Here is a 57,671-nt window from a genome sequence, read left to right as displayed (position 1 = left end):
GCGCGTGCGGCGGTCGCCTCTCCTCGGGCCATGGTGAGCCTCTCGTCGATCGTGCGGGCCGCGGGTGGGTTCCGTGCGCCGGGTCATCGCAGTTGCTAGGCGTGGCATCCGGCCCCGCTGATGAGGGCCGTGTCCGGGGTTGCGTGCGTCCGGTGCCAGAGCTCGAACTGCAGCAGCGCCCACAGTCGGGTGCCGTGGTCGGCGCCGTCCATGTGCTTTTGCAGCAGCTCCTGGACCACCGCTGGTCGGAACAGGCCTCTGCCGCGGGCAGTGCCGTCGGTGAGCATGTCGTAGGCCAGTTCCCGCAGTTCGCCACGGAGCCACGCAGCGAGAGGAACACTGAACCCCTTTTTGGGATAGTGCAGCAGCTGTTCGGGGAGCCAGGGGGCCACCGCGCGTTTGAGCAGGAGTTTGGTCCGGCCGTTGCGGATGTGCAGTGCGCTGGGAAGGGTGGCCGCCCACTCCATTATGTGGTGGTCCAGGAACGGCGAACGGGCCTCCAGCGAGTGGGCCATCGATGTGATGTCGGCCTTGACCAACAGGTCGCCCGGAAGGTAGGTAAGGGTGTCGACGTCCATGACACGGCCGAGATCGGTCTCAGCCGACGAACCCTGGAAGGTCTCCTCCAGCAGGCGGTAGCTGTCCACCCCCGTCAGCAAGTCCCGGAGCGCGTCGCTGTAGATCTTGGATTTCTGCTCCGGTGTGAAGTAGGACATCAGGCGGGCGTAGCGCTGTGACGGACGCGCCGCGGTGAACCTCATCAGCCGGCCCAGCTGATGGGGCAGGGATCGGGAGTCGTTCCGCTCGCTCACGAGGGTGCCGGTACGCGTGAGCATCGCCGCCAGGGCCGGGGGCAGTGCCGGAATCCTGCGGGCCTGGTTCATCAACGCGTAGCGCCGGTAGCCGCCGAAGCACTCGTCGCCGCCGTCTCCGCTGAGCGCGACGGTGACATGCTGTCGGCTCAGCTGGGCCACGTAGAAACTGGGGATCGCCGAGGAGTCGGCGAACGGTTCGTCGAAGTGCCAGGCGAGGCGTGGCAGGATGTCGAGTACGTTCGATGTCACGACGAGCTCATGGTGATCGGTGGAGTACCGGTCGGCGATCATCCGTGCCTTGTGGCGTTCGTCGTACCGGTTGTCCTCGAAGCCGATGCAAAATGTCTTGACCGGTTCGGTGCTCTGCATCGCCATGGCGGCGACCACGGCGGAAGAGTCTATGCCTCCGGACAGGAATGCCCCGATGGGCCGCTCGCTCACCATGCGGACCCGGGTCGCGTCCAGGAGTAGCTCGCGTAGCCGTTTCTCCTCCTCCCGCTGGTCCACCACCGGTCGCGGAGTGCGGTCCAGCCGCCAATAGCGATTGACCGTGACGTTGCCGCGTTCCCAGACGAGCACGTGTCCGGGGGAGAGCTTGTGCACGCCCTGGTAGATGGACCACGGCGCGGGGACGTACTGGTATGTCAGGTAGTGATGCAGGGCGACGGGATCGATCTCGCGGCCCATGCCGGGGTCCTGCGCGAGGGACTTCAGCTCGGACGCGAACCGGATAGAGGAGTGGTCGGCCCGCCAGTAGAGCGGTTTCTTGCCCACCCGATCCCTGGCCAGAAGCAGCCGCTGGCGGTCCCGGTCCCAGATGGCGAAGGCGAACATCCCCCTGAGCTGATGAACGAGCTCTACGCCGAACTCTTCGTAGAGATGCACCAGACACTCGGAGTCTCCGGCGGTACGCAGACGGTGTCCCTTGGCGATCAACATGTCGCGGAGCTCGGCGAAGTTGTAGATCTCGCCGTTGAACACGGCCACGATGCGGTTGTCCTCGTTGTAGACGGGCTGGTCGCCGGTCGCCACATCGATGATCGCCAATCGGCGCATGCCGAGTGCCGCGTGTTCGTCACTGTGGAAGCCCGCACCGTCCGGTCCCCGGTGCACGATCACATCGCACATGCGGTGGACGAGTTCGGGGTCCGGGTGTGATGTTGTGGCCATTCCGGCTATTCCACACATCGGGTCTCCAGGAGTTGGTGGTACAGGTTGATGTGCTGGGTGGTCATGGCGGTTGCGTCGAGGTTCTTGCGTGCCCAGGCGCGTGCGGCGGTCGCCAGGGTGGTGGCGTGCCGGGGTTGGGTGAGCAGGTGGGTGATCGCTTCGGCCAGGGCTGCGGGGTCGGCGGGGGGGACGAGGAGGCCGCGGTCTTCGAGGAGCTCGGGCGTGCCACCCACCGAGGTGGCGACGGTGGGCCGGCCGGCGGCCATCGCTTCCGTGACCGCGTTGCTCAAGCCCTCGGACAGCGAAGGAAGGACCACCACGTCGGCGCGGGCCAGAAAGCCGGCCGTGTCCGCACGGAATCCGAGGAAGCGGACGTCGACGCCGAGCGCGGCCGCCTGCATCTCAAGGTGGCCGCGCTCGGGGCCCTCGCCGATGAGCACCACCGTGCACGCGCGCCCCTGCTGGGAGAGCAGCGCGGCGGCCTCTATCAGGAAACGGTGCCCCTTGACCTCCAGGAGATTGGCGACGCAGACGATCACCGGGAGAGAGGTGTCCACATGCTCCGGCTCGACCGGATCGAACGCCGACTCCGGCAGGCCGTTGTAGATCACACTCAGTTTGTGCGCCGGCACCCGCTCGACCGCGCGGGTTTCCTCGGCGATGGCGACGGCGTTCGCGACCACATGATCGGTGATGCGGGTCATGCCTTTCTCCAGAGCCAGCACCCACCTGCGGTTCCTTTTGAAGAAGTCCTGGCTGCGCCGACCGGCGACCACGATCGGAACCCGTGCCAGCCGGGCCGCGGGCGGGCCGACGACGTAACCGAAATAGAGGAACGCATGCAGCACCTGAGGTCTCAGACGCCGCAACAGGCGTATCAGGGAGATGCAGGCGCGCAGGTTGCGGATCAGAGCCGATGGTCTCGGCGAGACAGGGACGAAGCCGAGCTGGTGTACCTCCACCCCCTCCAGGAGCGGGGGCTCCGTGTGCCGTCCGCCTCTCCGCAGGACGAGCACTTTTACGTCGATGTTCCTGGCCTGGAGCTCCCGGGCCAGCAGAGAGACCTGTACCTCGGTGCCACCCAGCGGCATCAGCTGCGGGATGAGAAGCGCGACGCGCCGAAGGCCGGTTCTATCGCTGTCCGCCACGACGTTACCCCTTCCCGATGCTGCCCTTGAGGATCGAAATCTGGTTGAACCGGTTCGCGTCTGCGCTTCCCGGCCAGAGTCGCGAAGAGATGTGCCGTACGTGTGAAGGCATGGCAGCGTGGTCGCGCCGATTTTTTGACGGACACGACACCGGGAGGGACGGGGATCCGACCGGCGAACCGAGCCGGAGCGCGCCGGTTATTTGGTACCGCGGATCACGTACAAGCCACGGTGACGCTCGATGGAAACCTCGCGCAGGGCCAGTTCCCGTGTCCATCGCTCGAGGCGCCGCCGGGGCTGTGGCCTCTCATACCGAGGTGAGAGCCAGTCGAAGGTGTCCAGAATCGACCAGTTCCGGGCGATTTCTTTGTCCGTCAGACCCAGATAGCCGTGATTCGCCACCGGAACCAGACGCGCCAGGCACTGTCCCACCCGCGGAACGGCGCTGAGCCTCATGGACAGGGGCAGCAGCCTGGGCACGGTCTTCTCCACGAGAGCGTATAGCTTGACGGGGGGCATATGTTTGGTGATCGGCCGCAGCAACTGCCGGGGATGTGTATAGGCGATGATCGCGGCGTACACGTCGATGCAGAACCGGCCCCCGGGCCGTAGGTAACGAAACAGGGTCTTGAATGTCTTTTCGACATCCGGTGTGTGCTGGATCACTCCGCAGCAGAACAGGAAGTCGAACGACTCCTCAGGAAACGGCAGTTCGTAGATGCTGGCCTGAACAATCCTCAGATTGGGAAAGCGGCCGTTCGAAGCGGCGTTGGCATGCACGGCGCTCGAGATGTCGACCGATGTCACCTTGGCGCCGGTTTCGCACAGTACTTCGGTGAACCGTCCCGCGCCGCTGCCGCATTCGAGCACGGTCTTTTCTTTCAGGTCGGCGACCGACCAGCCGCTCGCGTTCATCAATCGACTGCGCGAGATGGGCATACCGGAATGCGAGTCGAGCTGGGTCACCCGATGCCGGTTCCACTGATATCCGAACCCCTCCGCATAGTTGTCCTGGGGAACGAATCGTGGGATTCCATTGTCGATGGGGTACGCGGTCGAGCACGAATCGCACCGGAGTTCGGCCGCGGCACGGAGTGGACCATGACAGCGCGGGCAGCACAGCACGGACTGCCAGACGGTCTCGTTGTCCGTCTCGATGTCCGTGCCGCCGTCTACGCGTTTGGAAAGAGTCATTCGATTGCCTATCCAGCAGGACAACAAGGACGGCCACGCCGGCCGGTCCCTGGTTCCCGAGTCATGTTACGGAACGTGACCGCACGGACACGAGCAGGCGGAAGGGTGTGTCCCGAGACGGACCGTTGAAAAGTTGAAAAAGACGACGGGCTCCGTCCCTCACAAAGGAAAACGTGAAGATATTTTGGACGCGACGTGACCTGTTCTCATCTGGCGCTGGGCGCGCGGTGACCGATCGGTGTGTTCAGATCTGTCGCGAACTTCTGACGTATGAGGCGCGCGTAGGTGCTCAGGTATCGATCGACGAGCCTGTCGCTGGTGAGGTGGTCCACCGCCCACGCCTGCGCCGAGGCGCCCAGTCGCTTCGCGAGCGCGTGATCGGTGAGCAGACGCTGGATCGCGTCGGCCAGAGCGGCGGCGTCGGCCGGGGGGACGAGCAGCCCGCGGTTCTCTCCGAGGAGCTCGGGTACGCCGCCGACGCGTGTCGAGACCGTGGGAAGTCCGGCTGCCATCGCCTCCATGATGCAGTTCCCGAGGGCCTCTGCCAGTGTCGGATGGGCCATGATGTCGGCGCGGGCCAGCCAGGCGTGCACATCGGTTCGGAAGCCGGGAAAACGAACGTCGATCCCGAGCCTCTCCGCTTGCTTCTCCAGGTTGTCGCGTTCCGGTCCGTCCCCGATCAAAACGATGGTGCACCTCAGCCCGCGAAGTTCGAGGAGCGCCGCGGCGTCGAGCAAGTAGCGATGACCCTTGAGGGGCTTGAACCTGCTCACGCAGACCACGACGGGGAACTCCGTTTCCAAGGGGGCCGGGCTGTGGGGAAGAAACGCCGCGGGTGGGAGGCCGTTGTGGATCACGCTGATTTTGTGGTGGAGGCGGAAGCGGCTTGAGAGCTCGTCCGCGATGCTCTGGCTGACCGGAACGATGTGATCGGCCATGTGGTTGGCGGCTCTGTCTATGAGCGATGTCAGAAGACCTCTGCCGGTGACCATGAGTGGTGTGTGACGTCCCGCCACCACTAAAGGGACCCCGGCCAACTTACCTGCCGGCACACCGATGGCGTAGGAGTGGAACAGGTGGGCGTGAAGCACGTGAGGCCGGGCCTGGCGCAGGAGGCGTACGAGACGGCAGAACGCCGCGATGTCGCAGAGGAGCGCTCGCCGCCAGCCGGCGGTGCTGACGGTCCGGAAGCGCAGATGCACCACGGGAACCCCCGCATCCTGGAGAAACGCTTCGAAGGGGCCACCGTCGAAGAGCAGGAGTACGCGGCTGTCGACACCGCGGGCGCGTAGTTCCTTGGCGCGCAGTACGACCTGGCTTTCCGCGCCACCTATGTCCATAGTGCCGATCATGTAGAAAACGCGTAATTCTCGGCCACCCGTCAGGTGACGATTACGCCTGAGGTGCCATCTTTTGAGGCCGCTGATCATGGCTGTAGCATTACAGATCGCGACTGTATCTCCTATTCCAGGAGATGGCGTGTCTCGCCGCTCGGCCGTACTGGCCATCCTATGTGAACGAATGGCAAAGAAATTGAAAAACATTGCCGTCCAAATCCGGCCGGGACGCTCGTGTCGTGAGACTTACGTGCATGGCCAATACTTCGCGCCTTCAAAGTCCCTCGCCGGATTCCCTTGGACTTACGGGAAAAGTGTCGTCAAATCAGACTCTACATAAACGAAGAGGGTCTGTCCGGTGGCGGAGGGTCTGCTGCTTTCACGCATTCAGATGGTTTCCCGCGGCGCTTGTGACCATATTTGCTGTGACGGTGCTGGGTTCCTTTGGGGTTTCCGTCCGGGATATGGCCTGCTTCGGCGCCTATATCGCGCTGGGGCTCGCGCTCCCGGGACTGCTGCTGATCCGCGCCCTGTACGGCGGCAGGCGGACACTGGCCGAGGAGATCGCCCTCGGGCTGACGCTCGGCTACGCGATCGAGGTGCTCGCCTATGTCGCCGTCCGCGCGGCCGGGATGCCGCTGCTGGTCATGGCCTGGCCGATCACCACCTACGCGGCGTTCATCGCCGTTCCCCGCCTGCGCCGGCACTGGAGAGGCAGGCGTCGCCTCACCACGCCGATCTGGTGGTCCTGGTCCCTCGCCCTGGTCACCACCTATCTGATCGCCTGGAGCGCCGCCAAGTTCTTCAGGACGCATGCTCTGACGTGGCCGGCGCTTGGGGCGGCCAATCTCGACATGCCGTTCCACCTGGCGCTGATCGGCGAGTTGAAGCACCATATGCCGCCCACGGTGCCTATGGTCGCCGGTGAGCCACTCTTCTACCACTGGTTCGTCTACGCCCACCTCGCGGCGGCGAGCTGGATCACCGGCGTGGAACCGCTGGTGCTGCTGTTCAGACTCTTCATGCTGCCCATGATGGTCGCCTTCGTCGTCCTGATAGGGATGATCGGACGGCGCGTGGTGGGCGCCTGGTCGGCTGGGTTGCTGGCCGTCGCGGGCACCGTCTTCATGGAGGCCCCGAACCTGTACCTGGGAACAAGCGTCGGAATCTTCACGTGGCGCCCCCCTCAGTCGTGGCTGAGCCCCACCCAGGCCTTCGGTGCTCTCCTCTTCGCGCCGGTCGTCATCCTCCTGATCAACCTTCTTGAACGCAGGCGTATCGCCCTCGGCTCCTGGGTTCTCCTGGGCGTCTTCCTCGTGGCGGTGATGGGGGCCAAGGCCACCTACCTACCCCTGCTCGCCATCGGCCTGGCGGCGATCGTCGTGATCGAGCTGGCGAGACGACGCCGGATGCCCTGGCGCGTGCTCGTCGTGCTGGTGGCTACCGCGATGTGCTTTCTTTACGCGCAGTTCGTGCTGTTCGGCCAGGCGCGCCTAGGGATGATCGTCGAACCGCTCGCCATGACCCGCAAGATATGGGCGGATCTGACCGGTCAGGACGGAGACATCGAGCCATTGTCGGCCTCGGCTCTCGGCGTCACGCTGCTGTACCTGCTGAGCTGGGTCATAGAGTGGTGCGGGATCTGGGGCCTGCTGAGCCGACCACGGTTGCTGCTGCGGCCTGCCGTGGTCGTGATGCTCAGCATCGGGGCGGGGGGATTCTGCGCCACGCTTCTGTTCGGACACCCTCATCATGCCGAGATGTACTTCTCCGTGGCGTCCTATCCCTATCTGGCGATTGTCGCCGTCTACGGGATCTTCGTCATCGTTCGGCGGGCTCAGGTGTCTCCGCGCATGACGGCGTACGCGGTCGGCGCGGCGATCGTGGCGACCTGCTCGATCCGTATGGTCTTCGGCGTCCGGATCCCCCTGGGGCCGGGCCAGAACGAGTTCCTCCTGTACCGGCCGTACATCGCCTTGGCGGCTCTCGCCCTGCCGGTGATCGGCCTGCTCCTCGTCGCCAACAGGCGGCGCCTCGTCGCCGCCGGAGCCATCACGATCTCAATGGTCACGGCCGTCGGCCTGCCCGCGGCCTGGGCGGCCCGTGTCCTCCCGCCGGCCGTTCCCGTTCCGGCGGGCGGCGGCGCGGACACGGACCCGGGAGTGTCGGCGCCGGTGATCCGCAGGGACGCCTTGACCGCCGGACGATGGTTGCGTGCCCACTCGGAGCCGGACGACCTGGTCGCCACGGACACACATTGCCGAGGGAAATCCGAGAACCCCTGTGACAGCCGTGAGTTCTGGGTGTCCGCGCTGACCGAACGACGCGTGCTGGTGGAGGGATGGGCGTTCAGCCCGGCGAATTACCAGCACTGGCACAGGGGCCTCGTAGCGGAGCACCTGCCGTTCTGGGACCAGGAGCGGATCCAGCTCAACGATGCCGCATTCCGATCGCCCTCGGAGGCTTCCATCCAGCGGTTACGGACGCGTTACGGCGTGCGCTGGCTGTTCGTCGACGAGCGGCACACCGGTGCGGACTCCAAGATCGGTGACGGCGCGAACCTGAGGTTCCGTTCCGGCGACTACGCCGTTTACGAGGTGCCAGACGGTACGGCCTGACTCCTTCGCCGCGTCCCGGCCCCGCCGGTGCCCGCCGATGGACATTCCGCGGCGGCGGAAACCTATGGCTCCGGCAACTTGTCGCATGCCCTTCGGTAAAGGCGGAGGACGGCATGCAGCCACTGATTCGAGTCCCGCATAAATTCAAGCGGACAGGTGGTCGCTGAGGCCGTGCGTTCTTCGCGCTCGACGTGCCCTTCCTCGCCGGAGAGGAGCCCTCCGGCCTGGCGCGCTGGATCCTGACCGCCCGCGACTTCTCGCCGACCAGCCGTTCGTGGGGAGGAACGCCCAGATCATGCACCGGCATCGGAAGAACGAGCCATGGTGGCGACGGTTGAAGGAGAGGACCTGATGAACGGGGGAGAACCGATGGGGTGCCTGGTCGACCGGATCGCGGCCGCATTGGTCTGCCCGTCCTGCCGCGTTCCCCTCGACGCGTCGTACAAATGCGCGGCCTGCGGAACCGGCGGTCACCGGACGGGAAACCAACTCCGTTTTGTCGGCTTCGGAGACGCCGAGCTACGGGACGATCCGCTCAATCGGATCAAGGAGACCGTCAAGCGCCGTTTCGGGCCCGCATATCCGCTTGTGATCCAACTGCTCTCACCCGTGCTGCTGAGACGGTTCGTCCGCCCTTTCCTCATGAGTTTCGATCTTGATCGTGATCTGGTGGCGGATCTAGGATCGGGTACCAACCGCTATGACCCACGACTTCTCTGCGTGGACGGGGGCGCGTACGCCAACGTTGACATTGTGGGTGACCTGCGAACACTGCCGATCGATGACGGGTCTCTCGCCGGTATCGTCAGCATCGCCGTACTTGAGCACGTGCCGGATCCGCAGGCTCACGTTCGGGAGATGTGGCGCGTGCTCAGGCCGGGAGGGCGGGTGCTGTGCTATGTGCCCTTCATGCAGCCGTTTCACGCGTCACCGTATGACTACCAGCGCTACACCGAGGCGGGTATGAAAACCCTCTTCAGCCGTTTCGACGTGATGCACGTGCGGATAGGCGCGGGTCCCACTTCGGCCATGCTGTGGATGTTCCAGGAGTGGCTGGCCCTCCTGCTCTCGTTCGGCAGCAGGCGGCTCTACCGCGTGCTGGCCCCCCTGATGTGGTTGCTCTCGCCGATCAAGTTCCTCGACGTCCTGCTGGCGCGGCACCCCAACGCCACGGTGGCGGCCAGTGGGTTCGTGATCGAGGCGCGGAAGCCGGTGGAGGCCCGGCCGGAGTAGCGGCCGGGCCTCCGCAGTGCGCTCATCGACGGCGAACGCCACGTCAACCTGGTAGCCAGTGCACCGGGGGCTGCCGACGGGAAGGTGCTCGCCATGCCGTGGGCGCGCCGAACGAGAAAGCCGGGGACGGCAGGGTTGACCGGTGTGACTTAAGGCTTACGTAATGGATCACCAATGGACGGCAGCGCAACATCTGCCGACTGATCCTTCCGTTGTTCACTTCGGCTGTGAAAGTAACCGATCAGGAGACGATTCCCTTCAACCGAACGTATATCTCGCCGAACGAGCTGGACTATCTCGCCGAGGCCGTATGCCGGCGATCCACCTGCGGAGACGGGCCGTTCACCCGGCGGGCCTCCGAGCTTCTCGAGAAGATCACCGAGACGGGCCGGGCGCTGCTGACCACCTCCTGCACACACGCGCTGGAGATGTCGGCGATTCTGCTCGCCCTCCAGGCCGGCGATGAGGTGATCATGCCGTCGTTCACCTTCATGTCGATGGCCAACGCCTATGCCCTCCGTGGGGTGGTGCCGGTCTTCGTCGACTGCAGGCCCGACACCCTCAACATGGACGAGCGGCTGATCAAAGCCGCGATCACCGATCGCACCCGGGCCGTCGTGGTCATGCACTACGCGGGTGTCGCCTGCGAGATGGAGGCGATCGGAGAACTGTGCGAACGGTATGGTCTCGCGCTCGTCGAGGACAACGCCCACGGTCTGGGAGGGGCCTATCGAGGCCGGCCGCTCGGTTCGTTCGGCAGCATGGCAGCCCAGAGCTTCCATGCGACCAAGAACGTGCAGTGCGGGGAGGGAGGCGCGCTGCTTCTGAACGACGCGGATCTGGTTGCGCGAGCCGAGATCGTCCGGGAGAAGGGCACCGATCGCAGCCGGTTCTTCCGCAGGCAGGTGGACAAGTACAGATGGATCGACATCGGATCGAGCTATCTTCCGTCCGATGTTCTCGCCGCACAGCTAACCGCCCAGCTGGAGTCGTTCGGTACGATCCAGGACCGGCGCCATGCGGTATGGCGCCGGTATCACGATGAACTGGCGGACTGGAGTACGGCGAACGGGGTCGCCCAGCCGACGGTCCCGGACGGCTGCACCCATCCGGCGCATCTGTACTATCTCTTGCTTCCGGATCTGGTGAATCGGCAGGAGTTGATCGCCCACCTCTCGGAGAGGGATGTGCAGGCGGCATTCCACTACCAGCCACTGCACTCCGCGCCCGCAGGGGTGCGATACGGGCGGACGGCCCCGGAAGGATGCCCGGTCACCGAGGAGGTCGCTGACCGCCTTGTGCGGCTGCCGCTGTTCGCTGATCTGGCCGAGGCCGACGTCGACCACGTGATCAACGCCGTCCAGACCTACAAGATGAACTGACGGTGTGTGACGTGATCCAGGAGCGAACCGTACGGGCTTCGATCCCGCTATTCGATCACGATCCGGAGTGACTGCCATATGGTTGAAGTCGGAAGCGGGACCGCCCAGGAAAAGGATTCACGTCCCGGGTGGCGAGCTCAGGTTTCGGAATTTTGGGGCCGACGTTTCGCGTATCTGCTGGCCAGCGCCATGACGGCTGTGGTCTATTTCGCTCTCCTGGGACTGGGGCTGCTTGCCGTCAAAGATCGGGTCCCTTATGTCTTCCTGCTTGTGGCCTGCCAGTTTCTCACCTCGGTGATCGTCTATCCCTGGTACAGGGTAGTGGTTTTTCGCGTTGCCAGGGAACCGTGGCTCGCGGGTTACCTGAGATTCTACGCGGTCGGACTGGGCTTCATGGCGGCGTCCGTCGTCGGTGTCCCGATTCTGGTGGAATTTGTCGGTATTCCGATTATGGTGGCACAAGGCATGCTAATAGTCGTGAGTCCGCCGCTAAGCTATTTGACGCACCGGGTGTGGACGTTTCCCAATCGGGAAAAAGTCTAGTCTTGTCAAGATACCACGCGTTCTTTGACAAAAGCGAAGGATGGCGGCGGGCCGCTAATTGGAGCTCCGCGTAAATTGAACGTGCAGACGGTCGCCGTGGCCAAGCGCTCTTGGTGGAAGGACTCAACAACCATGAAGGCACTCGTTCTAGCGGGTGGCAAGGGGACGAGGCTGCGCCCGCTGACCCACACCTCGGCGAAGCAGCTGATCCCTGTCGCCAACAAACCGGTGCTCTACTACGGACTTGAGGCGATACGGGACGCGGGCATCAGCAACGTCGGGATCATCGTCGGCGACACGGCCCACGAGGTCCGGGAAGCGGTCGCGGACGGCTCGAAGTTCGGTCTCGACGTGACCTACATTCCCCAGGAGGCCCCTCTGGGGCTTGCGCACTGTGTCCTCATCGCCCGAGAGTTTCTCGCCGATGAGCCGTTCGTGATGTATCTGGGCGACAACTTTCTGGTGGGCGGCATCAGAGACCTGGTGGAGGCCTTCTGTGAGGCTGACAACGACGCCCAGATCCTGCTCACCAGAGTCGCCGAGCCACAATTCTACGGAGTCGCCGAGCTCGGACCGGACGGCGGGATCATCGGGCTGGAAGAGAAACCGGAGCGCCCACGTAGTAATCACGCGATCGTGGGGGTCTATACGTTCTCTCCGGCCATCCACGAGGCGGTCAACGCGATCACACCCTCCGCCCGCGGAGAGTTGGAAATCACGGACGCCATCAAATGGCTCATCGACAACGGGGGCCGTGTCTGTTCGCACTTCGTGAGCGGCTACTGGAGAGATACCGGACGTCTGCAAGACATGCTGGAATGTAATCGCATTGTCTTGGAGGCGATCGAACCAAACATCCAAGGAACTATTGACGGATTCTCGGAGATAACGGGGCGCGTTGTCATCGAGCCCGGGGCGGTGGTGGAGAACTCGGTGATCCGAGGGCCTGCGGTCGTCGGTGCCCACAGCAAGGTAAACGGCTCGTACATCGGTCCCTATACCTCGATCGCCGAGGGCTGCGTGCTGGAGGACGCCGAGGTGCAATACAGCATAGTTCTGGGAGAATCCGTCATCAGAGGCGTCTCAGGGATCACGTCCTCCCTGATCGGCCGAAACGTCGAGGTCATCCAGGCCAGAGGAGTGCCCAACATGCATCAACTCATGGTGGGCGACCACAGCAGGATCCAGGTGCGGGCATGAGAATCCTTGTTTCCGGCGGTGCCGGATTCATCGGCTCCCATTATGTGCGATCACTGCTGTCGGGAGGATATCCCGGCTATGAGGGTGCTCATGTGACGGTGCTGGACAAGCTTACGTATGCGGGCAACATGGCGAATCTGCGCCCGGTGGCCGAGCATCCGTGCTTCACGTTCGTCAGGGGGGACATCACCGATGCCCGGTTACTGGCCGACGTGGTGCCGGGGCATGACGTGATCGTGAACTTCGCCGCTGAGACCCATGTCGACCGATCGATAAGTGGCCCCGGGGAGTTCGTGGTCACCAACATTCACGGCATGCAGCGCCTCCTGCAGGCGGCGCTCGATACCGGCACGCGTACAGTCGTTCAGGTCTCCACGGACGAGGTGTACGGATCCATCGCCGCGGGGTCCTGGACCGAGTCGGACCCCTTGCTGCCCAACTCGCCATACTCGGCGGCCAAGGCGGGAGCCGATCTTCTCTGCCGCGCCTATCACCAGACCCATGGGCTCGATGTGCGGGTGACCCGCTGTTCCAACAACTACGGCCAATATCAGTATCCAGAGAAGATCATCCCGCTTTTCGTCACCAACCTCATCGACGGGTATCACGTGCCCCTGTACGGTGACGGCCATCATGTCCGCGAATGGCTGCACGTCGATGATCACTGCCGCGGTATCCAGCTCGTGCTGGACAAGGGTTCAGGCGGTGAGATCTACAACATCGGTGGTGGGGTCGAACTGACCAACCGAGAGCTCACGGAACGGCTGCTCGCAGCCTTCGGCCTGAGCTGGGAGATGGTCGTCCAGGCGCCGGACAGGCTCGGACATGACCGGCGCTACTCCGTGGACAGCAGCAAGATCGCGGCGCTCGGCTACGAACCTCGTATTGATTTTGATGAGGGACTTATCCAGGTCGTGCGGTGGTACCGCGATCATCAGGACTGGTGGCGCCCATTGAAGAAAACCGGTCGATAACCACTGGAGTGCTGCGGTTTGAATCGCCCTGGCTCAGGTGGAGACTCTGACGAACCCGAGCCAGGCGGAGCGGGCTTGACGGACGGACCCCTACCCGCCGCCGTAAGGCCTGTCGGACTTCACGGGCGCAGCACCGAGTAGAGGATCTGGTCGTGCCAGCCGCCGTCCCGCCATTGGGCGCGGCGCAGAATTCCCTCGCGTTCGAACCCGGCTTTCTCCAGAGCGCGTTGCTCGCCGTAGTTGGCGATGTCCGTGAAGGACTGGATGCGCTCGGCTCGTGTATGGGCGAACAGATAGTCCACGAGCTGGCGCTGAGCCAGTGTTCCGATGCCTTGGCGGCGGAAGTCGGAGAAGACACAGATGCCCATCGCCCAGCACCAGCACGTAGATTCCGGTCCCCAGGAGGTCGTCCACCACACCACCCATCCGGCCGGGCTCCCATCGACGTCGATGGTGAGGCGACCGGAGCCGGTGCCGAGGAATCCGTTCTCGGCGAACTCCTGGCGGAGCCCGTGAGAAGAGCGGTGCCCATACCACTGAAGCTCGCCTCTGAGCTCGGGGGTGGCCCGTTCCGCCTCGAAGACGTCCAGGTCCTCCTCGCGGACCGGTCTCAGTGTGATGACCTCCATGACCTTCCTTTCATATGGCCTGCGCAGGCCTCGTGGCGGAGCGGTTCCAGCGGTGTCGGCTCGGGAGGAGGCGGGCACGCGTCGCATCGAGGATCGCTCCCTGGATGCGCGAATCACGACAGCGCGGGCGGTGCACGTGGGCGCCGGAGAGCCCCCACGCCTGCGCCACCAGACATGCGTTTCGAAAGAGTCGTTCGCTTGCTTATCCAACGAAATAGGAAAGATGGCCAGGTGGGCCGAGGCTCCCATTCCCGAGCCATGCTATGGATCGTGACCTCCCGAAGACAAACATGCGGGGGGCGTGTCCTGAGCTGTATCGCCGGAAAGGCCGTCTACCTCGATCCGCATGAAGAACCGGCACCGCGGGGCGACCGAACCCAAAACCCGTCCCCACAGAAGATCAACTCGATGCGAGTCGATTACTCCAAGATCTTGAAAGATTCAAGGGGGGCGTAGAAAATCGTGGTTTCTTCCTTGGTTTCATTAAAACAGTGTAAATCCGGCCTGCGGGCCCGACCGGTCGACTCGGCAGTCATGAGACTGGCACTATGACTAGCGTATCCGTCGTAATTCCGTGTTATCGATCCGAGCAGACGCTTCCAGTGCTGGTTGATCGCCTCCTTGTTGTTTTGCCGACCACCGCCTCCGTGTTCGAGGTCATACTCGTCGTCGACGGTTCGCCAGACAAGACATGGGAAATCGCCCAACAGCTTGCCGATCGGTATGAAACGGTCCGCGCGCTGCTGCTGGCCCGGAACTACGGGCAGCACAACGCTCTCGTCGCCGGTATCCGCTGTGCTCGCTACGACACCGTGGTCACCATGGACGATGACCTTCAGCATCCACCGGAAGAGATCCCCAAACTCCTGGCAGGTCTCCGGTCCGACCTCGACATCGTCTACGCGGTTCCACGCGCCGGGACGCACGGATTCATACGCGATCTCGCCTCCAGATCACTCAAGATCGGACTTTCTGGGCGATTCGGTGAGGCTACAGGCCAAGATATCTGCGCGTTCCGTGCCTTCCGTAGTTTTTTGCGCGAATCATTGGACGGGGTCGCAGGCCCTCACGCTCTAATCGACATCTCGTTCTCGTGGGCCACCATGCGGGTCGGAACCGTCCCGGTAAACATAGAGCGCCGACTTATCGGGCGCTCCAATTATACCGTTCCGATGCTTATTCGCCATGCGATCCATGTCATGATTGGATACAGCACCATCCCGCTTCGCCTGGTCACCTATTGCGGGCTGCTGGCGGGGGCCCTCGGCGCCGTCCTTCTCACTGTCTTTCTTTGGAACTACTGGTGGGGGGACAGCACGCTCAAAGGGTTCACGTCGATAGCGTCCATGATTTCACTGTTCGCCTCTGCCCAGATGGTCGCCCTCGGAATTATCGGGGAATATCTCGGCAGGATCCATGTGGAGCGCATGGGGCGTCCCACGTACATCGTTCGCGAACGGTCCGAAAGTCGCGACTCACGCCTGTCGGCGACGCCTGACGTGAACGCGGAGACTTTTATCAGCCCGGGGGTCGGCGCTCACGAACGGTAGTCCGGTCAGAAAGCCTTCCTGGGAGACCCATACGAAGCCCGAGCAAGTCGAAAGCGTGAGGCACATGAAACGGGTTGCGATAGTGCAATCAAATTATATTCCATGGAAAGGATATTTCGACCTGATTGCCCACGTCGACGAGTTCATACTCCTCGACGAGGTGCAATACACTGACAGGGACTGGCGTAATCGTAATCGCATAAAAACGGCGACGGGTCCCAGATGGCTCTCGATCCCGCTCACGCACGGCCCACGGAGCCGGCTGATCAACGAAATGGTCATTGCCGACCCGAACTGGAACATCATGCATTGGCGAGCCATCACACAGGCGTATCGGAAGGCCGCATATTTCGACGAGTTCGCGCCGGCTCTGGAGGGGCTTTATCGTGGATGCCGGGATGAGCGGCTTTCCGAAATAAACAGGCATTTCCTCGAAGGGCTCTGTTCTGTCCTTGGCATCCGAGTCGATCTGCGCTGGTCCACCGACTACGTCACCACGGGATCCAAGACGGAGCGCCTCGTCGATTTATGCCGGAAGGCGGGTGCTCATGAATATACTACCGGTCCGACTGCGCGGGCCTACCTCGATGAGGGCCTCTTTCGGAGAGCGGGCATCGAGTTGCGATGGTTCGACTACTCGAGCTACCCGGAATATCCGCAGCTCCACCCGCCGTTCGACCATCGGGTGAGCGTCCTTGATCTTATATTCAACACGGGGCCGAATGCCATCGAATACCTGAAGATCGCTACTTCTAGGCGGGCATCGCGGTAAGCGTCGGCTCGATGCTGTTTCAACCGGGGTCACATCACCCGGTATTTTCGACTGGGTGGGCCAACCCCCACGGGTTCGAGCAGCCGACTTGGCACGTGGCCTGTTTCTTCCTCATTCCGGCCGCACCCCGCCTCGCGAGCAGGATTCTCCGATGAAGCGATGGGAAGCCTGCTCGGTCCTGCATCCGTCTTTGATGGTTTCGACGGGGCCATCGCTGCAGGACGGGGTGAGCCCGGCGACGACGGCCGGGAAGTCTCCGGCGAGTCCGTTCTTCACGCCCGGAGGCTCTCAGCGGCAGGGCCCCATCGATCACTTCAACAGCCGGCAGATTCACCGGAAGAGACACTTCGGAGAAGTCCCTGCCCCTCTCGAAGCCGAAAAGACGGCATCCGAGCTTCCACGACATCACGGGCCTGAGCGGCTCGTTTCCCTGACCGACGCGTGGAAGCTCGGTCCCAGCAAGGCCGTAATTTGTGGCTGGCTGGACTACTAAGGCGAAGTGAACACCACATCAACCCAGTAGTTGCTGGATTGATTGCTGTTCACAGGGAAATTGTTCACTGGGCCGTAGCGGTATACGCCGTTTCCGCCTGCCGCGCTATCCGCGGGCGCGATGAGCGGGCCGTTTGCGTATTGACTGGTGAAGTAAGGCCTCGTTACCGACCAGTATCCGGATGTGGTGTGGTAGGAGGCGATGTAGGTGGTGTCGGCGGTGATGCTCACGGGTGTGGTGAAGTTCACCTGTTGCCACCCGGATGCGGTCTCGTTGGTGAAGACCGCGCTCGCGAGCAGTTGGCCATCGGTGGTCCACAGGCTTCCGGTGTGCGTCCCGGTGTTCTGCGGCCCCTTGTAGAAGCGGATGCCGTTGATGGTTCCGGCCGTGGTCGTCTTGAATTTCACGCCGAGTGTAATGGCACTGGTGTCGGGCTGGGATTGAACGGCCGGGACCACCGTGTTGTCCCATAGGCTGTTCGAGGGGGTGAACACGACATCCACCCAGTAGTTGCTGGCTTGATAGGTGTCGGTCGGGAAGGAGTTCGTGGCGCCGTATTTGTATACGCCGTTTCCGCCTTCCGCGCCGTTCGCGAGCGCGAGGAGCGGGGTGTTTATGTATTGCGTTGTGAAGTAGGGTCTCGTTACGGAATAGAATCCGGATGTGGTGTGGTAGGAGGCGATGTAGGTGGTGTTGGCGGTGATGTTCACGGGTGTGGTGAAGTTCACCTGTTGCCATCCGGACGCGGTCTCGTTGGTGAAGGTCGCGCTCGCGAGCAGCTGGCCGCTGCTGGTCCACAGGCTTCCGGTGTGCGTCCCGGTGTTCTGCGGCCCCTTGTAGAAGCGGATGCCGTTGATGGTTCCGGCCGTGGCCGCCTTGAATTTCACGCCGGCCGTGCTGGCATTGGCATCGGGCTGGGATTGAACGGCCGGGACCGCTGCGTTGTTCCACAGGCTGTTCGAGGGGGTGAACACGACATCCACCCAGTAGTTGCTGGCCAGATAGGCGTCGGTCGGGAAGGAGTTCGTGGCGCCGTATTTGTACACGCCGTTTCCGCCTTCCGCGCCGTTCGCGAGCGCGAGGAGCGGGGTGTTCGTGTATTGCGTTGTGAAGTAGGGCCTCGTTACGGAATAGAATCCGGATGTGGTGTTGTAGGAGGCGATGTAGGTGGTGTTGGCGGCGATGTTCACGGGTGCGGGGAAGTTCACCTGTTGCCATCCGGACGCGGTCTCGTTGGTGAAGGTCGCGCTCGCGAGCAGCTGGCCGCTGCTGGTCCACAGGCTTCCGATGTGCGTCCCGGTGTTCTGCGGCCCCTTGTAGAAACGGATGCTGTTGATGGTTCCGGCTGTGGCCGCCCTGAACTTCACGCCGGCCGTGCTGGCATTGGCATCGTTCTGGGATTGGATGGCCGGCACGGCCGACGGTGGCCAGATGCTGCAGGGAGAGCACCCCGGGACGACGGTGACGGTCAGTTCCGTCGGAGTCCCCTGAATGTTTCCGATGTCATCGACCGCTCGGGATTTGACGGTTACCGTTCCGCTGCTGGGCGTTGTCCAGTTGTATCGCCAACTGGTGCGACCCGTTGCCTGAAACCATCTCGTCCCGCCGTCGAATGAAACCTCGACTCCGCCGACGACCCCGCCTCCGGTGTCGGCCGCCGTCCCTTGGACGGGGATGACGGTTCCAGCGGGTACGGTGCCGCCACTTGCCGGATAGGTGATTGCCGATGTGGGCGGAGTGGTGTCCGTTGACGCGACCGCCGGAACCAAACCCGGCTGGATGCTGGCCGGCTGGGTTTTCATGTCGGCCAGCAGGTTGACTGTCGCCTGCTGCATCCGGATATCCGTGGGGGGCGTCCCGGCCAAGCGGCCGCCGCCTGCGGGGTTCAAATCATGATTGTCATCGAGTCCCCAGGACCACTGGACGGTCCCCGTGCCGAAGACCAGCGCGCCACTCGCATGCCTGTAGAGCGTAAGGCCGTGTGTCGGGGTTCCGGCGCCGTAGGTGCTGCCGAAGTTAAGCAGGTACGTCGACGATTTGACCAAAGTTGTCTTGGAGAACTTCACCAGCCCCGCCGGTGCGAACCCGTTGTCGGATGCTTCGTCCCACTCGTACCCCAGCGTTCCAACGGGAAAGGTCGCCACCTGGCCGGGTTGCAGGTTGGCGATAGACGTGTTGCGCCACAGTCGCATGTCGCGATAATCGGAGGAAACGGTGATGGCATCGTTTGCCGGGGTATTCACCATGAAAAACGTTCCCGTTAAGGTGTTCTCGGGTTTTCCGCCGTCCGATGGAGGGGAGAAACGGGGATCACGCCACGTCCCTGTCCACTGCGGACTCGGATCGATCTTGGCATTGGCGTGAGTCTCCTTGTAGCAGACCATTGTCCGGAAAGGGGTGCCCGTTGCATCCAGAGAGTTCTCCCATCTGGTTTTCCAGAAAACCTGGTTTCCAGAGAGGAAGATGAGACTCACCCCGTTGTCCCGGGCGTTCTGGACATTGTTTCGCATTTCGTTGGACCAGTACTCGTCGTGTCCGGAAGAGACGAATATCTTGTGTTCAAGCAGCTCCGCCCCCCGGCTGGCCGTGTCGACATTGCTGGTGTAGCTGACGTCGTACCCGTTGGCCTCGATCCATCTGACCAGAGGATACTCGGCCATGAAGAAACTGCTACGGGTAAAAAGGGGGCGGTTGTAGCTGACCTTGTAGGCGCGTCCCACCGGCTTGCCGAGATAGAGGCTGTTACCGCCATACTGGTTGTACGCCTGCCATGTGCTGTCAGAGGTTTGAAGTAAGATATCCGAATTGCGTGAATCGTCTCGGATGGTGAATAGGATCTGACTGGTCCCGGCCGTGCCGTCTTCCCGTATCAAATTCGCGGCATAGACTCCGGAAACGGCGTCATTCGGCACCGGCCAGGAAGCCGACAGTCCCCAGTTTCCGCAATCGATTAGACCGGTCGTCGTGTCACCCAAACAGGCCGGTTGCGTCTGGGGCAAGGCGGCGGAGGGGTCGATCGTCGTTATCAGCCGCGCGCCCATGCCGCCATAATATCCAATGCGGTAAATATCTATACGATAATCGGTCGCATTGGTGTTCACCTTGAATTGGACGTTCTCCCCCTTGTTCACGCTCATTTGAGTGGCGTACCCCGCGATGTTGGCGCTCTGGGAAGGTACGTCCCACTGGCTGGGAGGAGTGCCCGGCAGACTGTTCTCCATACAGATGACAGAAGTGGGCGGGCAGTCGGCTCCGCGTCCCAGGGCATGGAGAGACCGACTCCTGAGCTTCGTACCGTGCGCGCTGCCGGTTGTGCCCTTGACGGGCGACATCTCATCGGAAGGGGAGGGAGAAGGGATAAGCCTGGAATTGCTCGGCGCCGGGCTGGCGGATTCCATCCCGTTCCCCATCGGGCCCGCCGACGCCGTCACGATCAGCGATGCGGCCTCCGGCGCGGGGGGAGGAGGTAAGGCCGCCCCCAGTAAGCCGAGCATGGCCGCCGCGCCGCCTCCGAAGGTGATCACGCTCCGGAGAATCCGCCGCGACCTCAGACCGGGCTGTTGCTTGTCGTCTGGCACTTAAACTCCTCACTCGAACCGTCGCAGTAGATGACTAGACGCCTGAAAGCCTGACAATCTGGTGATCGAAAGGGGGCAGGGACGCTCCCACCTGGGGGTGTCCTTGCCAGACCTTTATTGAGCTTCTGTTGAAGGGGACACTCCTGACGGCCGCGTCAAGGCAGCCCGCGCCGACGGCCGGGTCGACTCCGGTGACGTGTCCTCAGCGGACCGGACCCGGGCCTCATGGACGACGGTGGCGTCGCAGAGACGGGTGGCGGTGAGCCGACGCTCTCGGATCTCAAGGGCTGAGGCCGTGAGCGTGGCGGTTCGCCATCACCCGGATCTGCTGCACCGCCACCGCGATCAGCTGTGATCTGCTCGCCTGGTTCTGCCTGCCGTGCCGCGATGACGATCTCGTGACCGCCGAACTCCGCGGCCTCGCGGGCCGCCCCTCCCGCGTCCGTCCCGGTGATACATCCGTACGGCTGCGGGTCCGGCTTTCTCCGTTCTTCATGTCCACGCGCACTCGCCTGATCCCGCGCCGCACGACGGCCTTGGGCCGAGTAGGTCACCAAGGCCGTCGTGCGGGCTGTGGGCATTGCCCGCACCAGCCTGCCGGCGGCAAGCCGTCCGGACGATCAGAAGGACGTCTGCGGGCGCGTGGAACCTCGCCCGGCGGGCGTGAGCCAGGCCGCCACGCCGCCCGGACACCGAAATCAGCGATCGGCTACGGCGTCAGCCGGCCACACCTTCGACCAGGAAAGATCGAGGCCAAGGCGAAACGAACATCACGTCGACCCGGTAGTCGCCGGACCGGTAGGAGCCGGCCGGGAAGGAGTTCTTCGCGCAACATTTGTATACGCCGTTTCCGCCTTCCACGCTGTTCGCGAGCAGTCGGCCGCCGCTGGTCCACAGGCTTCCGGCGTGCGTCCCGGTGTTCCGCGTGCCCCTGTGGAAACGGATGCCGCTGACGGCTCCGGCCGTGGTCGTCTTGAGTTCGATGCCGAGCGCAACGGCCTTGGAGACGGGATCATGTTGGACGGCCGGGACCGCCGCGTCGTTCAAGGGTTATTAGCAGGGGTGAACACGACATCCACCCAGTAGTTGCTGGCCAGATAGGCGTCGGTCGGGAAGGAGTTCGTGGCGCCGTATTTGTATACGCCGTTTCCGCCTTCCGCGCCGTTCGCGAGCGCTAGGAGCGGGGTGTTCGCGTATTGCGTTGTGAAATAGGGCCTCGTTACGGAATAGAATCCGGATGTGCTGTGGTAGGAGGCGATATAGGTGGTGTTGGCGGCGATGTTCACGGGTGCGGGGAAGTTCACCTGTTGCCATCCGGACGCGGTCTCGTTGGTGAAGGTCGCGCTCGCGAGCAGCTGGCCGCCGCTGGTCCACAGGCCTCCGATGTGCGTCCCGGTGTTCTGCGGACCCTTGTAGAAACGGATGCCGCTCACGGTCCCGGCCGTGGCCGCCCTGAATTTCACGCCGGCCGTGCTGGCTTTGGGATCGGGGTGGGACCGGGAGGCCGGGACCGCTGTGTTGTCCCATAGGCTGACCTGCACGGTCTGGATCAGTTCGGGCGATGTGCTCGGGGCGAAATGGACGATGGCCTCACCGTCGTGGGTGTCGCCGCCGAGATAGACGGCGGTGATCGAATGCTGCCCGGCGGCCAGGCTCGAGGTCGTGAAGGTGGCAGGGCCCGAGTTGTCGTGCCAGCCCGAGCCGATGACGGTCGAGCCATCCTTGAAGGCCACCTCGCCCTGGGGGACGAGCGAGCCCGTGACCGGGCTCACCACGGCGGTGAAGGTGACCGGTTGTCCCTGCTGGGAGGGGTTGGCCGACGTGGTCAGGGTTGTCGTGGTCGGCGGGTTGTTCGGCACGTTGATAAGGGTTTTCGGTGGGTCACTGGTGCCTTGGAGCGTGACCGTGTTGTTGAGCGCGAAGGCGCGGCCATAGAGGGTGGCGCCGGGGCCCACCGTCACCGATGTCAGCGCCAGAACGTTTCCCCGGAAGGTGGAGAACATCCCGAGCGTCGCGGAGCCGCTGACCCGCCAGAAGACATTGTCCTCTTGGGCGCCGTTCACAAGGTTGATGTTGCTGACGTTTGCCGCGGAGAGGGTGGACGCATTGAAGATGAAGACCGCGTCCGGATCATCGTCGGCATCGAGTGTGAGCGTCCCGGTTATTCCGAAGGTGCCGTTGGCGGAGTTGTAGACGCCCGGAGTCCTGGTCGTGCCGCCGAGCTCTGTCGGTATGGTGACGACAGGGGTCCGTCCGGCGATGTCGTTGTAGGCGGCGACCAGGTCGGCTTTGGCGCCGGACGCCGTAGCGTCGCCCGCGTGGACGGCTCCGCTCACCGTGCCGGGTGGGAATCCGGTCACCGAGGTGCCCGGACTCACTCCGAGATCTCCGGTGATCGCCGTGAGATTCGTATTCGTCACGGCGGTCCCGGCCAGAACGCCGAAGGGCGCGGCGTCGCCGAGACTCACCGGTGCCTGATCCGCGTTCGCGCTGTGTGGCGTTCCGACGATCACGCCCATCGACAGGACGGTTGTCAGTAGTACCGCAAGCCAAGAGCGACCGACGCTCCACCGGAGAAAGCCGCGGTGACCGGTTTCACGCTTCGGCTGTGCCGGCGAAGTCGTACCGGCCGGTTGCTCGGGTGGGCTGTGATGGGGTTTGGACATGGGAGTCAACTCTCCGGTTATCTCGGGTGTTGGACCTTGCGTGCAGTCCGTACGTTAAGGATCAACCTCGCGATCCCCGCTTACTTCTGCCCGGCTGGTCACTGTTTTTAATAAAAATTAAAGATGCTGGTGGCGAGAAACGCCGACCTGGCATCCTGGTTCCCGTTGAAGGCGCCACGACTCATGAGATCGGACAAGTCTTTGACGACGTCATTATGTGTCTGCAGTGAATCGCGGGTCGAATTCTATTGACGCTTGTTTGAAGTAGAATTCACCTGCAGGCATCTTCCGTAGCCAGTGCCCTGAGTGGATTCGCTGTCCGGCCTCAGGCTTCCCTGACGGATTAGAGTGTCTTTGATCGTTTTTATGAGAGAGTCTGCTTCGGACGGCCGCTTACCCGGCCAGGGCGCTCAAGACGATCAGGGGGCACTCTCGCATGGCAACGAGCAGGGGCGCCGGCGCGACAGGGCGAGCCCGGTGCCACCGGAATCGATCCTCGATGTCGACGCCACCGCTTCGACCGCCTGACGACAGGCATCCATCCCGGCCTGGACAGACCCAGGTCAGGAGTTTCAGCGGGCTTCCAGGGTGGACGGCGGGGTGATGACGGGGAACGGGGCGCAGTGGCCCGATCCTCAGGCCGGACCCGGAATCGGGGATTCCAGTGTTCCGCAGGCTGTCGCCGATGCGGTGACCGCCGTGTTCCTGCGAGAAATCAATGGGTTCTCCCTGCGGCGGAAGTCGGATTTTCGAGTCACCACATTGCGTGGTGGCGCAAACGAGAGATGCCCATTCATGAAGTGGTGATGCTTGATCGGAGTTACGATTGAGGCAAACAAACAACACGCCGAGATAAAAGGCGTCCGTTTGGTCGGTATCTTTCGTGATCTGAACTCATTTAGTGAACGTGCACCGTTGTGCCGATATTTGGTTACCTCGGGAGGCGAGGTCCAGGAACAGGCGCAGGCCGCGGTTCCGGAGTGCCCGGCTGATGAGACACCGTATACGGCGGTGCGGGTCACGAGTTGCCTGCAAGACGTCATGAGGTCCCACGAACAAGTGATTGTCGGCGGCACCTGTTCCTGCGGAGCCGCGTCGTCGACTCCGCCGTGTCCGTCGGCCGGCGGCACCAGAACGGGTGCCGGCGGCTCCGGGGGTACGGCAAGGCGGTGGGTGGTGCCGTCGGAGTCGGCGGGCGCTGTCCCGTTCGGCATCCTCGATCTCACGATCCGAGAACGCCGGAGTCGGGAAAAGGCGCTGATCTATGCCGTCCCGCGGTCGAGCACCTGCTGATTCACCACGGGTGATTCGCTCGGGGCGAAGTCGACCCAGGCCTCGCCGACGGAGGTGCCACCGGCCACGTAGACGGCCGTGATGGGGTGCACGCCCCTGGTGAGTTCCGCGGTCGTGAACGTCGCGACGCCGAGGTTGTCGAGCATGGCCGAGCCGATGACGACGGAGTCGTCCTTGAAGAGCACTGTATTGGTGGGGCTGACCCCATGGAAGTCTCCGCTGACCCTGGCGACGAAGGTGACCGGATCCCCCAAGCGAGACGGGTTCAACGACGAGGTGAGGGACGTATCGGTCTCTGGGGCGTTCGGCAGCATGATCTGGGTGGCCGGCAGGATGGTCGTGCCGTTCAAGGTGACCACGTTGTTCAGTGCTATGGCACGGCCGTACATCGCCGCGCCCGTCATCACCTTGACATCGTTCAGGGCCAGGACGGTCCCCCGAAAGGTGGAGTATTCCCCCAGGATCGCCGAATCGCCGACCTGCCAGATGATGTTGTCCTCCTGGGCGCCGTTCGTGAGGTCGATGTTGCTGGTCTTTGCCGTGTTGAGAGCGGAATCGGCTTGGAAGATGAAGGTTGCGTCCGGATCGCCCTGAGCGTCGAGTGTGAGCGTCCCGGCTAGCTCGAAGACGCCTCCGGGAGTGTCGTAGACACCCGGCGTGATGGTCGCCCCTTCTCCAAGGTTCGGCGGGATGGTGGCGGTGGGTGTCCGCCCGGCCGCGTCATTGTAGGCGGCGACCGCGTCGGCCTTTTTCTGCTGCGCCTCTGCATCGTTCTTGTGCACCTCCCCGCGCACTATCCCCGGTGGGAAGCCGGTCACCGTGATGCCCGGACTCAAGGCGACCGTACCGATGATCGTGGTGAGATCCGTGCTTGTGACCGCGTTTCCGGCCAGGACCGCGCAGTCCAGGGCTTGCCCGAGGGTCACCGGCTGTATGTCTGCGTTCGCGCTGGGTGGCATCACGAGGGGTGCGCCCAATGCGAGGACGGCTGCGAGAGTCGCGTCCAAGTAGATGCTGAGGCCATTCCGACGGAGAGCGCGAGGGCGATCACTATTTATCATAAGATTGAACCCTTTGTCCGGTAATTTGAAGTCAATACGCACCTGAGTAATCGACCTTACTGCTGTCGTTCTCGCTATCCTGAATCGACATGCGGCGGACCTGAGAAATGTGGAGGCGACACGCCCAGAGGGCCGCTAAATCAATGTCGTGAGACACTCGGCTCCTACAGTCAGGTCATATATCACTCGAAGTGACGGGGGTCCTGACATGGGAGAGAAGCTGGTTGTTGTCGGCCAGGGTTACGTTGGCCTGCCTTTGGCGATGCGTGCGGTCGACGCGGGGTTCGACGTCGTGGGAATCGACCTGGACGAGTGGCGGGTCAAGCGGCTCAACGCCTCCGAGTCCTATGTCGAGGACGTCGGCGACGACCTGCTGGCCGCCGCCTTGAGGTCTGACCGTTACCAGGTCAGCGCCGACTACGCCGACGCGGAGGCGTTCGACGTCTGCGTGATAACCGTGCCCACGCCACTCCGCGAGGGCGTTCCCGATCTCCGCCACATCGGCTCGGCGGGCCAGTCCCTCGCCCCGCTGCTACGGCGGGGCGCGACGGTGATCCTGGAGTCCACCACCTACCCCGGGACCACCGAGGAGTACCTCCGGCCCCTGCTGGAGGAGGGCTCCGGGCTGCAGGCGCCCGAGGACTTCTTCCTCGGCTACAGCCCGGAGCGGATCGATCCGGGCAATGCCCGGTGGCGCCTGGAGAACACACCGAAGGTCGTTTCCGGGATCGACGCGGTCTCCCTGGAAAGAATCCAGGCGTTCTACGAGCGGATCGTGCAGAAGGTCGTTCCTGTCTCCTCGCTGCAGGTGGCCGAGTTGTGCAAGCTCCTGGAGAACACCTTCAGGCACGTCAACATCGCCCTCGTGAACGAGCTCTCGATCTTCGCCCAGCAACTCGGCATCGACGTCTGGGAGGCCATCGACGCAGCCTCCACCAAGCCGTTCGGCTACATGCGCTTCACCCCCGGTCCCGGCGTCGGCGGGCACTGCCTGCCGATCGACCCGTCGTACCTGTCGTGGAAGGTCAAGCGCAGCCTGGGGCACAACTTCCAGTTCGTGGAGCTTGCCAACGACATCAACGACCACATGCCTGAGCACGTCGTGCACCGGGTCGGACTCGCGCTGAACCGGTTGCGCAAGCCGGTCAACGGCAGCCGGGTGCTCGCGCTCGGCCTCGCGTACAAGAAGAACGCCGGGGACTGCCGCGAGTCACCCGCGATCGACGTGGTCAGGGGCCTTCGCAAGCTGGGCGCGGACGTGCGGTCCGCCGACCCGCACGTGGACTGCTTCCTGTTGCCGCAGGGCATCGAGGTCGTCGCGTTCTCGGAGCGGGAGCTGGCGGCGGCGGACGCGGTGGTGGTCCTCACCGACCACGACTGCTTCGACTACGAGCTCGTCCAGAAGGCGAGCGCCCTCGTCTTCGACACCCGCAACCGCTGCCGGGGACCGAACGTCGAGAGGCTGTGATCCCGGGAGACCGCGGTCTCGCGCCGCGGGCGACCGGCGGCCCGCGCCGGCGACGCTCCGCGCGGGCGACCGCGATCCGACGGCGCGGGGGAGCGGCGGGCCCTGGTGAGGGCGGGCGCTCCGGAGGGGCAGGACCTCGTGACGCGGGTGATCACGGCGGGGCGGCGACCAAGTCGCGGGCATGCCCGTCAGGACCTCATGACGCGGGCGATCAGCTCCTCGACCTGGTTGTTGAGCCTGCCGCCCCGGGGCCATCCCGCGTAGTGGGTGAGGAAGACGACGATCTCGCGGAGCTCGTCGGGGGTGAGGTCGCCGGTTCGCAGCGCCGCGTCCAACTGGAGGTCGACGTCCTCGTTCATGCCCTGGCCGACGAGCAGGCCGATCAGCAGCATGCGCCGGTCGCGGTTCGAGATTCCCTGCCGGGACCACACCTCGGCGAAGAGGTTCTCGATGGTCACCCCGAAGAGGTCGCCGGGTTCGTTCTCACCGTGTTCCCAGCCGTAGACATGTCTCATCGAATACCTCCGTGTGGAAGCCCCCCGGCAGCCGTTCCCCGCCGGGAACGGCCAGTGGAGTCCTTACCCCGTCCGCCCCCGCCGCTTCCGGCCTCAGGGAAAGATCTTTTTTCCCTAAAGTCCAGGTATGTAGATGTATTTCGTACCAGGGATCATCCCGCGTTGCACGCGTGGACTCCGATCGGCGGCGGGTGGGATGCCGCGATAATCGGAATATGCGGTTCGACATCCTCGGCCCCACCCGGATTCGGCTCGACGGTGGCCGCGTGGTCGCCGAGTTGCAGGGGCTCACCGCCGCCCACCCCTTCAGGGAACGGCTGTACGGGCAGCTGATGCGCGCCCTGTACGGCTCGGGCAGGCAGGCCGAGGCCCTGGAGGTGTACGAGGGGGCGAGACGGGTCCTCGGCGAGGAGTTCGGAGCGGCCTCGGCGGTGACCGCGTACGCTCCCACCCCCGAGTTGCTCATCGCCGCCCGGGTCCTGCTCGGCGTGGCGGGCGCCACGATCATGCCCTCCACCCTGTCGATCATCCGCAACGTCTTCACCGACCCGAAGGAGAGGACCACGGCGGTCGGCCTGTGAAGCGGGATGGGCGCGGCGGGGTTCGCCCTGGGACCGGTCGTCGGCGGCCTGCTGCTCGACCACTTCTGGTGGGGATCGGTCTTCCTGATCAACCTGCCGGTGATGCTGCTCATCGTGGTCGCCGGTTTCCTCGTGCTCCCCGAGTCGCGCAACCCCGCCGCGGGCCTGGTGGACCTCGTGAGCGTTCCGCTGTCCATCGTCGGCGTGATCGGTTTGATCTACGCTGTAAAGGAGGCGGCCGCGTACGGCGTCACCGACGCCGGTGTCCTGGCGGGGGTGCGGTGGGGATCGTCGCCCTGGCGCTGTTCGCGCGGCGGCAGACCCGGCTGGTCGAGCCGCTGATCGACGTCCGCCTCTTTCGGCGCAGGGCCTTCTCCGCCTCGGTCGGCGCGAACCTCATCGCCATCTTCGGCATGTCCGCGCTGTCGTTGATCTTCGCCTGGTACTTCCAGCTCGTCCTGGGCTGGTCACCCCTTCAGGCCGGTCTCGCGGGACTGCCCGGAGGTCTGTCGGCGGCGGTCGGCGGGGTCCTGGCCGCGGGTCTGATCGCCCGGCGGGGCCGGGCGAGGACGGTGGCGCTCGGCCTGGCGATGGCCGCCGTGGCCTTCGCCTGCTACGGCCGGATCACGCCGGACACCTCCTACCTGTACTTCCTCGGCCCCATGATCGTCTGCGGGGTGGGCATCGGGCTGACGTTCGCGGTCACCAACGACACCGTGCTCGCGAGCGTGCCCAGGGAACGGGCCGGTGCCGCGGCGGCGATCTCCGAGACGTCCTTCGAGCTGGGCGGCGCGCTGGGTATCGCCGTGCCGGGCAGCGTCCTGACCGGTGTCTACCGAGGGGAACTCCGGCTCCCCGAAGGGCTGCCCGGCGAGGTGGCCGCCCCCGTCGTGGAGTCGCTGCCCACCGCTCTGGAGGCGGCCGCGGCACTTCCCGGGCGGCTGGGGGAGACCGTCGCCGAGGCCGCGAGGCTCGCCTTCGTCGCCGGGGTCCAGGTGACCGCGATCACCGCCGCGGTGATGATCGCCGTACTCGCGGTGGTCTCGCTCGCCGGCCTGCGCGGTGTCCCCGACGTGATTCCCGAGATCCCCGAGGAGCTTCTTCCCGGGGCGCGTGGCTGAACGGGACCCCGAGGTGATCGGCTTCCTCGTTTCCCTTGGGTACCCGCGTCCTCGCCGTCGACCGCGGTGGCGCCGAGCCCTGACCGTCGACCCGCTCGCGACGTCTCGCCGCGAGCGGGCCCGGTTCCTGAGAGCGCTCTCACTTAAATGTAACACCGAAGGTGCGGATGTTGAGATTCCCCTGGTAGAAGCGGTTCTAGGGTCGCAAGGCATCCGCAGAGCAGGTTTTTGTATGAGAGAGCGCTCTCGCGAGAGTATTGACTCGGCTGTGTCACAGCGTCAGGATCTGCGAAGTGCGGACTCGGGGGATCCGCAGGTCCATCGCAGTACCTCGAGAACGGATCCTCGATGATCAGACCCTTCGCCCGACAGGGCGCCCGCCGGAGCGGACTCGCGGTGCTGGCGAGTCTCGCCGTCCTGTCAGCGGGCGTCACCGGGATTCCGAGCGCGGGCGCCGAGACCGCGACGGGCGGCCGGCAGCCGGTGATCGGCAAGCCCGCCCTGGACGCACGCGGCTGTGCCCGCATCGAGAAGAAGCTGCCCGCCCTCTCCGAATGGCCCAAGGTCAAGAGCAGGATCGAGCAGAACCGGTCCGACGAGAAGCGAGTGGCGAAGATCCTCGCGGGCATGACGCTCGCCGAGAAGGTCGGCCAGATGACCCAGCCGGAGATCGTCGCGATCACCCCGGAGGAGGTCGGGCGATACTTCATCGGCTCGGTGCTCAACGGCGGCGGCTCCTGGCCGGGCCGCGACAAGCACGCCGCGCGGAAGGCCTGGCTCGACCTCGCCGACGCCTACTGGAACGCCTCCGTCGCCACCCGCGCGAAGATCCCCGTCATCTGGGGCACCGACGCCGTCCACGGCAACAACAACGTCTACGACACCACCGTCTTCCCGCACAACATCGGGCTGGGCGCCGCCCAGGACCCGTGTCTCGTGCGCGACATCGGGGCGGCGACCGCCCGGCAGACGCGCGCCACCGGCCAGGACTGGGCGTTCGCGCCCAGCGTCTCCGTCCCCCTCGACGACCGGTGGGGCCGCACGTACGAGGGCTTCTCCGAAGACCCCAGGATCACCCGGGCGTACGGGTACGAGGCCGTCAAGGGCCTGCAGGGCAAGCATCCGCGCGGTATCGGCCAGGACGGCGTCATCGCCACCGCCAAGCACTTCATCGGTGACGGCGGCACCCTCAAGGGCGTGGACCAGGGCGTGAACCCCTCGTCCGAGGCCGAGATGATCAACGTGCACGGCCAGGGCTACTACGGTGCCCTCGCGGCCGGGGCCCAGAGCGTGATGGTCTCGTTCAACAGCTGGAAGAACGCCGACCTCGGTATCGACGAGGGCAAGCTGCACGGCAGCAAGCGCGTCGTCACCGACATCCTCAAGCAGAAGATGGGCTTCGACGGCGTCGTCGTCTCCGACTGGAACGGCATCGGCCAGGTCGCCGGATGCACCAACGCGAGCTGTCCCCAGGCGATCAACGCGGGTGTCGACGTGGTGATGGTGCCCAACGACTGGAAGGCGTTCATCACCAACACGATCGCCCAGGTCGAGAGCGGCGCGATCCCGATGGCGCGCATCGACGACGCGGTGACACGCATCCTGCGGGTGAAACTGCGCGTCGGAGTGCTCGACGGTCCCAAGCCCTCCAAGCGCGCCTTCGCCGGGTCCGCCGACGCGGCGGAGACGAGGAGGCTCGCCAGGGAGGCCGTGCGCAAATCGCAGGTCCTGCTCAAGAACAACGGCAGGGTGCTGCCGCTGGCCGCGAAGTCCAAGGTCCTCGTGGTCGGCAAGAGCGCCGACAGCCTGCAGAACCAGACCGGCGGATGGACCCTCACCTGGCAGGGCACGAACAACGTCAACGCCGACTTCCCCAGGGGCACGACGATCCTCGGCGGGCTGCGCGAGGCGCTCGGCCAGTCCCGTGTCACCTTCAGCGAGACCGGCGACGGCGTCGACCCCTCGGCGTACGACGCGGTCATCGCGGTGATCGGCGAGACCCCGTACGCCGAGGGCATCGGCGACCTGGCGCGGCGCACGCTGGAGGCCGCCAAGATCTACCCGGTCGACCTCGCGGTGCTCGACAAGGTCACCGGTAAGGGCACCCCCGTCGTCACCGTCTACGTCGGCGGCCGGCCGCTGTGGATGAACAAGGAGCTCAACCGCTCCGACGCCTTCGTCGCGGCGTGGCTGCCGGGAACCGAGGGCGGCGGCGTCGCCGACGTGCTCGTCAAGGGCAAGCACCGCGACGGCTTCACCGGCAGGCTGCCGTACTCGTGGCCGAAGAGCGCCTGCCAGTCGCCGCTCAACCCGGGAGCCGACGGATACGACCCGCTCTTCCCACTCGGGTACGGCCTGCGTGACGGCCAGAGCGGGCAGGTCGGCAAGCTCGACGAGACCGCGCCGCCGTTCGGCTGCGGTGAGCAGGGCGGTGGCGGCGAGGCGAGCGAGGACCTGGAGATCTTCAACCGCACCGACATCGCGCCGTACAAGAGCTTCATCGGCTCCGCCGAGAACTGGGGCGGCACCGAGATCGGCGCCGACGGCGAGGCGGCGCACGCCGAGATCACCGTGGTGCCCTCCGACGTCAACGTGCAGCAGGACGCTCTGAAGGCGACCTGGACCGGCATCGGTCCCGCCCAGCTCTACCTGCAGAACCCGGCGGGTGGCACGGACCTGCGGGGCTACCTCAACACGAAGGGGGCGCTGGTCTTCGACACGATCGTCCACCAGGCGCCGGCCGCGAGGACCGTGCTCGGCGTCCACTGTGTCTATCCGTGCCTCTCCGAGGTGGTGGCGACCTCCCTCTTCCAGGGGCTTCCGGTCGGCGTGAAGTCGACCGTGAAGATCCCCGTCGCCTGCTTCGCCGCGGCGGGCCTCGACCTGGAGGTGGTCAACACCCCGTTCCTCGTCTACACCGAGGGGGCCTTCTCCGCGTCGTTCGCGAACGTCCGCTGGATGCCGCAGGCGGCCGACGATCCCGACGCGAAGAAGTGCGAGGACCTGACCTGACACCGAGGACGTAGGCGAACGCCTCCCGGTGGGCCCTGGCTCTCCCGATGACCGACCACGGTGTCGTCAACGGGATCGGCCGGCATCGGCCGGCATCGGCCGGCTCCGACCGGGAGGCGTTCGCCCGCGCTCACCGGACGCGGGTGAACGCCTCCTGACGATGGGGAGACCCCGTTGACGACATCGTGGCGTCACCGTGGACATCGTCGTCGTCAGTCGGTGGGCAGGAGGGTTCCGAGCGGCCCGAGGTCGAGGTTGAGATCGGACGGTGAGAGCTCGAAGCGCTCGCACAGCTCGGTCATCGCCTCCTCGAGGCGCATCAGTGTCACACCCAGCACCTCCACCTGCTCGTCCGAGAGGTCCCCCTGGTCCATCCGGCGCACACACTGACGCTCCACCAGCTGCCGTATCAGCTCGACGAGGGTGAGCACGAGGCGGGACAGGTCCCGTCCCACGGCCTCGGGATCGGTGTTCACCTTCCAGCGGACGGTCCTCGCCGGTCCTCGCGCGTTCCCGCCCCTGCCCGCGGGGGTGGTTCGCGTGACCTTGAACCGTCTCCTCGCGGGAGGGCGGAGCCGCTCCCGGGTGACACGAGGATCCTCCGTGCCGCCGAGGTCCTCTGCCCGGGGGGCGCCGGGGAGAGGATTCACATCGCTCGCCCGAGGAGTGCCAGGGGAGCGGTTCGTCACAGCGGTCCCTCCTCGCCGGAGTCCCACGGGAGTGCGACCGCGCCGTGCGGGTGGGCGGACGGTATCGGGTCGGAGGCTCGCACGGAGGTGATGAGGGCGCGCAGGGAGATGCGGACGAGGTCGATGTCGGCGATGGACAGCACCAGGTCCCCGCTCACCACCACCCCGCCGGCCAGCAGCCGGTCGAGCAGGTCCACCAGTGCCACGCGTTCGGGGGGGATGTGTCCGGCGGCGGCGAGTTCGGCACCTCTCGGCTGGTGGTCACGGGGCATCGAGTGTCTCCGCACGGGTCGGGCCGAGGTCCACCGAGGTGAAGGAGTACGGCGCCCAGGGGCCGGTGAGCTGGATCTCGATCTCCTCGCCCCGCAGCGCGTCGACGTCCGCGACGAACTCCTCACGGCGGTCCTCGGCGACGAGGTAGGCGCCGTTGAGCAGCATCGTCTCCTCGCGGCCGGACAGTCGCGGGTCCTGCGGCCGATGGCGGTGGCAGGCGACCGAGACGGCCGCGAGGGTGGCGTGGATGTCCTCGGCCCGCCGCGCCGCCAGCCGCCAGGCGTCCTCCCTGCCGCGCAGGCTCGCCCGGCGGCGCTTCAGGTACGCCGTTCCCGGGCTGTCGGTCTCCTCGGGGGCCTCCTCGGCGCGAGGGGCCTCCTCGCTCGGTTTCGCGTACGCCTTCACCCCCCACTCCCTGCATCCGGTGACGTGGTCGAGCACCTCGGCGAGATCGTCGTGCCTGCGCCGGAGCAGGTCGCGGACCTGGTCCTCGCTGCTGTAGACCGTCACCAGCCTGACCGGGGCCGTGGGGGCCTCCTTCGCCACGGCCTCCACGACCCGGTCGTGGGCGCGGGCCGTTCCCCCGACCCAGTCCAGGTCCTCCAGGAAACGCCGCAGCGGCTCCTCACCGAACTCCTCCAGGGGCACCGGGCTCACGTACGCGGCCAGGCCCTCGTGGGTGATCGCGCGCACCGGCGCTCCGGTCACGCCCGCCACCTCCTCCGGGAGAGGGTGCCCCACATCCTGGGCGATCGCGTAGAGATATGTGCCCGTCTCAGCCATCGCGCTCCTCCCTGAACCTTCCGGTCGACCGAAGCTCCCGGGCGTCACCGGAGGAGGACCCTCTGTCGAGGGAACGGCGCCGGGGGCCCTCCATCTCCTCGTCGCCCTCGACGGCGGACAGCCGGTCGCGCAGGACGCGGTTCTCCTCGATCAGGTCGCGGTCGCGGGAGCTGAGCCACGGATCGTGTTCCCACCAGTCGATCCCCAGCTCCCGCGCCGTGTCGACCGAGGCGATGAGCAGGCGCAGCTTGATGGTGAGAAGCTCGATGTCCAGCAGGTTCACCCGGATGTCACCCACGATCACCACACCCCTGTCGAGCACCCGCTCCAGGATGTCGGCGAGGTTGGCGGAGGACTCCCGCCCGCCGGAGGAGCGCGGAAAGGACCCGCCGGATCGCATCACGTCGGCCACGTCAGCCCCCCTCGGCACTGTCCGCCCGGCCGCGCCGGTAGCGCTTCACCCTGCGATACGACAGCAGGTCGCCGGTGGCATCCAGCTCGATCTGGTAGAGCGACAGCATGTCGCCGGAGGAGGGGATGTGGCGGCTCTCGACGACCTCGACCTCGACCAGCCAGCCGTCCTCGGCTCGTCGTACCAGCGTCACCCCTTCCGTTTCCTTCGAGGTCAGGTCGGCGATGTGCCGCAACCCTGCCGCTCCGGCGGTCGCCGCGGACAGGGCGGAGGAACGCCGCCGCGGCTTCTTCGCGGGCTCGTCCTCGTCCTCCTCCTCTTCGTCCTCTTCGTCCAGGTCCTCCTCAGAGAAGTCCTCGTAGGGCTCCGCGTCCTCGTCGAAGTCCTCGTCGAAGGTCTCGTCGCCGGCGGTCTCGTAGGAATCGTCGGCGGAGCGCTTCTCACGGGTTCCGCGCCTGACAGGCATGGGATCATTCCCCTCGTCGTCTCCGCAGCGATGCGGTCCTACCGGCTAGGTGAGCAGATCTCCGAGGATCCGCTCCGCGGCCGCGGCCGCCTCCTCCTCGGAGATCTCGCCGGAGGCCCTGGCCTCCTCCAGCTCCTCCAGGCGGCGCCTCACCGCCGCGGGGCTCCGGAGTTCCTGCTCGGCCTGTTCCTGAAGCAGCTCCGCGAGCCGGATCAGCCCGCGCAGCGGCGCGAGCGGCAGGCCGAAGATGAGCCCCAGTGGTTCCACGATCGATCAACCTCCTTCCACATCCCGGCGCCTACGTTTTGACGAAGTCGTACGGTGCCAGCGGGCCGAGCAGGCGCAGCTCGACACGGCCTGCCCACCGGGTCCCGAACTCGTCCACGGCCTCCTCGATCTCCCGGCCACGGTCGGTGTCCGCGAGCAGGGCCACGTGGACGGCGTCCCGCTCGTGGGTGGGCTCGCGGACGAGGGCGGAGACGCAGAGCGGGTCGAAGGCTTCGACCAACGCGTCGGTGTCGGCCTCACGCTTGGCCGCGATCGACATGTTGATCAGCTCTCCGAGCCGCATCCTCGTGTCCCACGTCGCCTCCTCGGGGCGTCCGTGGATCGCCTCACGCAACCGCGCGATCTCCGGGTCCTCGTCGAGTACCTCCCGCAGGATGGCCCGCTCGACGTAGCGTCCCTTCACGACGTACTCCGCGCGTCCTTCCAGTTCGTTCAGCGTGGCGAGGAACTCGTCGTAGTAGGGGGCGAGCAGTTCGTCGACGACCGCCCGGACGTCCGTCACCACCGCTCCGAAACGCAGGGGGAGTACGGGCACCTGCGTGGCGGTGGCGTCGAGCAGGTGCTCGTGGGCCATGAGGTCGTCCGGCCTGCCGAGGGGGCGGTCGGTGAAGACGTCGCTCACCAGGGCGGCGATCTCCCTGTGGCGTACCAACTCGACCACGTTCGGCGGATCTCCCACGCCTCGGGTGCCCGGGGTCAGCTCGACGTCGGACGGAATGATCCCGTACACGTAGGTGCCGGTGACGCTTCCGGGGGCGCCGTGTTCCTTGGATCGGGGTCCTTCGGGGCGGGCCGTGGCGGCTCGTTCGGCGCGAGCGGTGTCGTGCTGTGTCGTCCCGCGGGTACCGCTCCCAGGGTTGTCCGACCGGACCGCCCCGCGCTTGTCAGTGGAACCGGACATCTCACTCCTCCCTGCGCCGTCTGCGGCGGGGCGCCGGCTCGCGTTCCTCGTCGGCCTCCTCGAACTCGTCCTCGTCCTCGCCGGTCGTCAGGCCTTTGATCTTCTCCCCTGCCGCGTCCAGCAGTCCCTGCGTCGCGCCCTTGACCTTCGCCTTGCTACCGCCCTGCGTCATGTCCTCCATCAGTTCCGGCAGCCCCTTCTGCTTGCCGGTCTGGGTGAGGTCGAGGCGGTTGACGGCCTCGGCGAAGCGCAGATAGGTGTCGACGCTGGCCACCACGATCCGGGCGTCGATCGTCAGCAGTTCGATCCCGACCAGGGAGACCCTGACGTAGGCGTCGATCACGAGTCCCTTGTCGAGGATCGTGTCGATGACGTCGGCCAATCCTGACGAGGATCCGCGACCGCTCGCACCGGCTCCCGAAGGTTGAACGATGCTCATGGCGTCTCCTCCCCGCTGTCCCCGAGAATTTCCCGGTCACGCCCGGTCACGTACGACTGGCCGTCCTGCGGCGGGTGGGGCGCTTGGGCTTCTCTTCCTCGCTCTGGGAAGCGGCGGATCTGCGACGCCGCGGACGCCTGGGAGGCTCTTCCTCTTCTTCCTCTTCTTCGTCCTCGTCGGCTGCGCGCTCCTCTTCCGGCTCTTCCTCGGGCTCCTCTTCCTCTTCCTCCTCCTCTTCGCCTTCTTCGAATTCGTCCTCCTCGGGCTCTTCTTCGAACTCCTCCTCGCCCTCTTCCGGCTCCTCGCCCTCTTCCGGCTCTTCCTCGGGCTCCTCTTCCGGCTCCTCGGCCTCGCCGCGCTCCTCCTCGGAGCCCTTCTCGGCCTCCTCCTTTTCCTTCTCCTCGCGAAGTGCCGTCTCCTGGTCCTTGACGACCTTGCTGTCGCGGATCTCGCCGCGCCACCCCTCAAGGTCGTCGGGATGCAGGAGCACCCGGCTCATGACGTGCCGCCGGAAGTGCTTGAGTTCCAGGCGCGCGCGCCTGCCCTGGGCGCGCCACAGGTTGCCGGTGCGCTCGAAGAGGCCCTGCGGGTAGTACTCCAGGACGAGCAGGACCCGGGTGAGATCGGGAGTGATCTCGTGGAAGGTCACGGCACCGTCAACGTGCCCCTTCTGCCCTTTCGACCGCCAGATGATCCGCTTGTCCGGTAGCTGTTCGAGGATCGTCGACTCCCAGATCCGGCGGGACAGGAAGATCTTCGCCGTCCAATCGAGCTTCTCGTCGGATTTCTGGTCGACGCCCTCGACCTTCTTCATGAAGCTCGGGAAGTCGCCGAACTGGGTCCACTGGTCGTAGACGACGCGTATGGGGGCGCCGACGTCGATCGTCTCGATGATGTTGGTCATCTTCAGCTTCCCGCTCTGGCCGCCCTTGCCTCCGCCTCCCGTCAGTTTCTTGGTCAGGCCGCTGATCGCCATCTTGCCCAGGCCCTTCACCATGCCTCCGGCGATGGACGCCTTGGGGTGTTTGGAACCGGTCACCGCGCTGAGCAGGCCGGACCCGCCGCCTTCTGCGTAGTCGGTCAACCGGCCCGTCGTGCCTTGGATCTTCTCGCTCACCGTTGACAGAGCCCGCTCCCCAATGGCTCCGGCGAGGTTCTGGAACTCCTCTTTGAGTCGACCGGTGGGTGCTTCCTTGCCGCCCTCACTGTCGGGGCGCTTCTTCGAGGTCTCGGCCATCTAGGTCACCCCCGTGCCCTGGCGGGCGTCGGCTTGGTGCGGGAAGAGGTGGATCCGCTCCGGGAAGGAGGGCGGCGCTTGGACCTGGCCCGTGGCTCCTCTTCCTCCTCTTCTTCTTCCTCTTCCTCCTCTTCCTCCTCGTCCTCGGAGTCCCGGGGTGCCTTACCGGTGGACTTGGCCGCAGGCTTGCGGCGCCCGGAAGTGGCGGAACGCCTGCGGACGGGCGGAGCCTCCTCTTCCTCTTCTTCTTCCTCTTCCTCCTCCTCGTCCGTCTCCGGTTCGTACTCTTCTTCCTCCTCGGCCCGACGCCGTGCCTTCCTGCGGGACAGGATGCCCTTCACGCGCCCGCGCCCGCGCTTGGGCTCCTCGCCCTCCTCGCCTTCCTCTAGTTCCTCTACCAGGTCCTCCAGGGGGTTGCGCAGGGATTCGGCCCGGTCATGAAGCCTGTTGCTGAGCGAGTCGACCTGCCTGCTCAGCGCGGCCTTGGCGGCGGCCTTGCTCGCGTCGACGAGGTCGCCACGCACGCTTTCGGTGATCTTCGCCAGTTCCGGGGAGGAACTGATCACCTTCAGCGCCTGCTGCAGAAGGTCGCTCTGGCCGCCGCTCAGTCGACCGGTCGCCCCGGCGGCGGCCAGTGCCATCGCCAGTCGCAGTTTCTGGCGTCGCCCCAGAAGGTAGCCGCCGGCCACGGCGAGGGCTATGCGTACTTCGTTCCTCACGGTAATCACTCCTTGTCGGCCGCTTCGTCGTCGTTCCAGTCCCTGAGGGGTTTTCACCGGTCTATCGCCGAAGAAGGAGGCATTGGTGCTGTTTAATGCCATCTCTCGGCAAAAGCAGAAAGAATCACTCTTTGGGGATTATCTAGCCTTATACCCCTAAAAGGGTTGATAACCATATATGTAGGGAAAAAAACGGCAAAGCGGACCAGATCCCCGTGGTTCACGGGGATCCGGTCCGCGGAAAAGGTGGAGTGGGCACCTCTGGCCCCTGTACCGCGACGGAGGGGGGAGGTTCAATGATGTCGGAAATCCAACATCGACTTTGTGTAACAAGTGAGGCCGGGTTCCCGGAAAGATTTGGTCAAGATTTTCGAAGTTCGGTGAGCCGGGACAGGAGAGAGTCGCGCAAAAAACGGGCACAACCACCTCGTTAAACCCGTAAAGCGGAGGTATAGCCCTGGTGAAAAGATCAAGGGCCGGGTTCGCCGTGGTGACTGTGGCGGTCGTCTCCGCCATGGTCGGCGGGCTCACGGGATGTGCACGTGCTGAGTTCACCTACGTCCGCCACGACGACGGGCAGACCTACTTCAAGGTTCCGGCGACCTGGCGGAAGGTCGACCAGGCCGCGCTGGACAAGGCGACCATCGGGGCCGATCCCGAATCGGCCACCGCGCGACTGCAGAAGCAGCTCATCTGGTCGGCCGCCTACGACGCCCACTCCCAGCCCTCTCCAGACCACCTTCTCGGCTACGGCACCGGAGACGAGCCGTTCGTCTTCGCCAGGATCACCAAGCTCCTCCCCGAGGAGCAGGACTCGTTGTCCCTGAACACCATGCGCAACTCCGTGCTGCCCGTCACCGAGACGGTGCGCAAGGAGTACGCGAAGATCCCCGGTTACCCGTTGCAGGACTTCGAGCTGCTCGCCGACGAGGTGCTCCGGCCCGGAGACGGCCTGCGCGGGGTGCACGTGCGGTTCAACTACGCGATCCAGGGGGCCGGGATCGAGACCTTCGACCTCACCTCCTATCTGGCCGAGGACGGCAAGCAGATCTCCACCCTGCTGATCCGCTGTTCGGCCGCCTGTTACCGGAAGCGCGCCGGGGAATTCGAGAAGATCGCGCAATCCTTCAAGGTCAAGCGACTCACCGGGTGAGGAGAAGCCCGTCCATGCAGTCACCTCCACCGCCCCCCAACTTCGAAGGACTCCGGGCTCCCGGCTCCGGCCCGACAGATCCGCACCCCGACAGGCGAAAGAAGATGCCGTTCTGGGACCGGATTAAATTCCTGCTCATTCTCACGATCATCTATTTCGTTCTGGTGTGGAGTGAGATGGCCTCGTACGAGGGCATCATCACGTTCCAGGATGCGATGATCATCACCGCGATCGCGGCGCCGTGGATCTTCTGGCTCCTCGGGGCCGAGTTCCTGAGACAACTCCACTTCTTCGTCAGCGAGCGTTCCGCCGGATACAACCGGTTCTGGACGCGCGGTGTTTTCGGCGGCTTCGAACGCTGGACCCATCGCCGCTTCTCCGACTGGAACCGCTTCAGGATGGCGCGGGCCATCAAGTGGGTGTTCTGGATCACGGTGCTCGCCCTCATCCTCGGGGAGGTGCTGGACACCTCTCCGGCGCTCGCCCTGTTCCAGGCGCCCGCGCTGCTCTGGCAGGCCCTGCCGTACATGGCGCAGCTCGCCTTCGCGTTCTTCTTCATCGCCTTCCAGTTCATCGGCCTGTTCTGGCTGTTGTCGCGGGGCGGTGTGGAGACGTACTTCCCCGACGACATCAAGACCCGCTTCACCGACGTCTGGGGCCAGGACCACGTCGTCGAGCGGGTCAAGGAGAACATCGTCTTCCTGGAGCGGCCGGACGCGATCGAGGAGCGCGGCGGCTACGTGCCCAGCGGCCTGCTGCTGTGGGGGCCACCGGGCACCGGCAAGACCCTGATGGCCGAGGCCGTGGCCGGGGAGACCGGCAAACCGTACGTGTTCGTCGACCCCGGCGCGTTCGTCAACATGTTCATGGGCATCGGCATCCTGAAGGTGAAGTCGCTGTTCAGGAAGCTCCGCAAGCTCTCGCTGCGCTACGGCGGCGTGATCGTCTTCTTCGACGAGGCCGACTCCCTCGGCAAACGCGGCTCGCTGGCGCAGCAGGGTCCCAGGGGCGCCCCCGGGTTCTCCCCGCACGCCGCCGGATGCCACGGCTTCGGCTACCTCAGCGAGGACACCCGGTGGCTGCTGACCCGCAAGGGCGCGGCCGAGCCGAGCGAGCCCGACACCGGCCGCAGCCGCTTCATGATGGGCGGCATGGGCGGGGGCGGCGGCGACGCGGGCACGTTGCAGGCGCTGCTCACCGAGCTGTCGGGCCTGAAGAAGCCGAGAGGCATCGTCAACCGGCACGTGCGAAGGCTCTTCGGCATGCGTCCCAAGCCGCCGCCGAAGTACCGGATCCTGGTCATGATGGCCACCAACATGCCCAACTCGCTGGACGAGGCTCTGCTGCGGCCTGGCCGCATCGACCGCATCTACAAGGTGGGCTACCCCTCGAAGGCGGGCCGGGTGCGCACCTACCGGGGTTACTTCGACAAGGTCGACCACGAGCTCACCGAAGCGCAGCTGGACAAGCTGGCGACGATCACCCCCTACGCCACCGGTGCCACGATCAAGGACCTGGTGAACGAGTCGCTCATCACCGCGATCCGCGACGGCAGGGAGACCATCACCTGGTCGGACGTGACCCGCGCCAAGCGGCTCAAACAACTCGGCCCGCCCGAGGACGTGGAGTACATCGAGCGCGAGCGGCACGCGGTGGCCGTGCACGAGGCCTGCCACGCCGTGGCGGCGTACCGCACCCGCTACCACCTGGAGATCGACATCGCCACGATCGAGAAGGGCGCCGACTACCTCGGCATGGTGGCGAGCATCAAGCCGGAAGACCAGTTCACCCGCTGGAAGTCCGAGCACGAGGCCGACATCATGGTCTCGCTCGCCTCCCTGGCGGGGGAGCGGATGTTCTTCGGCGAGGACAACTCCTCAGGGGTCTCCGGTGACCTGTTCTCCGCGACGTACCTCACCGCGCTGATGGAGGCGCACTGGGGCATGGGCCGCGGGGTGACCTCGGTGCCCGCGCTGCAGGAGCTGGAGATCCTGGGTGGCAAGTCAATGCCGAAGCCGGGTGGCGGAGGCATCGGTTTCACCAAGACACCGGGTGGCGGCCAGCCGCTCGCCCCCGACGTGCTGGGCGAGCGCATCGAGTTCAACCTGGTGAGCCTGCTCGACCGCACCGAGCGACTGCTGCGCGAACACCGGCGGGACGTCCTGTGCCTGGCGCACGCGCTGGAGGCGCACAAGACGCTCAACGGCGACGACGTGGTCGCGATCCTGGAACGCAGGCGGGGGCCGTTGATCGACGGCTCCGTCTACGCCTCGGACGACTTCTACGCCGAGATCGAGGAGTATCACCTGGAGGCGGCGCGGGCGCACCGCGAGCACAGCCACGTGGCGCGGGCCCTGCCCGTCCCGCAGGCCGTGCCCGTGCTCGAACCCGCGGCCGTGGTCGTCCAGGGGGCGATGCTCACGGGTAACGGCCACGGCGCCCCGGTGTCGAACGCGGTGTCGAGCCCGGTGCCGACGCTGCCGGCCACGATGTCGACCGCTGTGTCTCCGGCGTCCCCGGTGCCGCCGGCCTCCGCGGCCGGACCCGACTTCGTGCCCTGGGGCGACGACACCCGGGTGCCTCGCCCGGCACCGTCCACGTCACCGCCACCGTCACCGCCACCGACGCCCGCCTCGCGCGGCGGGAAGTCGCGGATGGTGTTCGTGGTCGTGGCCAGCCTGGCCGCACTCGCGGTCTTCACGACGCTGGGCGCCTACGTGCTCGGTGGTGGGACGGTCGCGATGGGCCGCGCGGGCTCGCCGGACTCCGGCACGCTCACGGTGGTGTTCGTCGCCGTGCTGGCGGCACTCGTGGGGGCGGCGATCGTGGCCGCGCTCACCAGGGGGACGCAGGCGGCCAAGGCCAGGGCCGAGGCTCAGCGGGACAGTGCCGTAGAACGTGCCCAGCTGCTCGCCGCGGCGATGGACCCGCAGGTCGCGATGCGGATCCTCGGCTACAACGGCACCGGGGAGCGGCCTCCGCACTGAGAACTCCCGGCCGGTCCTGGAATCTCCGGCGAGTGACGGCCCGAGTGACGAGGACCGGGCGGCGGTGGGAAACGGCGACGGGTAAGGGGTGACGGGCAGCGGGGGAGGGACGACTACCACAGCCTGCCGGGCCGGGGCCGCGGGCGGGCTGTGGTCGGAGGTTCCGGGGGAACCGTGAGGCTGGTTCCCCCGGAGGTCCGTCAGTCGAACTCGCCGTCCTTCACGCCGCCGACGAAGGCGTCCCACTCGCTCCGGGTGAACGCCAGCGCCGGGCCACCCGGATCCTTGGAGTCGCGGACGAGATACAGCCGATCGGCGTTCGCCTTGTGCCGGGCGGCCGCCTGCTCACCGGGGACGACCGCGACCTCCACGCAGTCACCTCCGTTGGTGCTGCGGACGCTCTTACGCCACTCGGCGCCGGACAGATCCATCGTGGACCCTCGCACTTTTTTCTTCCTTCTACTGCTAGGGGGAGGAGAACCTTCTCGCCATCTGGGCGATGAAGGCTGCCGAGGCATCCTCGCCGAGAGCCATCTCGCAGAGACTCTCGAACATGGAGGCGTATCGGCGGACTTGCTCGGGGTTGTCCGGCACGTCCCCGCTCGCGGCCTGCTCCAGATAGAGCAGGTCGGGGGCTTCGGGTTCGGGGAAGCTGAGCAGGCAGAATTTGCCGTCCATCGCGGCGTGCGCCCCCGCGGAGAACGGGACGACCCGTATCTCCACGTTGGGCAGCGTGCTGAGACGGACGAGATGTTCCAGCTGCTCCGACATGATGTCGCCACCGCCGATCCGACGCCGGATCACCGCTTCGTCGAGCACGGCGACGAGGTGGATCGGGTCACCGGGCCCGTGCAGCAACCGCTGACGCGAGATGCGCACGGAGACCGTCTCCTCGACCGTGGAGGGGGTCTGGACTACTGAGGTCGCCTCGATCACCGCGCGTGCGTACGGTTCGGTCTGCATCAGGCCGGGGACGACCAGCGGCTCGTACGAGCGCACGAGCGACGCTTCGGCCTCAAGCCCGATGTAGGAGTCGAAGCCCGGTTTGAAAGCCTGACGGTGGGGGTGCCACCAGCTCCGCCTTCTGGCTTCGACGGCCATCTGGATCAGGGAGTCTCTCGCCTCCCCGGTCACGCCGTACACCTCGGTGAGGGCCGACACGTCGGAGGGACGAGGCCGGGACTGGCCCGTCTCGTACCTCCAGACGGTGGTGTCGGTGGAACCGATCCGCTCGGCCACCTCTCCCCGTGTCAGCCCACTGTCCTTTCGCAGACGGCTCAGCTCAGCCATCAGACGGCGATGACGGGCCGTGGGGCTGTGTCGAGAGGCCACGCATCCACCTCCCTCCGTCCTTTGATAGCAAATCTGTGGAATCCCAACATGAGGTATTGCAGTCCTTGATAGAACAGTTCACCGTGAGTGAGTGTGCCATCTCAGAGGGCGACGCGCAGGGAATACGCGTGTCGGGGAGCGAGGTCAACCATGACGACCGGACGGCGGGCCGTCTCGCCAGGATCGACGATGACCCTCAAGGGAGTCCCGGAGTCGGTGTCGGTGGCGCGGAGCCGGGTCAGGGAACTGCTCGGTGAGGGGCATCCCGCGTCCGACGACGTCGTCCTGCTGGTGAGCGAGGTGGTGACGAACTCGGTGCTCCACTCCGGCTCCGGAGGTGGCGGCGAGGTCGCGATGACCGTGGCGGTGGGATCGACCGCGGTGCTGGTCGAGGTCTGCGACGCCGGGTCGGGGGCGTCGGTGCCGCACGTGCGCAACGAGCCGGAGGCGGAGGGCGGGCGGGGCATGTTCCTGGTGGATCTGCTCGCCGACGACTGGGGCGTCCAGGACGACGCCCCCGAGGGGTCCAGGATCCTCTGGTTCGAGGTCGCGTTCTGAGCTCTGGCCGGGTTTCACCCCGATCTCACCCCGGGTTCCATCCGGCCGTGCGGCGAAGTTACTGCTGCCGCAAAAATTTGGGCCTTTGCTAATCAACGCCGCTGTTTGACTCTCAGTGGAGGCATGCGACAAAACCCTAGAGTGCGTGCCTGAGGAGGACGCAGGTGAGACGCCGTCTGATCGTGGTGTTCGCCGCCCTGGCGCTGTTATGTCTCGGTGTGACCGGGGCGGGAGCCTCGGCCGAGCCGCAACCGAACAGCCAGTACAAGGTCCAGGGGCCGAGCACCGCCCAGCAGCGAAGCGCGGTGGCCGCCACCGGCGCCGCGATCGACCAGGTCGACCCCGACTCGGTCGTGATCACCGCCAGTGAGGCGGAGGTCGCCGAGATCAAGAAACTCGGCTACACCGTCACGAAGATCCCCAAGTCGTTATACCCGACCGGGCCGGAGCGGCTCGCCGACTTCCCGTCGGCGGACTCCGGCTACCACAACTACGCCGAGATGACCGCGGCGGTGAACCAGATCGTCGCCGACCACCCGGCGATCGCCCGCAAGATCAGCTACGGCACCTCGTACGAGGGACGCGACCTGATCGCCGTCAAGATCAGCGACAACGTCAACACGGACGAGAACGAACCCGAGGTGCTGTTCACCCACCACCAGCACGCCCGCGAGCATCTGACCGTCGAGATGGCGATCTATCTGCTCAACCTGTTCACCGACGGGTACGGCACCGACAGCCGCATCACCAACCTGGTCAACGGCCGCGAGATCTGGATCATGCCGGACCTCAACCCCGACGGCGGCGAGTACGACATCGCCACGGGCTCCTACCGCTCCTGGCGCAAGAACCGCCAGCCCAACTCGGGCTCCTCGGCGGTGGGCACCGACATGAACCGCAACTGGGGCTACAACTGGGGCTGCTGCGGAGGCTCCTCGGGCTCCGCCTCCAGCGACACCTACCGTGGCTCGGCGGCCGAATCGGCCCCCGAGGTGAGGGCGGTGGCCAACTGGGTGCGCAGCCGGGTCGTCGGCGGTGTGCAGCAGATCAAGGCGCACATCGACTGGCACACCTACAGCGAGCTGATCCTGTGGCCGTACGGCTACACCTACAACGACACCGGCCCCGGCCTCACCCAGGACGACCGCGACGCGCACGCGGCCCTGGGACAGAACATGGCCTCCACCAACAACTACACCCCCCAGCAGGCCAGCGACCTCTACATCACCGACGGCACGATCGACGACTGGCTGTGGGGCGTCTACAAGATCTTCAGTTACACCTTCGAGATGTACCCGGTCAGTTCCTCGCCGGGCTTCTATCCCCCTGACGAGCAGATCGGTCCGCAGACGACCCGCAACAAGGAGGCCACGCTGCGCTTCCTGGAGTACGCCGACTGCGTCTACCGGATCATCGGCAAGGAGTCGCAGTACTGCGGGACCGGCACCCCGCCGGTGACCGTCTACTCCGACGAGTTCGAGACGGCGACCGGCTGGACGACCAACCCGTCGGGGACCGACACCGCCACCTCCGGCCAGTGGGAGCGCGGCGTCCCGCAGGCCACCAACTCCAGTGGCGCCAAGCAGCTCGGCACCACCGTGAGCGGCACCAACGACCTGGTCACCGGTAGGCTCGCGGGTTCCGCGGCCGGCGACTACGACGTCGACGGAGGCATCACCAGCATCCGCTCCCCGGCCATCACCCTGCCGTCGACCGGGACGCTGAACCTGTCGCTGTCGTGGTATCTGGCACACGGTTCCAACTCCTCAAGCGCCGACTTCCTGCGCGTGAAGGTCGTCGGCTCCACCACTACCCAGGTGTTCCAGCAGCTCGGCGCGGCCTCCAACCGCAACGGAGCCTGGGCCGTGGCGACGGCCAACCTCTCCGCCTTCGCGGGGCAGACGGTCCGCGTCCTGATCGAGGCCGGTGACGCCTCGGGCGCCTCCCTGGTCGAGGCCGGGATCGACAACGTCAAGATCACTCAGCAGCCCTGACCCTTCCTCGGGGCGCCCCCACCGGGCGCCCCGAGTCCACCGGCCTTCCCCTCGCCCGAGATCGGGGAACCTCGGGAACGCCGGATCGCGCGGGCGTGTGGGAGGGCGGAGCGGCCGGGAAGCCTCGGGGAGGCGGGGGGCGCGAGGCGTCGAGGCTCAGACGCGGCAGATCAGCTCGCCGTGGAGCAGCGACAGCCAGCCGTCCGGATCCGCGGCCCAGGACCGCCAGCCCTCCGAAATACGGTGCAGGTCCTCCTGGGTGGCGGCGCCCGAGGCGAGCGCCTGGCGGGCCATGTCCGACTTCAGGACCCGATCGGCCCACATGCCTCCCCACCACGCGCGGTCGTCGGGAGTGGCGAAGCACCAGGCGGAGGAGGTGGCCGAGACGTCGGTGAACCCCGCCGCGTGCGCCCACGACAGCAGCCGCCGTCCCGCGTCGGGTTCGCCGCCGTTCGCCCTCGCCACCCTCTGGTACAGGTCCAGCCACTCCTCCAGCGCGGGTGTGTCGGGGAACCAGGTGAACGTGGCGTAGTCGCTGTCGCGTACCGCGACGACGCCGCCCGGTGCGCAGACCCGCCGCATCTCGCGCAGCGCCTGGACCGGGTCGCCGACGTGCTGCAGCACCTGGTGGGCGTGGACGACGTCGAAGGTGTCGTCGGGGAACTCCAGCGCGTGCACGTCCGCCACGGCGAACGTGATGTCGGAACGGCCGCGCCGCTCCGCCTCCACGCGGGCCGGCCCGAGCGCCTCCTCGGTGATGTCGACCGCGGTGACCGCGCCGGGTGCGACCCGCTCCGCCAGGTCGGCCGTGATGGTGCCCGGTCCGCACCCCACGTCCAGCAGCCTCATGCCCGGTCTCAGGTGCGGCAGAAGGTGTGCCGCCGAGTTCTCCGCCGTACGCCACCTGTGGGACCTGAGCACGGACTCGTGATGCCCGTGCGTGTAGACGGCGTCCTTGCCTGTCATGGGAACCCTCCCTTGTCGTCGCGCTCTTCGGACCGTAGCAGGAGTCTCATATTTCAAGAAGAATAGTCTCACTATGTGGTCGTAACGGTTTTCGTACTGTTTCATCACTTGTTGTGACGGGGGAGTGAGTTCACACTCAGGACGGATATTCGTTGACACGACTGAGGGGGTCCTCGTGCACGAGGAATTCAGTGCTCACGAGACCTGGCCGCTGGGGTGCGCGCACTGCGGGCACCGGTGGCAGGAGGAATACCTCGTCCGCCATCTGAGCGACGGGCACGGACACGATGCCGTTCTCTGGCTGCGGTCGGGTGTCGTGGTCCAGCCGCCCTGGTCGGGGGCGAGCTGTCCCGCCTGCGGCCGCGACGGCGTCCGAGCCCTCCCGCCGAGCGCGCACCCCCGCGTCACCGCCGCGCCGACCTCGGCGATGTCCCCCGTGGTCCCCGACCCCACCCCCGTTCCCGACGTCGAGCCCGGACTCTCACCCGCCGTACCCCGGCCGCGTCGCCTCCTGGCGCAGCCCGTCCTGCTGTACGCCCTCCTCACCGTCGCGCTCGTGCTCTTCACCGGCTTCGAGGTCTTCGAGTACGTGGCGAAACACCACTGAAAGGGGTCAGGTCGACAGGCGGAAGTCCAGGTCGGGGACGATCTCGGCGACGTCCATCTGGGCTTTCTGGAGCCTGCCCGAGTGGTCCCAGTTCATCGCCTGCCAGCGGGTGAACTGGTCGAGGACCCACATCCCCGACTGGCGGCTGCCGTTGCCCGACTTGCCGTTGCCGCCGAAGGGGAGGTGGGCCTCCGCGCCCGAGGTGGAGTTGTTGACACTGACCATGCCCGCGCCGATGCCCTCGCGGAAGCGGAACGCCGACGCCGGGTCGGTGGTGTAGACGGAGGAGGAGAGCCCGTAGCCGGGGAGATTGGCCAGCTCGACGGCTTCGTCCAGCGTGTCGAAAGACGTCACGCCGACGATGGGGCCGAAGGTCTCCTCCAGGAAGAGCCGGTCTCCGGGGCGGACGCCGTCCACGATCACCGGGTGATAGTAGAGACCGCCTTCCCCGGTGAAGTCGCCGCGCGGGTTGTCCGAGGTGATGCGGCCGATGGGGCCGGAGGCGACCGTGTGGTGCGGCTGGATCCAGCCCAGATACTCCTCGTAGCGCGCGGCGAACCTCTGGTCGAGCAGCGGCCCGCACAGCACGTCCCCCGAGGGGTCGCCGATCGCGGCCCCGGCCACGGCGCGTGCGTACCGGCCGAGGAACTCCCCGTGGACGCTCTCGTGCACGATCACCGTGCCGAGCGACGTGCACCGCTGCCCGGCGGTGCCGAAGCCCGCGAACAGCGCGCCCTCCACGGCCAGGTCGAGGTCGGCGTCGGGCATCACCACCATCGGGTTCTTGCCGCCCAGCTCCAGGCACGGAGACTGCAGGTGGCGCCCGCACAGCTCGCCGACACGGCGGCCCACCTCGGTGGAGCCGGTGAACCCGACCTTGTGCACCGTGCCCTCCGCCAGGGCCGCCTCCAACCCCTCGAACGTCGCGGCGCCGTCGGCGAGAACCAGGTTCAGCACGCCGTCGGGCAGCCCCGCCGCGACGAACAGCCGGTAGAGCGCGTGCGCGGAGGCCGCCGCGTACTCGGCGGGCTTCCACACCACCGCGTTGCCGCACAGCAGGGCCGGGACCAGATACCACGACGGCACCGCCACGGGGAAGTTGCCCGCCGTGATCACCGCGGCCACCCCCACGGGGACCCGGAAGGTGAACAGGTTCTTGTCCGGCATCTCCGAGGGGACTGTCTGCCCGTACAGCCGTCTGCCCTCGCCGAGGAAGAAGTCGCACGTGTCGACGATCTCGCGCACCTCGCCCAGCGCCTCGGCGTAGGGCTTGCCGATCTCGCGGGTGACGAGGCGGGCCAGCTCCTCGGCGTTCGCCTCCACCAGGCGTCCGATCGAGGCGATCACCCGACCCCGCACGGGCGCGGGGACCCGCGCCCACTCCCGTTGCGCGGCGGCGGCCGTGCGGCACGCGGAGGAGAACGTGCTCGCGTCCGCCAGCCGGACCCGCGCGACCACCTCGTCCACCCGAGCCGGGTTGACCGACTCGTAGGCCGTGCCGTTGGACGTTTCCTTTCCGCCGATGACGGAGACGATCTCGCTGGTCATCCTCGACCTCCCGGTGTGGACCTTGACCGCATTCTCCCCGCGATCCGGGAACCCGTCACCTCGGCGGGAGTCCGTTCGCGTCATCTCCTCGCGCCGGTCCGTCCGCCCTGTCGTCCATCGGAGCATGCGAAGGGCGGCGGAACCCGTACGCGACCCGTCCGGCCACGCGGAACTCGGCCCCGGCCGTGCGGCGGAGCCGAGCACGTCCTCCGTCAAAGCATTCCGTCAAAGCATGCGGAAGTCGGCGAAGTCGAAGCCCGGTGACACGACGCAGCTCACCAGCACGCCCTCGTCGCCGGTGGGACGGGCGGCCTGCCAGGTGCCGCCGGGCACCAGGGCCTGGAGGACCTGCCCGTCCTCCACCCTGGGCCCCAGGATCACGCTCTCCGAGGGCTGGCCCTCGTGGCCGCCGAGGATCAGGGTCAGCGGGCCGCCCCGGTGCCAGAACCACACCTCGTCGGAGGTGACCACGTGCGGGCGCGACTCCTCACCGGGCTCCAGCAGGAAGTAGATCCCGGTGGCGGTGGCTCGCGCACCGGCGTACCCGGGCGGGGTGAGGTCGACGGAGGTCTTCCAGGTCTCCCGGAACCAGCCGCCCTCGGGGTGCGGCAGCAGGTCGAGGGCCTCGGCGAGCGGAGGACGTGAAGGAGTCGTCATCGCACCGATTCTAGGGACTTCCGGGGACGCGGTTCTGTTCGACGTGCTGGGGGACGGCCCTCGGGAGTGTGCTTCCGTGAGGGTGCGGTTCTGCCCGACGTGCCGTGGGACGGCCGTTGGGGGTGCGATTCCGTGAGGGGTGTGGTTCCGTTCGACGTGCTGGGGGACGGCCGTCGCGGACGGGTCCGGATTTGTCGGCGGGGTTGGCTAGGTTCGGTCCGTGATCGAACGGTGGAACCGGGATCAGGTGCTGGCGCTCGCGCCCGACGCCTCGTCCAAGAAAGCGGCCCAGGGCGTTTCCTCCCCCGGCAAGTGGTCGGGATGCGGCGTGACCGCCGACGCGGTGTGGGGCGAGTGCAAGGGCAGCGGCTCCAAGCCCTACCGGGCGTGCGTCGACCTGTCGGAGCCCGCCTACCGGTGCAACTGCCCCAGCAGGAAGTTTCCGTGCAAACACGCCCTCGGTCTGTTGCTGCTGTGGTCGGCGGACGGTGTTCCGGCCGCCGAGGAGCCCGCCGACTGGGTGGCCGAGTGGCTCGAAGGGCGGCGCGGTCGCGCCGCCAAGGCGGCGGAGGCGGGGACGGCCCGCGCGGCCAGGGCCGCCGAGCCCGGTCCTGCCGACGGTCGCCGGGCCGCGCAGCGCGAGCAGCGGGTGACCGCGGGGCTGTCGGATCTGGAGCGCTGGCTCGCCGACCAGGTCAGACAGGGCATCGCGAAGTCGCGGCGCCACGATCAGTGGGACGAACTGGTCAAACGCCTGATCGACGCCCAGGCGCCCGGCGTCGCGGGTTCGCTGTCGCGCCTCGGTGCCGCGCTGGACGGCGACGACTGGCCCGCACGTCTCCTCAGCGAGTACGCGCTGCTGCACCTGCTCTGCGTGGCCCATCGAAGCCTTCCCCTCCGGGTGGGCGGCGGCTCCGAGGTCCGTTCCGACGCGCGGGACGGCGAGGAGGTACGCGGGGAAGCGGCTCCCGTGGGGCTTCTCGAAAAAGTGCGCGACCGGATCGGCTTCCCGATGACGAAGGAGGAGGTGCTCGCCCGCGGCACCGTGCGCGACCTGTGGGACGTGCTGGGACGGCGAGACGAGGAGCACGACCGGCTGATCGCGCGCCGGGTCTGGCTTCGCGGGCGCGCGACGGGCCGGGCGGCGCTGGTGCTCTCGTTCGCCCCGGTCGGGCAGGCCCTCGACGCCTCACTCGTCACCGGCACGACCATCGACGCCGACCTGGCGTTCTATCCCGGCTCCGCTCCGCTGCGCGCGGTGGTCGCCGCCCGTCACGACACCGTTCGCCATGATCCCGCCCACCGCGATCCCGCTCACGACGACCTCGCCCACCGCGATCCCGGTCGTCATGGCGACGTTCGTGACGGTCCCGCCCCTCATGACGTCGCCCGTGACCGGGGCGCCATGGCGGGGCCGCCGCCAGGCCTCACCGTCGAGCAGGCTCTCGACGAGGTGGCCGAGGCCCTCGCGGGCGACCCCTGGCTCGACTCCTGGCCGCTCGTGCTGGAGGGGGTGACCCCCGCGGGCAGCGGTTCGCGGCTGCTGGCCGGGCCCTCCGGCGGTCTGCCGCTCCATCCGTCCGCCGGCACCCCGTGGCGGCTGGTCGCCACCTCCGGCGGACACCCGCTGACCGTCGCCGCCGAATGGACCCCGAGAGGGCTGCGCCCCCTCACGACCTGGGACGAGGAAGGCAGGGTGATCGTCCTGTGAGCACCTCCGCCGAATGGGAGGACCTGGTGTCCACCGCGCTCGTCGGGACCGACCGGCGCCCTCTGCCGGGTCAGGAGGCGAGCGAGGTCGAGCTGCTCGGGCGCGCGGCCGTGCACACGCTGCGGATGCGCGCGGGACGGCGGCCGGTCGCCGCGGGCGAGCCGTCGGCCGTCGCGGCGCCCGAGGAGCAGCCCGCGGTCTCGCGCGCCGCGGGGGAGCGGCTCTCCCGCATCCTCGGCGGTGAGCAGCCGAGGCTGCTCACCGAGTGGCTGGAGACCGCGGCCGCGCGCGGATACCGCCTCTCGCCGCACCTGCTGCCCGAGCTTCTCGACCACGCGGCCAAGGACCGGTCGATCCGCCCGCACCTCGGCGTCCTCGCGGGAAACCGCGGACGCTGGCTGGCCGGGCTGAACCCGGCGTGGGCCTTCCTGCTGGAGGAGGTCACCGGAGCCGCCGCCACCGGCTCCGACGAGGTCTCCGAGATCTGGGAGTTCGGCACCTTCGGTGACCGCCGCGTCCATCTGGGAGCGCTGCGGGCGACCGACCCGGCGAGAGCGAGGGAACTGCTCGCCGCCGACTGGGAGAAGGAGACCGCCGAGGACAGGGCGGCGTTCCTGGAGGTGCTCGTCACCGGGCTCTCGCCCGACGACGAGCCGTTCCTGGAGGCCGCGCTCGACGACCGCCGCCGTGAGGTCCGCAACCAGGCCGCCGACCTGCTCACCCGGCTCCCCGGATCGCGCCTGGCCCTGCGCATGGCCGAGCGGGTCGCCCGCTACGTCACCGTCTCCGGCGGCGAGATCCACGTCACCCCGCCGGTGGCCTGCGACAGCAGCATGGAGCGCGACGGCATCCGGGCGAAACCGCCCCGGGGGACCGGTGAGCGGAGTTGGTGGCTGCAGCAGGCCGTGGCCCGCACCCCGCTCGGCGTCTGGCCTCGGCTGCTCGGACGACCGCCCCGCGACCTGGTCCGAATGAAGATCGTCGACTGGGGTCGGGAGCTCATGGCCGGTTGGGTCAGGGCCTCCGTCATCCAGGGCGACCCGGAGTGGGCGCTGGAGCTCTTCGCCTGGGATCCGCTCGCCGATCTGCTGGCCGCGCTGCCCCGCGACAAGCAGGAGATCGTCGCGGCCGACTTCGTCCGGCGGCACGGCCTGGACGGTCAGCTGATCATGGTCCTCGGCGGGGCCGCGGCCCCCTGGGGACCCGTCCTGGCCACGGCCGTCCTCCAGAAGATCATCGACGTTTCCGGCACCCAGCCGTGGAACCTCGGGGAGCTGGCCAGACTCGCCGGCGAACGCGTCGACCCCACCCTGCACGACATGGCCGGGCGCCTCTCGCCGGAGCCCCCCATCCAGGAGGTCGCCGCCCTCCTGCGTTTCCGTGACGACATGTTGAAGGAGCTCAGATAGTGACAACGGTTCTGCGGGCCCACGCCGAAGACCAGTACGCCGAGGAGCTGGCGATCCTGGCCAAGGGCGACGATCGCACCCGTCCGCCGGGCTGGAAGCTGTCGCCCTGGGCGGTGACCACCTACGTCCTGGGCGACGGCGACCAGATCACCCCCAAGTACATCGGACCGCGGCGCATCGTCGAGGTGGCCGTGGCGACGCTCGCCACCGACCGCGCGCTGCTGCTGCTCGGCGTGCCCGGCACCGCCAAGACCTGGCTGTCCGAGCACCTGGCCGCCGCGATCAGCGGCGACTCCACCCTCCTGGTGCAGGGGACGGCGGGCACCGCGGAGGAGGCCGTCCGCTACGGCTGGAACTACGCCAGGCTGCTCGCCGAGGGCCCGTCCATGGAGGCGCTCACGCCAAGCCCGGTGATGCGGGCGATGGCCGAAGGGCGGCTCGCCCGCGTGGAGGAGCTGACCCGCATGCCCTCCGACGTCCAGGACGCGCTGATCACCGTCCTGTCGGAGAAGACGCTGCCGATCCCCGAGCTCAACCGGGAGGTCCAGGCCGCGCGTGGTTTCAACATCATCGCCACCGCGAACGACCGCGACCGGGGCGTCAACGACCTGTCGAGCGCACTGCGCCGCAGGTTCAACACCGTCGTGCTGCCGGTCCCCGCCACCGCCGAGGAGGAGGTGGACATCGTCTCCCGGCGGGTCGGCCAGCTCGGCCGTTCGCTGGAGTTGCCCGAGACCCTTACCGGCCTGGAGGAGATCCGCCGCGTGGTCACGGTTTTCAGGGAACTGCGCACCGGTGTCACCGAGGACGGCCGCACCAAGGTCAAGTCCCCCAGCGGAACGCTCAGCACCGCCGAGGCCATCTCCGTCCTCACCAACGGCATCGCCCTGGCCGCGCACTTCGGCGACGGGGTGCTCCGCGCCTCCGACGTGGCCTCGGGCATCGTCGGCGCCGTGATCCAGGACCCGGTCTCCGACCGCGTCGTCTGGCGCGAATACCTGGAGACCGTGGTGCGCGAGCGCCAGGACTGGCGCGACTTCTACCGGGCCTGCCGTGACGCGGGCTGAGGCGATGGCCCCCGAGACGGGCGCCTTCCCGGTCTCCGCGTTCTCGGCCGCCCCGGTTCCTGTCTCCGTGCCGCCGGTCTTCGCGCGTCCGGTCACCCTCTCACAGGTCTTCGCCCTCCCGGTTCCCATGTCGTCGGTGCCGGTCACGCTTCTTCCCCGAGCGGGCGGGGGACGCCGATGAGCGTCTCCGTGCTGGGAATCCGGCACCACGGCCCGGGGTCGGCGCGGTCCCTGCGCGACGAGCTCGAACGCCTCAAGCCGGACGTCGTTCTCATCGAGGGCCCGCCCGAGGCGGACGAGCTGGTCAGGCTGGCCCGTGATCCCGACCTGCGGCCGCCGGTCGCGTTGCTCGCCCACGTACCGGGTGAGCCGTCCAGGGCCGCGTTCTGGCCGTTCGCGGTGTTCTCCCCCGAGTGGCAGGCGATCCGCCACGCCGTCGCGGCGGACATCCCGGTCCGCTTCTGCGACCTGCCGGCCGTGCACGGCCTCGCCTCCCGTCCCGGCGAGCCCGAGGGCGCCGGGCCGGGGGAGCGCAGGCGGCAGGAGGCACCGGAGGACACCGGAGCGGGAGGACCGGACGACAAGGCCCCCGACACCCGGGACGAAGCGGCCCACGACGGCGACACGGACGGCGACACGGACGGCGGGGCGGACGACGCCGCCCCGGAGTCCGTACGGATCGATCCGATCGGCACTCTCGCCCGCGCCGCCGGGTACGACGACCCGGAGCGGTGGTGGGAGGACGCGGTCGAGCACCGCGGCGACACCCCGTTCCACATGATCGCCGAGGCGATGGAGGCCGTCCGCGAGGGGCACGTCGCCGACGCGTACGAGGCGCGGCGCGAGGCATTCATGCGGCGCACGATCCGCAGGGCGGTGAAAGACGGGTTCGAGCGGATCGCCGTGGTCTGCGGGGCCTGGCACGTCCCCGCGCTGACGGGCACGTCGCGCGAGGGCGCGCCCTGGGGAGCCGGGCTGCCCACGGCGAAGGCCGACGACGCGCTGCTCAGAGGACTGCCCAAGGTCAAGGCCGAGATGACCTGGGTGCCGTGGACGTACGGGCGGCTGGCCGCCTGGAGCGGGTACGGCGCGGGAGTGACCTCCCCCGGCTGGTACGACCACCTGTTCGCCTCCCCCGACCGGCCGGTCGAGCGGTGGTTGACGGTGGCGGCCGGAGTGCTCCGCGAGGAGGACCTGCCGGTCTCCTCCGCGCACGTCATCGAGGCGGTCCGGCTCGCGGAAAGCCTGGCCGTGCTCAGGGGACGGCCGCTGGCCGGGCTGGCCGAGGTCACCGAGGCGGTCAGGGCGGTGCTGTGCGAGGGCGACGACCTGCCGGTCGAGCTGATCCAGCGGCGTATGGTCGTCGGGGAGCGGCTCGGCCAGGTGCCCGACGACACCCCGATGGTCCCTCTCCAGCGTCATCTGCGCGAGGAGCAGCGGCGGGTGAGGCTCAAGCCCGAGGCGCTCGATCGGGAGTACGACCTCGACCTGCGCAAACCGCTCGACCTGGAGCGCAGCAGGCTGCTGCACCGGCTGCGCCTGCTCGGCGTCGGCTGGGGCACCCCCCAGGAGAGCCGGAGCAAGGGCACCTTCCGCGAGTCGTGGTCGCTCGCCTGGCGGCCCGAGTTCGACATCGACCTGATCGAGGCGAGTTCCTGGGGCACGACCGTCCCGGCCGCCGCCGCCGCGCGCGTCCGAGACCTCGCCGACGGGGGAGGAGCACCCGGCACAGCCTCCCGAAACGGTGCCTCCGGCGGTGCGGCCGGTCCGGGAGGCGGTGCTCCGGGGACGGCCGGCCCGGGAGGTGGCGGGCGGGGCGGGACCGGTGGGCCCGGCGGTGTGACGCTGGCCGGGCTCACCGGCCTGGTGGAGCGCTGCCTCGTCGCCGACCTGCCGGAAGCGCTGCCGTACGTGCTCGACGCCCTCTCGGCGCGGGCCGCTCTCGACAACGACGTCACGCACCTGATGGACGCGCTCCCGGCGATGGTCCGCGCCCAGCGCTACGGCGACGTGCGCGGCACCCCGGCCACCGGCCTGGCCACCATCGTGGAGGCGATGCTCACCAGGATCTGCGTCGGCCTGGGTGGCGCCGTCACCGGTCTCGACGACGACGCCGCCCGCGACCTGATCCGGCACATCGACGCCGTCCACGCCGCCGTCGCCCTGCTCGACACCGGCCCCACCGACCCGGACGGCGCCCATGCCCCCGAGGGGGGTTCCGGGGAGTCAGGAAAGGTCGGAGAGGAGGCGCCGCGGGAACGGTGGCTGGTGGCACTGCGCGGGGCCTGCGGCCGCACCGACCTGCACGGGCTCATCGAGGGACGGCTCACCAGGATCCTGCTGGACGCCGCCGACCTCGACACGGCCGAGGTCGGACGGCGGATGTCGCGGGCGATGTCGGCGGGACACCCGCCGGCCAGGGCGGCCGCCTGGATCGAGGGATTCCTGTCGGGGGGCGGGCTGCTGCTCGTGCACGACCCCCGGCTGCTCGGGCTGATCGACGAGTGGCTCACCGGGCTCGCCCCCGAGACCTTCGTCGACGTGCTCCCCCTGCTCCGCAGGACGTTCGGCGCCTTCGCCGCCCCGGAGCGGCGCTCGATCGGCTCGCGCGTCCGCTCCCTGGGCACGGGCAGCGGCGACCTCGCGCCGGACGCGGAGGACTTCGACGAGGAGCGCGCGGCGGCGGCCGTGCGGACCGTGCTGACGATTCTGGGACCGGCGATCTCTGGAAGGACGGGCAGCGCCGATGGATGAGAGACTCCGCCGCTGGCGAATGGTCCTGGGCGGCGACGCGGACGGCACAGGGTGCTCGCTCACCGGTGCCGACGCCCAGATGGACGGCGCGCTGGCCGCCCTGTACAACGGCGGCGGCGAGGGGGCGGAGCGGAGCGGTGGCCTCGGCGCCTCCGCGCCCAGGGTGGCGCGCTGGCTGGGCGACATCCGCTCCTACTTCCCCTCGACCGTCGTCCAGGTCATGCAGAAGGACGCCGTCGAGCGGCTGAACCTGACCCGGCTGCTGATGGAGCCGGAGATGCTGGAAGCCGTCGAGCCGGACGTCCACATGGTCGGCACGCTCCTCTCGCTCAACCGGGTGATGCCGGAGAAGGCGCGCGAGTCGGCCA

The 57,671-nt window shown here is 66.9% G+C and carries 48 protein-coding genes and 1 pseudogene (1 of these 49 only partly in view); 23 read left to right on the top strand and 26 right to left on the bottom strand.

The features are described from left to right. Positions 1 to 95: 95 nt before the first annotated feature. The 5 genes and pseudogenes from asnB to ACFY3D_RS09225 all read right to left on the bottom strand — a co-directional run bounded on the left by asnB (position 96) and on the right by ACFY3D_RS09225 (position 5,667). On the bottom strand, positions 96 to 1,985 hold the full coding sequence (asnB, locus tag ACFY3D_RS09245; RefSeq protein ID WP_389976859.1) for an asparagine synthase (glutamine-hydrolyzing): 1,890 nt from the start codon (positions 1,983 to 1,985) through the stop codon (positions 96 to 98). 5 nt (positions 1,986 to 1,990) lie between these two features. Next, positions 1,991 to 3,133: a glycosyltransferase gene (locus ACFY3D_RS09240; RefSeq protein ID WP_389976856.1), complete on the bottom strand. Its 1,143-nt coding sequence runs from the start codon at positions 3,131 to 3,133 to the stop codon at positions 1,991 to 1,993. 198 nt (positions 3,134 to 3,331) lie between these two features. Continuing rightward, positions 3,332 to 4,099: a class I SAM-dependent methyltransferase gene (locus tag ACFY3D_RS09235; RefSeq protein WP_389977538.1), complete on the bottom strand. Its 768-nt coding sequence runs from the start codon at positions 4,097 to 4,099 to the stop codon at positions 3,332 to 3,334. A gap of 78 nt (positions 4,100 to 4,177) precedes the next feature. Further along, positions 4,178 to 4,327: pseudogene (locus tag ACFY3D_RS09230) on the bottom strand (Trm112 family protein); the annotation flags it as partial. Positions 4,328 to 4,533: 206 nt separating this feature from the next. Further along, positions 4,534 to 5,667, bottom strand: a complete 1,134-nt coding sequence (locus ACFY3D_RS09225) for a glycosyltransferase (RefSeq protein ID WP_389976853.1) — start codon at positions 5,665 to 5,667, stop codon at positions 4,534 to 4,536. Between the two features lie 461 nt (positions 5,668 to 6,128). Between ACFY3D_RS09225 and ACFY3D_RS09220 the strand changes: the two genes are divergently transcribed. The 6 genes from ACFY3D_RS09220 (at position 6,129) to rfbB (ending at position 13,614) form a co-directional block, all read left to right on the top strand. Continuing rightward, complete coding sequence (locus ACFY3D_RS09220) at positions 6,129 to 8,282, top strand: hypothetical protein (protein ID WP_389976850.1); 2,154 nt, start codon at positions 6,129 to 6,131, stop codon at positions 8,280 to 8,282. Between the two features lie 321 nt (positions 8,283 to 8,603). Then, positions 8,604 to 9,515 (top strand): methyltransferase domain-containing protein, encoded by a 912-nt coding sequence (locus tag ACFY3D_RS09215; protein ID WP_389976847.1) that lies wholly within the window; start codon positions 8,604 to 8,606, stop codon positions 9,513 to 9,515. A gap of 227 nt (positions 9,516 to 9,742) precedes the next feature. Next, positions 9,743 to 10,897 carry a dTDP-4-amino-4,6-dideoxygalactose transaminase gene (rffA, locus tag ACFY3D_RS09210; RefSeq protein ID WP_389976844.1) on the top strand — a complete coding sequence of 385 codons (1,155 nt, stop codon included), beginning with the start codon at positions 9,743 to 9,745 and terminating at the stop codon, positions 10,895 to 10,897. A 78-nt stretch (positions 10,898 to 10,975) separates the two neighbouring features. Further along, positions 10,976 to 11,440 (top strand): GtrA family protein, encoded by a 465-nt coding sequence (locus ACFY3D_RS09205; protein ID WP_389976841.1) that lies wholly within the window; start codon positions 10,976 to 10,978, stop codon positions 11,438 to 11,440. 81 nt (positions 11,441 to 11,521) lie between these two features. Next, a complete protein-coding gene (locus ACFY3D_RS09200; protein WP_389977535.1) occupies positions 11,522 to 12,640 on the top strand; it encodes a glucose-1-phosphate thymidylyltransferase in 1,119 nt (372 codons plus the stop codon). After that, positions 12,637 to 13,614 (top strand): dTDP-glucose 4,6-dehydratase, encoded by a 978-nt coding sequence (rfbB, locus tag ACFY3D_RS09195; RefSeq protein ID WP_389976838.1) that lies wholly within the window; start codon positions 12,637 to 12,639, stop codon positions 13,612 to 13,614. Before ACFY3D_RS09200 ends, rfbB begins: the two co-directional genes overlap by 4 nt. Before the next feature lie 119 nt (positions 13,615 to 13,733). On the opposite strand, the gene ACFY3D_RS09190 is transcribed toward rfbB, so the two are convergent. Further along, positions 13,734 to 14,243, bottom strand: a complete 510-nt coding sequence (locus ACFY3D_RS09190) for a GNAT family N-acetyltransferase (protein WP_389976835.1) — start codon at positions 14,241 to 14,243, stop codon at positions 13,734 to 13,736. A gap of 548 nt (positions 14,244 to 14,791) precedes the next feature. Here ACFY3D_RS09190 and ACFY3D_RS09185 point away from each other — a divergent pair. Continuing rightward, complete coding sequence (locus ACFY3D_RS09185) at positions 14,792 to 15,793, top strand: glycosyltransferase family 2 protein (protein WP_389976832.1); 1,002 nt, start codon at positions 14,792 to 14,794, stop codon at positions 15,791 to 15,793. Positions 15,794 to 15,857: 64 nt separating this feature from the next. Next, the gene (locus tag ACFY3D_RS09180) at positions 15,858 to 16,565 is read left to right on the top strand and encodes a WbqC family protein (RefSeq protein ID WP_389976831.1); all 708 of its coding nucleotides are present in this window, start codon (positions 15,858 to 15,860) and stop codon (positions 16,563 to 16,565) included. A gap of 489 nt (positions 16,566 to 17,054) precedes the next feature. Here ACFY3D_RS09180 and ACFY3D_RS09175 read toward each other — a convergent pair whose 3' ends face one another. The 4 genes from ACFY3D_RS09175 to ACFY3D_RS09160 all read right to left on the bottom strand — a co-directional run bounded on the left by ACFY3D_RS09175 (position 17,055) and on the right by ACFY3D_RS09160 (position 25,602). Continuing rightward, positions 17,055 to 20,636 carry a DUF4082 domain-containing protein gene (locus ACFY3D_RS09175; protein ID WP_389976828.1) on the bottom strand — a complete coding sequence of 1,194 codons (3,582 nt, stop codon included), beginning with the start codon at positions 20,634 to 20,636 and terminating at the stop codon, positions 17,055 to 17,057. A 717-nt stretch (positions 20,637 to 21,353) separates the two neighbouring features. Further along, complete coding sequence (locus ACFY3D_RS09170; protein WP_389976825.1) at positions 21,354 to 21,683, bottom strand: DUF4082 domain-containing protein; 330 nt, start codon at positions 21,681 to 21,683, stop codon at positions 21,354 to 21,356. Continuing rightward, on the bottom strand, positions 21,680 to 23,155 hold the full coding sequence (locus ACFY3D_RS09165) for an ice-binding family protein (protein ID WP_389976822.1): 1,476 nt from the start codon (positions 23,153 to 23,155) through the stop codon (positions 21,680 to 21,682). The genes ACFY3D_RS09170 and ACFY3D_RS09165 overlap by 4 nt, the downstream gene beginning before the upstream one ends. A gap of 1,409 nt (positions 23,156 to 24,564) precedes the next feature. Next, positions 24,565 to 25,602 (bottom strand): ice-binding family protein, encoded by a 1,038-nt coding sequence (locus ACFY3D_RS09160; protein ID WP_389976819.1) that lies wholly within the window; start codon positions 25,600 to 25,602, stop codon positions 24,565 to 24,567. Positions 25,603 to 25,864: 262 nt separating this feature from the next. Between ACFY3D_RS09160 and ACFY3D_RS09155 the strand changes: the two genes are divergently transcribed. Next, positions 25,865 to 27,124, top strand: coding sequence for a nucleotide sugar dehydrogenase (locus tag ACFY3D_RS09155; protein WP_389976815.1), 1,260 nt, complete (start codon positions 25,865 to 25,867; stop codon positions 27,122 to 27,124). Between the two features lie 188 nt (positions 27,125 to 27,312). On the opposite strand, the gene ACFY3D_RS09150 is transcribed toward ACFY3D_RS09155, so the two are convergent. Beyond that, a complete protein-coding gene (locus ACFY3D_RS09150; protein ID WP_350944221.1) occupies positions 27,313 to 27,639 on the bottom strand; it encodes a carboxymuconolactone decarboxylase family protein in 327 nt (108 codons plus the stop codon). A gap of 215 nt (positions 27,640 to 27,854) precedes the next feature. Between ACFY3D_RS09150 and ACFY3D_RS09145 the strand changes: the two genes are divergently transcribed. The 4 genes from ACFY3D_RS09145 to ACFY3D_RS09130 all read left to right on the top strand — a co-directional run bounded on the left by ACFY3D_RS09145 (position 27,855) and on the right by ACFY3D_RS09130 (position 32,353). Next, positions 27,855 to 28,220 carry a BTAD domain-containing putative transcriptional regulator gene (locus tag ACFY3D_RS09145; RefSeq protein ID WP_389976812.1) on the top strand — a complete coding sequence of 122 codons (366 nt, stop codon included), beginning with the start codon at positions 27,855 to 27,857 and terminating at the stop codon, positions 28,218 to 28,220. A 6-nt stretch (positions 28,221 to 28,226) separates the two neighbouring features. Further along, complete coding sequence (locus ACFY3D_RS09140; protein ID WP_389976809.1) at positions 28,227 to 28,562, top strand: hypothetical protein; 336 nt, start codon at positions 28,227 to 28,229, stop codon at positions 28,560 to 28,562. Further along, entirely contained in the window at positions 28,502 to 29,341 is an 840-nt protein-coding gene (locus ACFY3D_RS09135) for an MFS transporter (protein ID WP_389976807.1), read from the top strand. The genes ACFY3D_RS09140 and ACFY3D_RS09135 overlap by 61 nt, the downstream gene beginning before the upstream one ends. A gap of 348 nt (positions 29,342 to 29,689) precedes the next feature. Next, complete coding sequence (locus ACFY3D_RS09130; protein WP_389976804.1) at positions 29,690 to 32,353, top strand: glycoside hydrolase family 3 N-terminal domain-containing protein; 2,664 nt, start codon at positions 29,690 to 29,692, stop codon at positions 32,351 to 32,353. 212 nt (positions 32,354 to 32,565) lie between these two features. Here the strand turns inward: ACFY3D_RS09130 and ACFY3D_RS09125 are convergent, their stop codons facing one another. The 10 genes from ACFY3D_RS09125 to ACFY3D_RS09080 form a co-directional block, all read right to left on the bottom strand. After that, complete coding sequence (locus tag ACFY3D_RS09125; protein ID WP_389976801.1) at positions 32,566 to 32,829, bottom strand: gas vesicle protein K; 264 nt, start codon at positions 32,827 to 32,829, stop codon at positions 32,566 to 32,568. A gap of 209 nt (positions 32,830 to 33,038) precedes the next feature. Next, complete coding sequence (locus ACFY3D_RS09120; protein ID WP_350944213.1) at positions 33,039 to 33,314, bottom strand: gas vesicle protein; 276 nt, start codon at positions 33,312 to 33,314, stop codon at positions 33,039 to 33,041. Further along, complete coding sequence (locus ACFY3D_RS09115) at positions 33,304 to 34,098, bottom strand: GvpL/GvpF family gas vesicle protein (protein WP_389976797.1); 795 nt, start codon at positions 34,096 to 34,098, stop codon at positions 33,304 to 33,306. Before ACFY3D_RS09115 ends, ACFY3D_RS09120 begins: the two co-directional genes overlap by 11 nt. Continuing rightward, entirely contained in the window at positions 34,091 to 34,498 is a 408-nt protein-coding gene (locus ACFY3D_RS09110; protein WP_389977532.1) for a gas vesicle protein, read from the bottom strand. The genes ACFY3D_RS09115 and ACFY3D_RS09110 overlap by 8 nt, the downstream gene beginning before the upstream one ends. Positions 34,499 to 34,511: 13 nt before the next feature. After that, on the bottom strand, positions 34,512 to 34,976 hold the full coding sequence (gene gvpO, locus ACFY3D_RS09105) for a gas vesicle protein GvpO (RefSeq protein WP_389976794.1): 465 nt from the start codon (positions 34,974 to 34,976) through the stop codon (positions 34,512 to 34,514). Between the two features lie 45 nt (positions 34,977 to 35,021). Beyond that, entirely contained in the window at positions 35,022 to 35,243 is a 222-nt protein-coding gene (locus tag ACFY3D_RS09100) for a gas vesicle protein GvpG (protein WP_389976791.1), read from the bottom strand. 31 nt (positions 35,244 to 35,274) lie between these two features. Next, the gene (locus ACFY3D_RS09095) at positions 35,275 to 36,165 is read right to left on the bottom strand and encodes a GvpL/GvpF family gas vesicle protein (RefSeq protein WP_389976789.1); all 891 of its coding nucleotides are present in this window, start codon (positions 36,163 to 36,165) and stop codon (positions 35,275 to 35,277) included. 1 nt (position 36,166) lies between these two features. Next, positions 36,167 to 36,604, bottom strand: coding sequence for a gas vesicle protein GvpJ (gene gvpJ, locus ACFY3D_RS09090; RefSeq protein ID WP_389976786.1), 438 nt, complete (start codon positions 36,602 to 36,604; stop codon positions 36,167 to 36,169). 46 nt (positions 36,605 to 36,650) lie between these two features. Then, complete coding sequence (locus ACFY3D_RS09085; RefSeq protein WP_389976784.1) at positions 36,651 to 37,841, bottom strand: SRPBCC family protein; 1,191 nt, start codon at positions 37,839 to 37,841, stop codon at positions 36,651 to 36,653. Positions 37,842 to 37,846: 5 nt separating this feature from the next. Further along, positions 37,847 to 38,560 carry a hypothetical protein gene (locus tag ACFY3D_RS09080; protein ID WP_389976781.1) on the bottom strand — a complete coding sequence of 238 codons (714 nt, stop codon included), beginning with the start codon at positions 38,558 to 38,560 and terminating at the stop codon, positions 37,847 to 37,849. Positions 38,561 to 39,020: 460 nt separating this feature from the next. Here ACFY3D_RS09080 and ACFY3D_RS09075 point away from each other — a divergent pair, with 460 nt between their 5' ends. Together ACFY3D_RS09075 and ACFY3D_RS09070 are read left to right on the top strand one after the other, a co-directional pair. After that, positions 39,021 to 39,713 carry a hypothetical protein gene (locus ACFY3D_RS09075; protein WP_389976778.1) on the top strand — a complete coding sequence of 231 codons (693 nt, stop codon included), beginning with the start codon at positions 39,021 to 39,023 and terminating at the stop codon, positions 39,711 to 39,713. A gap of 14 nt (positions 39,714 to 39,727) precedes the next feature. Next, the gene (locus ACFY3D_RS09070) at positions 39,728 to 42,700 is read left to right on the top strand and encodes an AAA family ATPase (protein ID WP_389976775.1); all 2,973 of its coding nucleotides are present in this window, start codon (positions 39,728 to 39,730) and stop codon (positions 42,698 to 42,700) included. Between the two features lie 200 nt (positions 42,701 to 42,900). On the opposite strand, the gene ACFY3D_RS09065 is transcribed toward ACFY3D_RS09070, so the two are convergent. After that, positions 42,901 to 43,146 carry a DUF397 domain-containing protein gene (locus tag ACFY3D_RS09065; protein ID WP_386208349.1) on the bottom strand — a complete coding sequence of 82 codons (246 nt, stop codon included), beginning with the start codon at positions 43,144 to 43,146 and terminating at the stop codon, positions 42,901 to 42,903. 19 nt (positions 43,147 to 43,165) lie between these two features. Then, positions 43,166 to 43,990, bottom strand: coding sequence for a helix-turn-helix domain-containing protein (locus tag ACFY3D_RS09060; protein WP_389976770.1), 825 nt, complete (start codon positions 43,988 to 43,990; stop codon positions 43,166 to 43,168). Between the two features lie 231 nt (positions 43,991 to 44,221). Between ACFY3D_RS09060 and ACFY3D_RS09055 the strand changes: the two genes are divergently transcribed. Next, positions 44,222 to 44,590: an ATP-binding protein gene (locus ACFY3D_RS09055; protein WP_362900516.1), complete on the top strand. Its 369-nt coding sequence runs from the start codon at positions 44,222 to 44,224 to the stop codon at positions 44,588 to 44,590. A gap of 164 nt (positions 44,591 to 44,754) precedes the next feature. After that, on the top strand, positions 44,755 to 46,584 hold the full coding sequence (locus ACFY3D_RS09050) for a M14 family zinc carboxypeptidase (protein ID WP_389976767.1): 1,830 nt from the start codon (positions 44,755 to 44,757) through the stop codon (positions 46,582 to 46,584). Between the two features lie 156 nt (positions 46,585 to 46,740). Here ACFY3D_RS09050 and ACFY3D_RS09045 read toward each other — a convergent pair whose 3' ends face one another. Further along, the gene (locus tag ACFY3D_RS09045; RefSeq protein ID WP_389976765.1) at positions 46,741 to 47,550 is read right to left on the bottom strand and encodes a class I SAM-dependent methyltransferase; all 810 of its coding nucleotides are present in this window, start codon (positions 47,548 to 47,550) and stop codon (positions 46,741 to 46,743) included. A gap of 175 nt (positions 47,551 to 47,725) precedes the next feature. On the opposite strand from ACFY3D_RS09045, the gene ACFY3D_RS09040 reads away from it, so the two are divergent. Then, positions 47,726 to 48,157, top strand: coding sequence for a hypothetical protein (locus ACFY3D_RS09040; RefSeq protein WP_389976762.1), 432 nt, complete (start codon positions 47,726 to 47,728; stop codon positions 48,155 to 48,157). A gap of 6 nt (positions 48,158 to 48,163) precedes the next feature. Here the strand turns inward: ACFY3D_RS09040 and ACFY3D_RS09035 are convergent, their stop codons facing one another. Next, positions 48,164 to 49,705 (bottom strand): aldehyde dehydrogenase family protein, encoded by a 1,542-nt coding sequence (locus tag ACFY3D_RS09035; protein ID WP_389976759.1) that lies wholly within the window; start codon positions 49,703 to 49,705, stop codon positions 48,164 to 48,166. A 225-nt stretch (positions 49,706 to 49,930) separates the two neighbouring features. Continuing rightward, positions 49,931 to 50,362 carry a cupin domain-containing protein gene (locus ACFY3D_RS09030; protein ID WP_389976756.1) on the bottom strand — a complete coding sequence of 144 codons (432 nt, stop codon included), beginning with the start codon at positions 50,360 to 50,362 and terminating at the stop codon, positions 49,931 to 49,933. 220 nt (positions 50,363 to 50,582) lie between these two features. Between ACFY3D_RS09030 and ACFY3D_RS09025 the strand changes: the two genes are divergently transcribed. The 5 genes from ACFY3D_RS09025 to ACFY3D_RS09005 form a co-directional block, all read left to right on the top strand. After that, entirely contained in the window at positions 50,583 to 52,073 is a 1,491-nt protein-coding gene (locus tag ACFY3D_RS09025) for an SWIM zinc finger family protein (protein WP_389976753.1), read from the top strand. Further along, positions 52,070 to 53,482 (top strand): DUF5691 domain-containing protein, encoded by a 1,413-nt coding sequence (locus ACFY3D_RS09020; protein WP_389976750.1) that lies wholly within the window; start codon positions 52,070 to 52,072, stop codon positions 53,480 to 53,482. Before ACFY3D_RS09025 ends, ACFY3D_RS09020 begins: the two co-directional genes overlap by 4 nt. Beyond that, entirely contained in the window at positions 53,482 to 54,549 is a 1,068-nt protein-coding gene (locus ACFY3D_RS09015) for an AAA family ATPase (RefSeq protein WP_350944181.1), read from the top strand. Before ACFY3D_RS09020 ends, ACFY3D_RS09015 begins: the two co-directional genes overlap by 1 nt. A 177-nt stretch (positions 54,550 to 54,726) precedes the next feature. Then, entirely contained in the window at positions 54,727 to 57,303 is a 2,577-nt protein-coding gene (locus ACFY3D_RS09010) for a DUF5682 family protein (RefSeq protein ID WP_389976747.1), read from the top strand. Further along, a protein-coding gene (locus tag ACFY3D_RS09005) for a VWA domain-containing protein (RefSeq protein ID WP_389976744.1) crosses the window boundary here: on the top strand, positions 57,296 to 57,671 show its 5' end (the start). It continues 776 nt past the right edge of the window; 376 of the gene's 1,152 nt are visible here — the first part of the coding sequence; its start codon is at positions 57,296 to 57,298; its stop codon lies off the right edge, out of view. Before ACFY3D_RS09010 ends, ACFY3D_RS09005 begins: the two co-directional genes overlap by 8 nt.

This window comes from Streptosporangium sp. NPDC000509, from assembly GCF_042898365.1.
Lineage (GTDB): Bacteria > Actinomycetota > Actinomycetes > Streptosporangiales > Streptosporangiaceae > Streptosporangium.
This window is presented reverse-complemented; position numbering and strand designations above follow the sequence as displayed.

Excerpts from the sequence above, each read along its gene's own strand:
- ACFY3D_RS09070 (WP_389976775.1), top strand. The coding sequence starts at position 39,728 with ATGCAGTCACCTCCACCGCCCCCCAACTTCGAAGGACTCCGGGCTCCC.
- asnB (WP_389976859.1), bottom strand. The coding sequence starts at position 1,985 with ATGGCCACAACATCACACCCGGACCCCGAACTCGTCCACCGCATGTGC.
- ACFY3D_RS09155 (WP_389976815.1), top strand. The coding sequence starts at position 25,865 with ATGGGAGAGAAGCTGGTTGTTGTCGGCCAGGGTTACGTTGGCCTGCCT.
- ACFY3D_RS09115 (WP_389976797.1), bottom strand. The coding sequence starts at position 34,098 with ATGGCTGAGACGGGCACATATCTCTACGCGATCGCCCAGGATGTGGGG.
- ACFY3D_RS09085 (WP_389976784.1), bottom strand. The coding sequence starts at position 37,841 with ATGGCCGAGACCTCGAAGAAGCGCCCCGACAGTGAGGGCGGCAAGGAA.
- ACFY3D_RS09110 (WP_389977532.1), bottom strand. The coding sequence starts at position 34,498 with ATGCGATCCGGCGGGTCCTTTCCGCGCTCCTCCGGCGGGCGGGAGTCC.
- ACFY3D_RS09165 (WP_389976822.1), bottom strand. The coding sequence starts at position 23,155 with ATGGGCGTGATCGTCGGAACGCCACACAGCGCGAACGCGGATCAGGCA.
- ACFY3D_RS09225 (WP_389976853.1), bottom strand. The coding sequence starts at position 5,667 with ATGGACATAGGTGGCGCGGAAAGCCAGGTCGTACTGCGCGCCAAGGAA.
- ACFY3D_RS09030 (WP_389976756.1), bottom strand. The coding sequence starts at position 50,362 with ATGACGACTCCTTCACGTCCTCCGCTCGCCGAGGCCCTCGACCTGCTG.
- ACFY3D_RS09055 (WP_362900516.1), top strand. The coding sequence starts at position 44,222 with ATGACCCTCAAGGGAGTCCCGGAGTCGGTGTCGGTGGCGCGGAGCCGG.
- ACFY3D_RS09140 (WP_389976809.1), top strand. The coding sequence starts at position 28,227 with ATGGGCGCGGCGGGGTTCGCCCTGGGACCGGTCGTCGGCGGCCTGCTG.
- gvpO (WP_389976794.1), bottom strand. The coding sequence starts at position 34,976 with ATGCCTGTCAGGCGCGGAACCCGTGAGAAGCGCTCCGCCGACGATTCC.
- ACFY3D_RS09120 (WP_350944213.1), bottom strand. The coding sequence starts at position 33,314 with ATGCCCCGTGACCACCAGCCGAGAGGTGCCGAACTCGCCGCCGCCGGA.
- ACFY3D_RS09010 (WP_389976747.1), top strand. The coding sequence starts at position 54,727 with ATGAGCGTCTCCGTGCTGGGAATCCGGCACCACGGCCCGGGGTCGGCG.
- gvpJ (WP_389976786.1), bottom strand. The coding sequence starts at position 36,604 with ATGAGCATCGTTCAACCTTCGGGAGCCGGTGCGAGCGGTCGCGGATCC.
- ACFY3D_RS09150 (WP_350944221.1), bottom strand. The coding sequence starts at position 27,639 with ATGAGACATGTCTACGGCTGGGAACACGGTGAGAACGAACCCGGCGAC.
- ACFY3D_RS09185 (WP_389976832.1), top strand. The coding sequence starts at position 14,792 with ATGACTAGCGTATCCGTCGTAATTCCGTGTTATCGATCCGAGCAGACG.
- ACFY3D_RS09045 (WP_389976765.1), bottom strand. The coding sequence starts at position 47,550 with ATGACAGGCAAGGACGCCGTCTACACGCACGGGCATCACGAGTCCGTG.
- ACFY3D_RS09180 (WP_389976831.1), top strand. The coding sequence starts at position 15,858 with ATGAAACGGGTTGCGATAGTGCAATCAAATTATATTCCATGGAAAGGA.
- ACFY3D_RS09060 (WP_389976770.1), bottom strand. The coding sequence starts at position 43,990 with ATGGCTGAGCTGAGCCGTCTGCGAAAGGACAGTGGGCTGACACGGGGA.
- ACFY3D_RS09035 (WP_389976759.1), bottom strand. The coding sequence starts at position 49,705 with ATGACCAGCGAGATCGTCTCCGTCATCGGCGGAAAGGAAACGTCCAAC.
- ACFY3D_RS09215 (WP_389976847.1), top strand. The coding sequence starts at position 8,604 with ATGGTGGCGACGGTTGAAGGAGAGGACCTGATGAACGGGGGAGAACCG.
- ACFY3D_RS09220 (WP_389976850.1), top strand. The coding sequence starts at position 6,129 with ATGGCCTGCTTCGGCGCCTATATCGCGCTGGGGCTCGCGCTCCCGGGA.
- rfbB (WP_389976838.1), top strand. The coding sequence starts at position 12,637 with ATGAGAATCCTTGTTTCCGGCGGTGCCGGATTCATCGGCTCCCATTAT.
- ACFY3D_RS09205 (WP_389976841.1), top strand. The coding sequence starts at position 10,976 with ATGGTTGAAGTCGGAAGCGGGACCGCCCAGGAAAAGGATTCACGTCCC.
- ACFY3D_RS09145 (WP_389976812.1), top strand. The coding sequence starts at position 27,855 with ATGCGGTTCGACATCCTCGGCCCCACCCGGATTCGGCTCGACGGTGGC.
- ACFY3D_RS09130 (WP_389976804.1), top strand. The coding sequence starts at position 29,690 with ATGATCAGACCCTTCGCCCGACAGGGCGCCCGCCGGAGCGGACTCGCG.
- ACFY3D_RS09190 (WP_389976835.1), bottom strand. The coding sequence starts at position 14,243 with ATGGAGGTCATCACACTGAGACCGGTCCGCGAGGAGGACCTGGACGTC.
- ACFY3D_RS09095 (WP_389976789.1), bottom strand. The coding sequence starts at position 36,165 with ATGTCCGGTTCCACTGACAAGCGCGGGGCGGTCCGGTCGGACAACCCT.